This window comes from Jiangella gansuensis DSM 44835, from assembly GCF_000515395.1.
GTDB lineage: Bacteria > Actinomycetota > Actinomycetes > Jiangellales > Jiangellaceae > Jiangella > Jiangella gansuensis.
On sequence record NZ_KI911782.1, the window covers coordinates 1394131 to 1451225 of the forward strand.

Sequence of the window (57095 nt, forward strand, 5' to 3'; positions counted from 1 at the left end):
TCGCAGCTGCTGGACCAGCGCGTCGGCGAGGTCGACCGGGTCGATGGTGAGCACGGCGAGCACGCCGGGCAGCGCGATCGCCGCCACCCGCAGCCCAGCGGTTCCACCGGTGGCCAAGCTCTCGGTGGTGATCAGCAGTGGTCCGAGATCGAGCAGCGACGCGCCGCCCTTGCGGTCGGTGAAGACGGCGTTGCCCAGCGAGATGGTCACGATGGCCAGCCCGAGCGGCCACAGCCGGCGCACCAGGCCGCGCCAGCGCAGCCCCCACGCCGGGACACTCGCCAGTGTGGCCGCCAGCAGCAGTGTCGACGTCACCGGGTCGACACTGACGAGCAGCACCAGTGCCGGCAGCATCGCGGCGACGAGCTTGGCGACGGGGTTGCGCCTGGCCAGCAGCGCGGCGGGGTCGGCGGAGATGTGCGCCTGGACCAGCGTCACGCGGCCACCTCCGTGGTGAGGCGGCCGGCGTCGACCCGGACCCGATGGTCGGCCAGCGCGGTCGCGAACGCCTCGTCGTGGGTGACGGCGACGATGGCGGTCCCGGCGGCGCGTAGGCCCACACACAGGTCGAGCAGCTCGGTCCAGGTCTGTGCGTCCTGGCCGAAGGTCGGCTCGTCCATCACCAGCAGATCGGGCTCCGTCGCCAGCACTGCGGCCACGGACAGCCGGCGCTTCTCACCGCCGGACAGCGCGAACGGGTTGGCGCCGGCCAGCCGGTCCAGCCGCAGCCGGGCCAGCAGTTCGTCGCACCGCCGCACGGAGGCCGCGGCATCCAGGCCGGCCCGGCGCGGACCGACAGTGAGCTCCTCGCGGACGGTCCGGGCGACGAACTGGTGCTCGGGGTCCTGGAACACGGTTCCGACGCGCCGGCAGAGGTCGCGGGGCCGCCAGCGGTGCAGCGGCCGCCCGGGGGAGTCGACCAGTTCGACGGTGCCGTCGTCGGGCGGGAGCAACCCGGCCAGCAGCATCGCCAGAGTGGACTTGCCGCTGCCGTTCGGTCCGGTGACGGCAGTGGCCTCGCCGCGGTCGACGGTGAGGTCGGCCGCGGCCAGGGCGGGCGCCGAGGTGCGCGGATAGGTCAGCGCGAGATCGTGGGCAGCCAGCATCGGCGAGCCCCCCGGGCCGGGCCGGTGCGGCGGTGGCGGCGGCCCCCACGGCGCCGGCACCCACACGCCGGCCGCCGCCAGGGCGGCGGCGCGCCGCCCGAACACGGCGGCGGGCGGGCCGTCGTCGACGACTCCGCCGCCGGGCTCGAGCACCACTACCCGGTCGACCAGGCCGACGACGTCGTCGACCCGGTGCTCCACGACCAGCAGCGTGGTGTCCCCGGGGGCACGGTCGGGCGACCCCACCGTCGCGGTCACCGCGCCCAGCACCGTCGCCGCTCCCGCCGGGTCGAGGTTGGCCGTCGGTTCGTCCAGGACCAGGACGGCCGGCTGTCGCACCAGTGCGCCGGCCAGGGCGAGGCGTTGCTGCTCGCCGCCGGACAGCGCCGTCGTCGGCCGGTCGCGGCCGTACCCGAACCCGACCTGGCGCAGCGCCGCATCAACCCGAGGCCAGATCTCTTTCGCCGGGACGCCGGCGTTCTCCAGGCCGAACGCGACGTCGTCGCCGGAGCGCGACATCACCAGCGACGCCTCCGGGTCCTGGAACAGCATGCCGACGCGGTCGCGGGTGGTCGCCGCGGGCCGGCCGTCCACCAGGACCTCGCCCTCGTGCTCGGCCGCGGTCTGCGGGTCCAGCAGACCGGCCACACCACGCAGCAGCGTCGACTTGCCGGCGCCGGACGGGCCGACCAGCAGGAGCCGCTCGCCGGCGGCGATCTCCAGGTCGACGCCACGGCAGGCCCATGCCTTGCGGCCCGCGTAACGCCAGCCCCAGCCGCGCAGGCTGATCGTGGCAGCCGGCATCAGATCTCGCTCTGCACGCGGCCGGACGCGAACGACGCCAGTACCCCGGTGCGGGCCAACGCACGGACCAACAGGTAGCCCAGCACTCCGGCGATGACCAGCCCGGTGGCCACCGCGCAGAGGACATAGATCAGCTTCCAGTCGGCAGAGAACTCGGCGACGGACACGATGCTCTCGTAGAGGCCCATCGCCAGGCCGGCACCGCCACCGGCGAGCACCGCGGCCCACAGGCCCCAGCGGCGGTAGAAGAACAGCGCGAAGACCAGTTCCGCGCCCAGGCCCTGCCAGAGCCCGGACATGAACACCGACAGGCCCCAGGCCGAGCCGGCGAACATCGACACCGTGGCAGCCACCACCTCGGTGTACAGGGCGGCGCCGGCCTTGCGGATCACCAGGCCGCCGACCACCGCCGGCAGCAGCCAGACTCCGGCCACCAGCGGGGCGGCCGGCGTGCCGCTCAGCGGCCCGGCCACGGTGGCGTAGATGAAGTTGTTCCAGATCGCGAACAACAGGCCGAACGTGACGCCGAGCACCGACGCGACGACGATGTCGACGGTGCGCCAGCGGTGCCGGCGGGTCTCGTCGGCCCGGAGGTCGCTGCTGGACTGGCTCATCAGGGGGCTCCTCTCGCACGGGGTACGACAGGGAACCGGACATGAGTCAGCGCGCCTTCGCGGGCCACCAAGCCCGCCAAGACGCGCTGCCGCTGTCGAGGTGTCGACTTCCTGCGCCGGCATTACCCGGATCAGGTTCGAGGGTCTGCGGGTCGGTCCCGCACTCTCAGCGCTGCAGCGCTCCCCTGTCGTGGGTATGAAGTTGTCTCGTGAACGAGATTACACCCGATTCGCCCCGACGCCGTGAACTGCGGCGATGCCCCTGGTGAGATGACCAGCGGGCGAGAGGTGGGTAACGTTTCGGTGACGACCGGGACGAACCGTGGGTATGCTCCATGAGGCGCTCCGCCCGGAGCCGCCCCGGGCACCCGCCCGAACCGCAGGTGAGGAGAGGTCCGCCGCAGATGCACCTGGTCGTTCGCCGACTGGCTGCAGCCGGTGTCGCCGCCGGGCTGGCCGTGGCCGCGACGGCGTGCTCGTCCGGCCCCGAACACCCGTCGGTCGCACCCCTGGCCCAGATCAGCATCGACGAGCAGACGACGGCGCAGAACGGCATCGACCAGCTGGCGCCGCCGGAGGTCCTGGAACGGGCCATCGCCGCGATGCGCGCCGCCGGCACCTACCGCGTCACCGGCACCACCGTCGGCGGCAACACCATCGACATCGCCTTCCAGGACGGCGTCGGCTCGGCCGGCACCGTCGGATCGCAGAACACCGTCCAGCTGGTCGCCACGGCCGGCGGCGTCTACGTCACCGGCGACACCGCCAGCCTGGCCGCGCAGGTGGGCGCGGACGTCGACACCACCATCGCCGGGAAGTGGCTGCTCATCTCAGCCGAGGCCGCATCGGGGTTCGCCATCTTCGCCGACGGCTCCGCCTTCGCCAGTGCCGTGCTGGGCGCCGAAGCGCCGTCGGACATGACCGACGTCACCGAGGTCGACGGCCAGGCCGCGGTCGGCCTGTTGTTCCCGGAGACGGGCGGCACGCTCTGGGTGGCGGCCACCGGCGAACCGCTGCCGCTGCGGCTGGAGGAGAAGGGCGCTTCCGCCGGCGCCGGTGTCATCACCTTCAGCGACTACGGCACGGAGGTCGCGGTCACGCCGCCGGCCGAGGACGCCGTCGTCGACCTCACCAAGATCCCGGCACAGTGACGCCGCACCAGCCGCCGGCAGGGCAGCACCCCCGCAGCCGTGTCGGTGCGGTGGGTTAGTCTTCCTCCGTGGAACTCGTCGGCGCCATCGCCACCGGCCTGACCAGGCTGTTCGGCCGTGTTGAGCCGGAAGGGCTGAGCCACCTTCCGGTACGCGGGCCGGCCATCGTCGCCGTCAACCACACCACCATCGCCGACGTCCCGCCGGTGCTGTCCACGCTCTACCACGCCGGGCTGCGCCCCAGCGTGCCCTGTCAGCGCGACGGCTGCGGCATCGACCACGGTCACGTGCGTTTCATGGCGTCGTCGCTGGTGTTCGCCAACCCCTTCATCGGCCCCCTGGCCCGGCAGGCCGGCATGATCGAGGTCGGTGGTCGGCAGGCGGGCGCGGCCGCGCTCAAGGCGGCCTACGAGGCACTCGACCGCGGTGAGGTCGTCGGCATCTACCCCGAGGGCGATGTCTCGGCCACGCTCGACGGCTCGCCACGCAAGTTCCGCTTCGGGGTCGGCCGGCTGGCCGCCGACGCCAAGGTCCCGGTGGTGCCGATCGCTCACCACGACGCCCGCCGCATCGGCTCCGGGTCGGTGGCGCGCAGCCTCGGCGGGGCGTTGACCTCCATCGTCCGGCGGCCCACGGTGCGCCTGCGGGTGGGCCGGCCGGTGCTCCCGGACGAGTTCGCCGGGCTGCCGCTGCGCGACGTCGTCGAGGTCATCCAGGACCGCGTCACCGACGTGTGGCGGGTGGTCTCGGGCAACGCGGTTCCCGACGTCGATCTGGACCAGCGGGAAAAGCCATTGTGAACGCCGACGTGTCGATGCACTGTAGAGACGGATCCGCCGCCGCGGGCGTGACCCGCGATTGGTCCAGATTTTGCTTCTCTGTTCCCTGCGGAACGGATGGGCCACACTAGAGTCGGAGCGTCGAGCCCTGACCTGGGCTCGGAGAGGAGGCGCGGCGCGTGAACACCCTCGTTCTGAACGCCTCCTACGAACCGCTGGCCGTGGTCTCGGTGCGTCGCGCCGTCATCCTCATCCTCACCGAGAAAGCCGTGGTCGAGCACGCCGACGCCGGCAAGCTCATCCGCTCGGCCACCCGCGAGCTGCCGACGCCTCTGGTCGTGCGGCTGTTGCGGTTCGTGCGGGTGCCTTACCGTCGTAAGGTCCCGTGGTCACGCAGCGGCGTGCTCGAGCGTGACGGCCGGCGCTGCGCCTATTGCGCCGGCCGAGCCGCGTCCATCGACCACATCGTCCCGACGTCGCGCGGTGGCGCCGTCCGCAGCTGGCTCAACACCGTCGCCGCGTGTGTCCGGTGCAACCAGGTCAAGGCCGACCGCACCCCGGCCGAGGCGGGTATGCGGCTGCTGGTCGAACCGTTCGAGCCGAAGGCGCACCGGGCCCTCGTGCTCGCGCTGGGCGTCACCGCGGCCGAGGGGCTCCCGGACTGGCTGCTCGCCGCCACCGGCTAGCTGTGATGCCCAGGCACGGACGCCACCGCGCCACCGTCGTGAACCGCACCTTGCCACCGTCGTGAAATGATCATGGTGAGTATGGGTGCTCGCCTGGTGGAGCGGGGGAAATCCTCGTGATGTCCGACCCGAATGAGCCGACCGATGATCGCTCGCGCGAGTACTGTCGGCCGGTAGGAGGTGTGCCATGGTGAGTCCTGTTCCCGGTCTGCCGACCGGACTCGTGGTCGGCACGTACGACGACTACCCCGCAGCACAGAAGGCGGTCGACTACCTGGCCGACCAGAAGTTCGCGGTCGAGAACCTGGCCATCGTGGGCAGTGACCTGCGCCAGGTCGAGCGGGTCACCGGCCGGCTCACGTACGGCAAGGCCGCGCTTGGCGGTCTGGCGGCGGGCGCCTGGCTCGGCCTGTTCGTCGGGTTGCTGCTCGGCCTGTTCACCGACGAGGGATGGCTGGCGATCATCCTGCTCAGCGTGCTGTGGGGCGCCATCTTCATGATGATCTTCGGCGTGGTCGGCTACGCGTTCACCGGCGGTAGGCGCGACTTCACGTCGCAGAGCGTCACCATCGCCGGCCGGTACGAGATCTACTGCCAGCACCAACACGCCGAGGACGCCCGCAACCTGCTGGCCAAGCTGTCGCTGCAGTCCGGCACCACGTCGCAGCCCTAGGGAGTCTCCACGAGACACCCCTGGCGCTAGAGCCAGCCGCGGCGCTTGAAGTTCCAGTACAGCGTCAGGCACAGCCCCGCCATGAGGAGCATGACTCCGGGGTAACCGAGCTCCCACCGCAGCTCGGGCATGTGCCGGAAGTTCATGCCGTAGATGCCGGCGATGGCCGTCGGTACCGCGACGATCGCCGCCCAGGACGTGATCTTGCGCATGTCGTCGTTCTGCGCCACCGAGAGCTGCGCCAGGTTGGCCTGGAGCATCGACGCGATGGTCTCGTCGTGGCCGGTCAACTGCGCGTGGACTCGGTCCAGGTGGCTGCTGACGTCGCGGAAATAGGCCTGCGTCTTCCGCGTCACCAGGTCCGGGCCGGGCTGCGACAGGGCGCGTATGGGTGGGCCCAGCGGCAGGATGGCCCGGCGCAGCGTCAGCAGTTCGCGCTTCGCGCGGTGGATGCGCTCGGCCTGGTTGCCGCGGGTGTCGGTGAAACCGCGGCCTCGATCTCGCTGAGGTCCTGCTCGAACTCCTCCGACGCGTCGAGGAAGCCGTCGACGGTGACGTCGGCGGCCGCGTACAGCAGCGCGGCCGGTCCCTGGGCGAGCAGATGAGGCTGTTCGTCCAGCCGCCGCAGCGCGGTGTCCAGTGCGTCGGCCGTGCCGCGGGTGACAGTGACGACGACATGGGTGCCGGCGATCACGGTCAGCGCACCGTCGTCCACCATCTCGTTGTGCTCCGGCCTGGCGTGCCGGACGTAGCGCACCGTCCGCAACACCATCGAGACGGCGTCGTCGACGTGACTGACCTTCGGCACCGGCTCGGGGCCGATGGCGTCGTCGACGAGGAGCGGATCCAGCCCGAACTCCAGGACGGCCCGTCGCAGCCGTTCCTCGTCCGGTTCGTGCAGGCCCAGCCATACGAAGCCGTCGCCGGAGCGGGCCGCAGCGACCGCTTCCGCGTAGCTGACTCCGTCCTGCCGGCGTCCCGCCCGGTACAGCGCCCAATCCGGGACCGTCACGGTTCCTCCTCGCAGAAGCGTCACCGCAGCCAGCGCGGCGGCGATAGCGTTACCAGCATGACCACGTTCCGGCGCCGGAATCGGCAGGCTCACCGCTTCGCCGGGCATGGGCCGCGATGACCCGGCCAGAAGTGTGGCTGGTCCGCCACGGTCAGACGGAGTGGAGCCGCGACGGGCGGCACACCAGCCGCACCGACCTGCCGCTGACGCCCGAGGGCGAGCGGGCTGCACGCTCGCTGACCGACCGGCTTGCCACCACGTCCTTCGGCCTGGTGCTGTCCAGCCCGCTGACCCGGGCCCGGACGACAGCGGTCCTGGCGGGATTCGCCGACCCGACGATCGACGACGACCTGCACGAATGGCGGTACGGCGACTACGAAGGCATCACCACGCCGCAGATCCGCGAGACCGATCCGGACTGGTCGCTGTGGACGGACGGGGCCCCTGGCGGTGAGTCGCCCGGCGAGGTCGCGGCGCGCACGGACCGCGTCGTCGCCCGGGTGCGTGGCGACTCCGCGGAGCGCGTCCTGATCTTCGCGCACGGGCACATCCTGCGGGTGCTGGCGGTGCGCTGGCTCGGCCTGCCCGCCGCCGACGGCGTCCACCTGCGGCTGGAGACGGCGACGGTGTCCGTCCTCGGCTGGGAGCGTGAGACGCCGGCGGTCGTGCGCTGGAACGCCTGATCCTCGATCACCGTCCGGGCGGCGGCGCTCCGAGGCGTCCTACCGCGTCAGCGGGCAAGCATCCCTGGGGGAGCGGACAGAACCATGCCTAACGTGATCATTTGGACGGTGCGGGAGGCCGTGGCTTGACGGGCCGGGACACGACACGACAGCGTCGGGGTCGTGAAAGGCGAACGAACCTGTCCCCGGTGCGGCGCGGTCGCCCGGCCACCGGGCGCGTGGTCCAGCCGGTGGCTCTGCGCGATACACGGCGAGATCTACCCGCTGGCCCCGCTGGTGGCGCCCAGCGCGCGGCTGATCCATCAGCTCGGCGACACGTCGGCCGTGCCGCTGTGGCTGCCGTGGCCGTTGCTGCGGGGGTGGGTCGTCGGCACCGTCATCCACGCCGGTGACGACGCCTCGGGCGTGCGCGCGGTGGGTGTGGGCATCAGCGGACCGAACCCCATGGGCGGTCCGGGCGACCTGCTGCTGGTGGCCGAGGAACCCGGCGTCGGGCTCGGCGCGGGCCTGGCCGGGCTGGCCGGTCCCGACCCGGGCAAGGCGGTCGAGGGGGAACCCCAGGCCAAGGTGTATGCGGGTGGGCGGACGGTGCCGTTGTGGTTCGTCGAGGGCCCGGCCGACCGCGCGGTCTACGTCGGGCAGTGGAGCGGCAGCTGGTTGTGGGCGATCCTGTACCCGCAGTCCGCCGGTGTGCTGATGCTGGAGGACGTCGCGGTGGTCGATCTGCGTGATCTCGGCCACGAGGCGGACCTGTTGCCGTACGGAACACCGCCGCCGTGGTTGGCGCACAGCTACGATCAGTGAGGTCATCCGCGGTCCAGTCCCCTTGCGAGGTTGCCGGTTGCGCATCGATCTGCACACCCACAGCAGCGTCTCCGACGGGACCGACCGGCCGGACGTGCTGGTCAGGCGGGCCAAAACCGCCGGGCTCGACGTCGTCGCGCTGACCGACCACGACACCTTCGAGGGCTGGTCCGCCGCCCTGGCCGCCGGTGAGGAGACCGGCGTCGAGGTCGTTCCCGGCGTCGAGATCTCCACCGAACTGCGCGGTCACGGCGTCCACCTGCTCGGCTACCTGGTCGACCCGGCCGATCGGGCGCTGGCCGACGAGCTGGCCCGGGTCCGCGCCGACCGCCGCACCCGGCTGGCCCGGATCGCCGCCGCCCTCACCGCCGCGGGGATGCCGCTCGACGTCGCCGACATCCTGACCGGGTCGCCGGACGCCGCCACCGTCGGGCGGCCGCACGTCGCCGACGCCATGATCGCGAAGGGGTATGTCCACGACCGCGAGGAGGCGTTCGCCTGGTGGCTCTCGGTCGGCCGGCCGGGCTACGCGTCGAAGTACGCGCCACCCATCGGCGAGGCCATCGACCTCGTGCACGCCGCCGGTGGGGTCTGCGTGCTGGCCCACCCGTGGGGACGTGAGGGCGCGCGCCGAGCGCTGGGGCCGTCGTCCATCGAGGCGCTGCGCGACCACGGCCTGGACGGCATCGAGGTCGACCACCAGGACCACAATCCCGCCGCCCGCCGGGCGCTGCGGGGGCTGGCGGGTGAACTCGGCCTTGTCATCACCGGCTCCAGCGACTACCACGGCACCGGTAAGGCCGACCACGAGCTGGGCGTGAACACCACGGCGCCGCAGGAGTGGGAGCGGCTGCGGTCACTGGCCAAGGACGCCCGGGGAGGCTGATGAACTGGCAGCTGTTCGGCGAGGTGGTCGTGACGCTCTTCGTGATCATGGACCCGCCGGGCACCGTCCCGGTCTTCCTCGCGCTCACCGGCAACCGCCGGCCGGCCGAGCGCAAGCGGGCGGCATGGCAGGCCGTGGCCGTCGCGGCCGGCGTCATCACGGTGTTCGCGATCTTCGGCCGCACCATCCTCGATTACATGCACATCAGCCTGCCGGCGTTGCAGGCCGCCGGTGGCTTGCTGTTGCTGCTGGTAGCGCTGGAGTTGCTGACGGGGAAGGCCGATCAACCGGAGTCCACCACCGGCAACGTCGCGATGGTTCCGCTGGGCACGCCGCTGCTGGCGGGGCCGGGTGCGATCGTCGCCACCATGGTGTTCGTGCAGGGATCCGACGGCGGGCTGGACTTCCTGGCGCTGGCGTTGGGCATCGTGGTGGTGCTGTTGTGCCTCTGGGCGTCGATGCGGTTCAGCGTGTTGCTGCTGCGGGTGCTCAAGGAGTCCGGGATCCTGCTGGTCACCCGGATCGCCGGGTTGTTGCTGTCGGCCATCGCGGTCCAACTGGTCGCCGACGCCGTCCGGGCGTTCATCGAGGGCGCCGGCTGAGCCGTCCTCCTTGATCATGTTCCCTGGCGGTCGCTACGGAGCCGCTAGGGAACATGATCTTGGTCGTGGCCGGACGCGCCCGGCCGTCGATGTCGGTGGCGTGGGGGAGAATGAGGCGGGTGAGCCAGCCCATCCTCGACGGCATGCCCCGGCGGCTGTACGGCGCCACCCCGACCCGGTTGAACACCTGGCTCGACTGCCCGCGCCGCTACCGCTTCGCCTACCTCGAGCGGCCGCAGCCGCCCAAGGGGCCGCCGTGGGCGCACAACACCCTCGGCGCGGTGGTGCACAACGCGCTGGCCGGCTGGTGGCGGCTGCCGCTGGACGCGCGCACTCCCGAACGGGCCGGCTCGTTGGTCGACGAGTACTGGCTGTCGGAGGGCTTCCGCGACGCCGACCAGGCCGGGCAGTGGCGGAAGCGGGCCCGCGAGATGGTGGTCGGCTATGTCGCGGCCCTCGACCCGGCCGAGGAGCCCCGCGGCGTCGAGCGCACGGTCGCGCTGATCCACGGCGGCACGTCGCTCACCGGCCGCATCGACCGGGTCGACCAACGTGGCGAGGAACTCGTGGTCGTCGACTACAAGACCGGGCGGCATGTGCTGACCACCGACGACGCCCGCTCGTCGTTGGCACTGGCGGTCTACGCCGCGGCGGCCAGCCGCACGCTGCGCACGCCCTGCCGCCGGGTCGAGCTGCACCACCTGCCCAGCGGCACCGTCGCGGTCTGGGAACACGACGAGCGGACTCTGCGCCGGCACCTCGACCGGGCCGACGGCATCGCCGCCGAGTGCGCACAGGCCGATACCGAGTACAAGGCCGGCCGCACCGGCGACGAGCTGTTCCCGCCCCGGCCGTCATCGCTGTGCGGATGGTGCGACTTCGCCCAGCACTGCCCGGAGGGCCGGGCAGCCGTCCCGGCGCGGGCCTCCTGGGCCGGGCTCGAGCCGACATGAGGTGATTTGTCGCCTAGCGCACGTTTACCGCGGCCCGTTCCGGCACATGATCACCCCGGAGGCCGCCCCGGACATCGTTCGGGGCGGCTAGGGTGAAGGTCGAGTTCGTACTGACGTGAAGGAGCGCGGATGTCCGGACGCTACGGCGTCTCGTCCCGAGCGGGTCACCGGCATGCCGCCCGGCGGTCGCGCCGCCTGCGCGGCCTGCGCGTGACGGCGTTCAGCGGTTCGACGCTGCTCGTCGCGGGCCTGTTCGGGCTGGCCGGCACGGCCACCGCCCCAGAGGCACCGGTCGAGACCGGTGCCCTGCCCCTGGCCGACCGGGTCGGCGACGACGTCTCGCGTGGTGACCGCGACACGGTCCCGGCCAAGCTGATGCGCTCCGCCTTCGTGAAGGTGACCACTCGCCCGGCGCCGACCGAGGAGCCGGCACCCGACCCGAACGCCAAGCCCGCCGCCACCGCGCCGCTCCCGGCCGGCAGCGGCAGCGGGCACCGGGTGGTCTTCGACATCACCGGCCAGCAGGTCTGGCTGGTAGACGAGTCCGACACCGTCGTGCGCACGTACATGGTGTCCGGCAGCCGCTTCGACCAACTGCCCACCGGCACCTTCGAGGTCTTCTCCGCCTCACGTAACACCGTGAGCTGGCACGGCACCGAGACCATGGAGTACATGGTCCGCTTCTTCCGGGGCGAGAACTCCAACATCGGCTTCCACGACATCCCGGTCGACACCGCCTCGGGCAACGAGGTGCAGACACTGTCCCAGCTGGGCACGCCACTGTCCGACGGCTGCATCCGGCAGGATCTCGAGGACGCCGTCGCGCTCTGGGAGCACGCTCCGGTCGGCACCCCGATCGTCGTCGTCCGCACCTGATCCACGCCAGAAGTGGGTCCGGCGGGCCCGGCTCAGCGGCCGCTCAGGGCGGCCGGGAGCTCGGCCCGGCTGGTGATGCCGAGCTTGGCGTAGATGCGGGCCAGGTGGCTCTCGACGGTGCGGGTGGAGATGCTGAGCCGGCGGCCGATGTCGCGCGACGAGATGCCCGCGGCGGCCAGCGGCGCGATCTCCTGTTCCCGCCGGGTCAGCGCCACCGCCTGCTGCCGCGGCGGGTTCGTCCAGACGCCGTGGCCGGCCAGGGTCACCTCGGTCGCGGCCATCATCTCGGTGTCTCCGGCGGCGACGGCGCGCGCGTAGCCGACCATCGCGTCGGCCCGCCACATGCCGTCGCAGCGCTTGGCGACCACGGCCATCCGTTCGGCGACGTCGTCGAGGGTCAGGTCGCCGGCCGTCGGCAGGCCGTCGGCGATGCCCAGCAGTGCGATGTAGAGCGAGTCCAGCTCGGCCGGGGCGAGGTCCGCGCCGGCGGCGGCATCGGCGGCGTCGAGGGCGTGCACGACGGCGTCCGCCTCGCGCCGGGCGAGCCCCACCCACAGCAGGGTCCGGCGGCGGCGTCCGTGGATGGTGGCGTCCTGGTGCACGGGCTCGCGCAGGGATTCCTCGCGCAGCCGGCAGGCCTCCTCGGTGTCGCCGACCCACACCGACGCCTCCGCGGCCAGCGCGAGCGTCGCCGGCAGCATGCCGCGAGGATCACGGTCGCGCAGTGAGGCGATGGCGGCACGCAGGTGCCCGATCGCTTCGGACCAGCGGCCGCGCGCCATCGCGATCTGGCCGTCGACCAGCCCGGGAATGGTGCGGTGCTGCGGCAGCGGGCCGATGCCCAGGTCCGACTCGTCGGCGTGCATGCGCTCGGCACCGTCGACGTCGCCGGCGAACAACCGGATGACGACGCAGGCCGCGCGCAGGGAGGTCAGGAAGGCGGTGGCCTCGGAGAGCGACTCGCGGGCCGCGGCCAGGTAGCGCTCGCCGAGCCGCAGCGACTCGCTGATCCGACCGGATCGTGCCAGCGCCAGCTGCACGGGTGGCACCAGCTGGATGCGGGCCAGCAGGGGCAACGAGGCGTCGGCGAGGAACGCCACTGCCTCGTCCAGCACGCCGCCGCTGTGGCCGGCCGTCATGAGCAGCGTCAGGCGGTGTCCCCGCAGCACGGCAGCGGACTCCGACGCGTCCTCGACCTCGGGCAGCACCTCCTCGAGCAGCCGGACGGCGGCGTCGGGATCGGCTCGGCCGTGGAAGAGGACGTCGGCTCCGGTGACCGCGGCATGTACCACCAGGGTGGTGCTCACGGCGTGCGGTGGCAGTGTGTGGAGCTGGTCGAGGTCGGCCTGAGCGCGTTCGGCCGAGCCGAGCACCCGATGGGCACGGGCCCGTTGCGCCAGCGCGCCGGCGACCACGACGAGATCGGGGTCGGCCAGCAGCGCCAGGTCCGCGAACCGGCGAGCGTCGGCGGGCTGCTGCAGCTGGTTGGCGTGCGCGGCGGCCGCCACGAGGAGCTCCGCGTCAGGCACCGACCCGGCTTCGAGAGCCCACGAGACCCACCGCAGCAGGTCCGGCAGCGACGCGTCGTGGGGTTCCGGGAGGTGCCGCACCACCCGCTCGCGCAGCACTCGGCGCCGCCCGGGCGGGACCAGGCTGCGGATGGCCTCGCCGTACACCGGGTGGGACAGCTGCGCGGTCGGCGGGTTCGCGTCCACGTCGACGACCAGCATGCCGGCCTGGACGAGGGCGTCCACGGCGGCCGTGTCGGCCAGCTCGAACAGCAGCGGCAACGGTAGCGACTCGGCGAGCGAGACGATCTCCAGCACCTCGCGCTCGCCCGCGGACCGCCGGCTCAGCTCCGACGTGACCAGACCGATCAGCCGGCCCGGCACCACCGGCCCGGACCACGTCCACACCCCGTGGTCCTGCCGCAGCTCGTCGCGGCTGATGGCGGTGCGCACCAGCTCGCGCAGGTAGAGCGGGTTGCCGCGGCAGGCCTCCCACATCCGCCGCTCGGTGTCCCTGCCGGCGACGCCGCCGAGCGCGGTGCGCAGCAGCTCGCTCGTCGTCGCGCGGTCGAGCGGTTCTACGTCGATCCAGCGCAGGTAGCCGTCCTTCCACAGTGCGAGGAGGTCGTCGGGCAGGCCCGGATTCGGCCGGCTGGTCACCAGCAGCCGGGCCTCCCGCGACGTCGCCAGCATCCGCAGCACGCCGGCGCTGGCACCGTCGAGCAGGTGGCCGTCTTCCACCCGCAGCACCACCGGCCGGCCCGCCGAGTCGCGCCGCAACCGCTCGGCGGCCGCGCGGAACACCGAGATGGGGCTCGCGCCGTCGTGCGCGGGGACATCGGCCAGCAACGGCGCCAACGCGGCGAGCATCACCGGCTGGGCCCGGCTCGGCGAGGTGACCGTGACGACATGTGCGGCCACGGTGACCGCCTGTTCCAGCTTCGCGGCCAGGGCCGACTTGCCGACGCCGCTCTCGCCGACCAGCAGCACACCGTGCGGCGCGCGGGAATCGGTCGCGGTCAGGACCTCGAGCGCGGACGCGTACTCCTCCGCACGTCCGACGAGGGGCCACGGTCCCGGCATGTGAGTGGCGTGCATGCACGGAAACGGTAGAGGCAGATGACCATGATCACCGACATTCCCGGCGAACAAATTTGCGTAGCGACTACGGATGCCGTCGGTGGCTACCGATCCGTAGCGTGATGCACAGCTTGTGGGGCCGGTTCGCCGGCCCCGACAGGCCGGGAAGACGGCGGGCTGGTGCTTACGTCCGGACTCCCGAGCCCGGCATCGGCGACGTGGGGGGCGCCTGCTTTGCCGCCCGGGCTTCCTCCCGGTGACCGACGGCACCCTCCACCCCGAGGTACACCACCCCTTCGTCGAAGGTCACCGGGAGGACACACCTCTCTCGCCCGACGAGAATCGGCGTTCGACCCCGGTAGCACCGGAGTCGAACGCCGATTCTCGTGCGTGATGGTCAGTCGGTGGTCGGCTGCGCATCCTGCTCGACCGGCTTGCCGCCACGGGTGCGGCGCCGGGAACGCTGCCGGCGCGGCCGCGCTTCGGTGTCGCCGTGCTCAGCTCGCTGCTGGCCGGTGGCCGCGGCGGCCGGCTCGCCTCGGCGGGTGCGCCGGCGACCGCCTCGCGACGACCGCGAGGACGAGGACGAAGACGACGAGGACGAGGAGCGGCTGCGGTTGCGGCCGGTCTCGCCGAGGTCTTCCACCTGCTCGGCGTCGAGGCCGGCGCGAGTACGTTCGGAGCGGGGCAGTGTGCCCTTGGTGCCCGGCGGGATGCCGAGGTCGTGGAAGAAGTGCTCGCTGCTGGAGTACGTCTCGGCCGGCTCCGGGTACGGCAGGTCGAGTGCCTCGTTGATCATCTTCCAGCGGGCGAGGTCGTCCCAGTCGACGAACGTGATGGCGACGCCCGACGCACCGGCCCGGCCGGTGCGGCCGATGCGGTGCAGATAGGTCTTCTCGTCCTCGGGGCAGCTGAGGTTCACCACGTGCGTGACGCCTTCGACGTCGATGCCGCGGGCGGCGACGTCGGTGGCCACCAGGACGTCGACCTTGCCGCTACGGAACGCCCGAAGTGCCTGCTCGCGGGCGCCCTGGCCGAGATCGCCGTGTACGGCCGCCGCGGCGAACCCGCGGTCGCGCAGGTCGTCGGCCATCCGCTGGGCGGCTCGCTTCGTCTGGCTGAAGATGATGGCAAGCCCGCGGTTCTCGGCTTGCAACAGCCGGGCGATCATCTCCTGCTTGTCCAGGTTGTGAGCCCGGTAGACGAACTGCGCGGTGGTCGGGACCGTCTGCGTTTCGTCCGGGGACTCCGCGCGGATGTTGACCGGGTGCCGCATGTACCGACGGGCGAGACTGACGATGGCGCCCGGCATGGTGGCCGAGAACAGCATCGTCTGCCGCAGCTCCGGTGTCTGCGAGATGAGCTTCTCGACGTCGGGCAGGAACCCGAGGTCGAGCATCTCGTCGGCCTCGTCGAGCACGAGGACCTTGACGTGGCCGAGGTCGAGGTGGCCCTGCCCGGCCAGGTCCAGCAGCCGTCCGGGCGTGCCGACGACCACGTCGACGCCCTTCTTCAGCGCGTTGACCTGGGGCTCGTAGGCGCGGCCACCGTAGAGGGTGACGACCCGGGCCCGGCGCACCGTGGAAGCGGTGGCGAAGTCGTTGGCGACCTGCACGGCGAGCTCACGCGTCGGAGCGACGACGAGAGCCTGCGGCTTGCCGGGCACGGTGGCCTCGGCGTAGTCGCGGTCGTCGGGGGCGACGATGCGCTGCAGCAGTGGGATGCCGAACGCGAGCGTCTTGCCGGTGCCGGTTCGGGCCTGACCGATGAGGTCGTTGCCGGTGAGGGCGACCGGGATGGCCATTTCCTGGATGGGGAAGGCCTCGGTGATGCCGACGCGCTCGAGCGCTTCGGCGATGGGTGGGAACACACCCAAGTCGGTGAAGGTTGTCAGGGCGTCTCGCCTCATTCGTCGCTGGGACCCCGAGGTTTGAGCCGATCGGCGCTTCGTGCGCCACTAGGCCGCGCGCCGGCGATTCGTGCCAGCGGGCCAGCAGCGTCTGTGGAGCGCACGGACGTCCGGTTCGTCCCCAGGGGGCGCCCGTTTTCGCCCGGACGCCATCTATACCACCAGCCAGTGTAACGGCAAGTCGGTTCCATCCGCTGTTCACCGTCATCCGGGACGCGCCGGGGACCGTTATCGTTGATGCTCGTGAGCTCCTCCGGCGCCTTCGACGACCCCGTCTACCGCGACGGCATCGTCGACCTGCTGGGCGTGCTCGGGCTCGGTGAGCTGACCGGATTCGAGCGGATGGCCGCCGACGCCGGGCTGGCTCCCACCCTGGCCGACAAGGCCGCGCTGGCCGGCATGGCCGTCACCGAGTTCCATCACTTCGAACTGATCCGCGACCGGCTGGACGAGCTGGGCGCCTCCGTCGACGAGGCGATGGCGCCGTTCCGCGACGCCTACGAGCAGTTCCACGCCAACACCGCGCCGTCGGACTGGCTGGAAGGGCTGGTCAAGGCGTACGTCGGCGACGGCATCGCGGCCGACTTCTACCGCGAGGTGGCCGAGCGGGTCGACCCTGCCACCCGCGGGCTGGTCCGCGAGGTCCTGGCCGAAGCCGGGCACGGCGACTTCGCCATCGAGCGGGTCCGCGACGCCATCGCGGCCGACCCGAAGGTGGCCGGCCGCCTGGCGCTGTGGGCGCGGCGGCTGGTGGGCGAGGCCCTGGCGCAGGCGCAGCGGGTGGCGGTGGACCGCGACGCGCTGCTGTCGGTGATCGTCGGGGGCGACGACGGCCGGGCGGGCATGGACCTCGCCGAGATGGGGCAACTGTTCGCCCGCATCACGAAGAAGCACTCCGACCGGATGACGAAGCTCGGGCTGTCCGCCTGACGCCGCCCCGTCGACGCGGGTGGAAATGATCACGTCCGGCATGGGTGCGCCCGCTCCACCAGGAATGCATGCATGGTGTGGCGATAGAACGCCTAGCGTGAGCGCGTCGCGCGGGGGCGACGAAGGGCCGGGCCGCCCACGGCGACCCGGCCCCTCCGGACGTCACTGGCTCAGACGGTGCCGAAACCCACCCGCCGCTCGACCGGCTCACCGATCTCGACGTAGGTGAGGTGCTCGGTGCGCACCAGCAACCGTCGGCCGCGTTCGTCGGCGAGGTCGAGCAGCCCGTTCGCGTCGGCGAGCGCCGCGCGGACCGTGTTCTCGATCTCCTCGGGCGACTGCGCGCTCTCCAGCACCAGCTCCCGTGTGGCGTTGTGCACGCCGATCTTGACCTCCACGGCCACCCTCTCTCTCCCCTCGCGTACGCACCGGTTCTCGGTGTGGTGAACCTCAGGCTAGTCGAGCCGATTCCGCGGCCGGGCGGGTGTGCGCCGCGAGCGTAATCACGCGGTCGTGGATGCTCCGTCGATCTTCGGGAAACCGCGGATGCCGCGCCAGCCGAGGGTGGCGACGAGCTCGGCCGCGGCCTGCCGCGGAATGGTGCCCGCCGACGACAGCCAGTACCGCGCGGTCACCTGCGCGATGCCGACGAGGCCCACCGCGAGCAGGGTGGACTCCTCCGGGGGCAGCCCCGTGTCCTCGGCGATGATGTTGCTGACCTCCTGCGCGCACAGCTCGGTCAGGTGCTCGAGGCGTTCGCGCACGGCCGGCTCGTTGGGCAGGTCGGACTCGAACAGCAGCCGGTAGCCGCCGGAGTCGTTGTCGACGAACTCGAAGTAGGCGTTGACGGTGGCGATGACGCGCTGCTTGTTGTCGTCGGTCGAGGCCAGCGCCCGGTGCAGCCGCTCGAGCAGTTCGTTCTTGCTGGCGTCGAGCAGTGCGATGTACAGCTCGAGCTTGCCGGGGAAGTGCTGGTACAGCACCGGCTTGCTGACGCCCGCGCGCACGGCGATGTCGTCCATGGCCGCCGCGTGGTAGCCCTGGGTGACGAAGACCTCGCGGGCGGCGCCCAGCAGCTGGATCCGGCGCTGGTCACGGGGCATGCGGACGCCGCGCGACGGCACGGCGGGCATGGTGGACACAGCTCTCCTCGGTGTGGGGCGACTGCGCAGATCGTATCCTTCCCGGCACCCGGGGGCTCAGCGGTAGTCGTCCTCGTCGTACTCGACGGCCTGCTGCTGCTCGTGCGCATCGGCCGGGTCGACGCCGTCGGGGACGGCGGGATCAGCCGGCTCGTCGGCGTCGCCGACGACGGCGCGTTCCTGCTCCGTCAGGTCGCCTTCCGCGGCGAGAGGGTTCTCGTCCCGTCTGCGTTCGACCACCGTGCACCTCCGGCTCGCCGTGGGCTCGTCTGTCCCGACCGTACCCGTTCAGGATCGTCACAGCCCTTCGTGTGCCAACATCGAGAGGGTGGAACGGATCGAGGGCTGGCCGGGCGAGCTGATCACGCTCGCGACCGGTCGCCGTGTCTTCGTCAGGCATGCGGCGCCGTCGTCGGGCACCGCCACCACCCGCATCGTCTACATCCACGGCCTGGGCGGGTCCGCCACCAACTGGACTGCGCTCATGCGCGAGCTGCGTGACGATGCCGAACAGTGGGCGCCGGACCTGCCGGGTTTCGGCGAGTCCCCGCGTGGTGGCCGGCACACCGTCGACGAGTACGTCGCCGACGTCATCGCCTTCCTCGAGCGCTTCGACGAGCCGGTGCACCTGGTTGCGAACTCGCTCGGCGGAATGATCTGCGTGTACGCGGCCGCCCGCCGCCCCGACCTGGCCCGCACACTCACCCTGGTGTCGCCGGCGATGCCGCAGTACCGGCTGCCATGGGCGGCCCGTGCGACGGCGTTCCTCGCGCTTCCGTGGCTGGGCGAGCGCATCCTGACCCGCGTCAACGGGGTACCACAGGACAAGCAGGCCGAGCAGTTGGCCTCCGTCATGTTCGCCGACTGGTCGGCCATACCGGTGGCCGAGTTGGAGTTCGCGGCCGAACAGCGCTTCCGTTGGACGAGCCAGCCGCATTCGCAGACGGTGCTGCTCGCGGCGCTGCGCTCCATCGTGGTCCAGTACCTGCGACCGCGACGGCGCTCGGCGTGGCGGGCGGCCGGGCACCTCCTGCGTCCCACACTGGTGATCATGGGCAGCAAGGACAGTCTGGTGGGTCCGTGGGCGCGGGCCCGCTGGCGGCGCACCGTGCGGCGCGCCCGGCTGGTGTTCATGCCGAACACCGGGCACGTCGCGATGATGGAGCACCCGCGCGCCGTGGCGGACCTGATGCGCGACTTCTTCCGCGACGCCACCGGCGTGTCCATCATGCGGACGAATCTGTCCAGTAGGCGAACGGTGGGTCCGGGAATGACGACGGACGTGGCACCGTTGGCGAAGGAGAGAACGAACGCCACGAACTGACGGAGCCGATCGTGTCCCTGCCCCCACTGGTGGAGCCCGCCGCGGAGCTCACTGTCGACGAGGTACGCCGCTACTCGCGGCACCTGATCATCCCGGACGTCGGGATGGCGGGCCAGAAGCGGCTCAAGAACGCCAAGGTGCTCGTGGTGGGCGCCGGCGGCCTCGGCTCCCCGGCGCTGCTCTATCTGGCCGCGGCCGGTGTCGGAACGCTGGGCATCGTCGACTTCGACGAGGTCGACGAGTCCAACCTGCAGCGCCAGATCATCCACGGCCAGTCCGACGTCGGCCGGTCCAAGGCGCAGTCGGCGCGGGACTCCGTCAAGGAGGTCAACCCGTACGTCGATGTCGTGCTGCACGAGACCCGGCTCGACAACGACAACGTCCTGGACATCTTCGCCGGGTACGACCTCATCCTCGACGGCACCGACAACTTCGCCACCCGCTACCTGGTGAACGACGCCGCCGTGCTGCTGGGCAAGCCGTACGTGTGGGGCTCCATCTACCGGTTCGAGGGCCAGGTCAGCGTCTTCTGGAACGAGCACGGCCCCAACTACCGCGACCTCTACCCCGAGCCCCCGCCGCCGGGCATGGTGCCGTCGTGCGCCGAGGGCGGCGTGCTGGGTGTGTTGTGCTCGTCGATCGGCTCCATCATGGTCACCGAGGCGATCAAGCTGATCACCGGCGTGGGCGACACGCTGGTGGGCCGGCTGATGATCTACGACGCGCTCGAGATGACCTACAACACCGTCAAGGTGCGCAAGGACCCGACCGCGGAGCCCATCACCGAGCTCATCGACTACGAGGCGTTCTGCGGAACCCTCAGCGACGAGGCCGCCGAAGCCGCCGCCGACGCCACCATCTCGGTGGTGAAGCTGAAGAGCTGGATGGACGAGCGCGACCGCGGCGAGCGTGACTTCTACCTGGTCGACGTGCGTGAGCCCAACGAGTGGGAGATCAACCGCATCCCGAGTGCGGTGCTCATCCCCAAGAACGAGTTCCTGACCGGCGAGGCGCTGGAGAAGCTGCCGCAGGACAAGCAGATCGTGCTGCACTGCAAGTCCGGGATGCGCTCGGCCGAGGCGCTCGCCGTCGTCAAGGGCGCGGGTATGGCCGACGCCGTGCACGTCGGCGGCGGGGTAGCGGCCTGGGTCAACCAGATCGACCCCTCGCAGCCGTCGTACTGAGGTTCTCAGCTCATCCGCCGCGGTCCGGAAATGATCACGTGGCCTATGGGTGCTCCCGCTTCACGCGGCAAGCATGCCTGGTGAAGCGGGTACACCCATAGGCCACGTGATCATTTCCGGCCGGGTCAGAGAAGGTCGCGCTTCTGCATCTGGGTCCACATGATCCAGCCGGGCAGCACCGGCAGCCAGAACGACACCAGTCGGAAGACCAGCACGGCCGTCACCGCGGTCGTCGCCCCGACGCCGAGGGTGCTGACGCCCGCGGTCAGCGCCGCCTCCACGGCACCCAGGCCACCCGGCGTGGGGACCGCCATCCCCAGCGTGTTGCCGACCAGCTGTACGACCGCCATCGCGGCCAGGTTCGCGGCGCCGCCGACGGCCAGCAGGCAGGTGTAAAAGCACATGATCAGACTGGCCGACTGCAGCAGGATGCCGCCGAGCGCCACCAGCAGCTTGCGCGGATTGCTCAGCACGTCCAGCAGCCGCGGCAGGCCGCGCTCGGCGAAGTCGCTCCACAGCGCCCGCAGCCGCATCCGGACCGGTGGCAGCAGCGCCAGGATGGCCGCCGCCGCCAGCACCACGAGCACGATGATCAGCGTGTTCACCGACGGGTCGATGTCGGGGGCCGCGGACGAACCGGTGACCACGCCGAGGATGCCGATGGTGGGGAACGTGATGGCGACGTTGCCGACCTGGTTGGCGGCGACGCTCGCGGCGGCCAGCGGCGCGGCGACCCCGGCCTTGGTCAGCACCCGGATGTTGACGGCGACGATGCCGACGGTGGACGGCGCGACCAGGCGCAGGAAGCCCAGCGACACCTGCGCGCCCATGATCCGCCAGAAGCCGACCTTCTCGGGCACAAAGCCCATCAGGGCGAACGTCGCGCCGACGAAGCTCGTGAACATGAGCACGACCGCGACGAACAGCCAGCGCCAGTCGATCTGCGACCACAGTTGGCTGAACGACACGTCGGACAGCTGGGTGCCGACGAGGTAGACGGCGAACACCGCGCCCACGCCGGTGAGCAACGACAGCGGCCGCAGCCGCCGCAGGCGCACCGGCTGGTCGGGTTCGCCGCCGGTGCCGCTGACCAGCCCGTCGCGCAACTTGGAGAGGATGTCGCGGCGGCCCTTGAGGTCGCGCCGGGTCGAGCGGGCCAGCGCCACCGGCTGCAGCAGCGGGATGGCGCCGGCGACGACGTCGCGGCCGAGCACTCCGATGGCGGTGTCGATGGTGCGCTCCACGCCCACCACCAGGGCACAGCCGACCAGGGCTTGGGCCAGGTCGGCCCGGACGGCGAGGTCGGGCGCGGCCACCTCGCCGCCGGAGGGGTCCAGCAGCCACACCTTGCCGGCGTCGGAGACCAGGATGGTGCGGCCGGAGATGCGGCGGTGCGCGACCTGGTTGCGACGCAACCGGCTCAGCTGCCGCCACAGGTCCTCGAGCATGGCGTCGGTGACCTCGTCGGCGGTCATGTTCGCCAGCACGCGGCCGGGCACGTGGTCGTAGACGATGGCCGCGGCGTCGCCGCCGATGCGCAGCACGTTGCGCAGTTTGGGGGTCCGGGCTCCGGCCCGCGAGACGGCCAGCGACTGCAGGGTGATCTGGTTCACCGCGCTGCGCATGGTCACCATCTGCCGGGGCAGCACCTCTTCGCGGGTGCGGATCTGGTTCGCCGCCCGGGCGACCGCGCCGGCGCCGTCGTCGTCGCGGTCGAGCACCAGCACACCGAGCGGGCCCTGCGAGCTCTCGGCGATGTAGCGGCGGTACTTGTCGACCGGGTCGGCTCGCATCGACGACACGTCGTAGCCGTTGGCGCGCAGGACGGCAGCCACCTTGTGCCCGTTCGGCGCCAGCGACGGCTGCCCGCTGACCAGCCGGACCAGCAGCCCGACCGCCCAGCCGATGCCCAGCGACAGCAGCATGCCCCCGACGGTCACGTCGCCGCGGAACAGCCAGACCGCGAAGCTGCCGGCGACGGCGAACGCGGTGATCTGCCGGATCCGCTTGAGCGCCAGGCGGGACACGACGGTGACGATGGCCACCAGCAGCGTCGGCATGGCCGGCACGGCGGTGCCGTCGAGACCGGCCACGGTCGGGACGAAGGTGTCGTGCAGCCGCTGCGGCGCGGGTCCGGCCAGCCAGGTGGAGACCAGCGCCGCGGCGAGCGACGCCAGCGCGCCGGCCACCAGCAGCTCGACGGTGGTGCGCATGCGGCCGCGCACCATCAGGATGAACACCAGCGCCGGCGGCAGGATCAGGCTGGCCAGCTGCGACGCGAGCGCGACGACGTCCACCGGCCCGCGCGGCACGTTCCGGTTGAAGCTGGCAAGGTCGGCGGTGAGCCCGGTGAGCGTCCGTTCGGCGACGACGGCGAGCGCGGCCAGCGCCGTCATGGCGGTCAGCACGAACAGCAGCCGCAGGCCGTCGATCGGGCGCCGGGTACGCCTGGGCAGCGGTGGCTCGTCGACCACGATCTTCCCGGTCGACCTACCCCGCGTCGGCCTCGCCTCGGTCGTCTCGGTCATCGCTCACCGATCGTCGCACGACGAGGCTCGTCACGGTGCCGCGACCCGCGACGCACGCCTGCCGGCGACCGGGATCACAGGAGGTCGCGCTTGCGCATCTGGGTCCACAGCACCCATCCGGGCAGGATCGGCAGCCAGAACGACACCAACCGGAAGACCAGCACCGCGGTCACCGCCGCGGACGTCGTGACTCCCAGGGTGCTGACGCCCGCGGTCAGCGCCGCCTCGACGGCGCCCAGGCCACCCGGGGTCGGCACCGCGGTGCCGAGGGTGTTGCCGACCACCTGGACCACGCCCAGCGCGGTGATGCTCACGTGCTCGCCGACCGCCCGCAGGCACGCGTAGAAGCACAGGATCAGGCTGACGGACTGGCCGAGGATGCCGGCGACGGCCATGGCCAGCTTCCGCGGGTTCGTGAACACGTCGAGCAGCCGGGGCAGGCCACGCTCGGCGAAGTCGCGCCACAGGTCGCTGAGCCGGGACCGCACCGGCGGTATGAGCGCCACGACCGACGCTGCCAGCAGCAGCCCGATCACCAGCATCAGCGTGCCCGCCGACGGCAGCCCGGGCACTGCTGTGTAGCCGGAGATGACGGCCAGCACCGCCAGCAGCGGGAACGTCACCGCCACCTGGGCGACCTGGTTGGCCGCCACACTCGCCGCGGCCAGCGGCCCGGCGACCCCGGACTTCGTCAGCAACCGGATGTTCATGGCGACGTTGCTGACGGTGGTCGGCGCCAGCAGGCGCAGGAAGCTGATGCACACTTGGGCGCCGACGACGCGCCAGTACGGCACCCGTTCGGGGACGAAGCCCAGCATGCCCAGGGCCATGGCCAGGAAGTTCAGGAGCATGAACGCGACGGCGACGATGATCCAGCGCCAGTCGGTGCGCTCCCACAGCTCGCCGAACGACACGTCGGACAGTTGGGTTCCGACCAGGTAGACGGCCACGACCGTGCCCACGCCGGTGAGCAGGGACAGCGGCCGGACCCGCTGCAACCGCGCCGGCTCGGGCGACTCACCGGTGCGCTCGACCAGGCGGTCGCGCAGTTCGATCAGCACCTCGCGGTGCCCCTTGACGTGTTCCCGGGTGCCCGGGGTCAGCGCCAGCGGCTGCAGCAGCGGGACGGCGGAGCGGACCACGTCCGGGCCGAGCACGTCGAGGGCGGTGTCGACGGCACGGTCGGCGCCGACGACGATGCTCGCGGCGGTGAGCGCCTGGGCGAGGTCGGCCCGGATGGCGACGTCGGCGGCGGCCACCTCCCCGCCCGAGGGCGAGTGCAGCCACACAGCGCCGTCGTCGTCCACCATGATCGTGCGGACGGACAGCCGCCGGTGCGCGACGTGGTTCCGGCGCAGTTGGCCCAGCTGCCGCCACAGGTCGCTCAGCATCTCGTCGCTGACGTCGTCGGCCTTCATGTCGGCCAGCGGCCGGCCGGGGACGTGGTCGTAGACGACGGCGGCGGAGTCACCGTCGACGCGCAGCACGGTGCGCAGCGACGGGGTGCGGGCCCCGGCCCGGCTGACCGCCAGCGACTGCAGCGTGATGCGGTCGAGCGCGTCGCGCATGGTGACCGTGTGCCGCGGCAGTACCTCTTCACGCGTGCGCAGACGGTCGACGAAACGGGCGAAGGTGCCGGCCCCTTCGTGGTTGCGGTCGAGGACCAGGACGCTGAGCTTGCCGTCCGGCGTCTCCGCCGTGAGATGACGGTCCTCGCCGGCCGGGTCGGCGCGAAGAGCGCTGACCCGGAAGCCGTTGGCCTCCAGTGTCTGGGCGATCTTCTGGCCGCTGGGCGCCAGCGACGGCTGCCCACCGACGATGCGGACGAGCAGCCCGGCCGCCAGCCCGATGCCGACCGCGATGAGGATGCCGCCGACCGTCGCCTCGCCACGCAGCAACTGCACGGCGAAACCGCCGGCGATGGCGAAGATGGCCACCTGCCGGAAGCGCTTCACGTCCAGCGGCTGCACCACGGTCACGACGGCGACCAGAAGCGCCGGGTAGGCGGCGACGGCCGCGGGGTCGCCGCCGTCCCCCGTCGGTACCAGGGTGTCGTGAAGCCGCCGCGGCAGCTGGCCGCTGGTCAGCCACTCCGATGCCAGCGCGGCGGAGACCGCGGCCAGCACGCCCGCCACCAGCAGCTCGACCGTGGTGCGGACCCGGCCGCGGATCATGAGGACGGCGACCAGTACCGGCGGAATCACCACGCTGGCGAGGTCGGCGGTGAAGTCGACGATGCCGACCACGCTGCCCGGCACCCGGGAGTTCAGGTCGGCCAGGTCGGCGGTGATGGCCGTCATCGTCCGTTCGGCGATGATGGACATGGCCACCAGGCCCGTCATCGCCGCCGTCACCACCAGCAGCGAGAACACGTCGGCCGGCCGGCGGGTACGCGGAGGCAGCGGCGGCTCGTCCACAACGATCTCGCCGGCCGGCGGCTCGGGTGGGTCCACGTGCTCGGTCATCGGAGCAGCATCGTCGCACGTGCCACCCTGGCCAGGTGGCCCGGACATGCCGACCCGGGCAACGTGGCGCGGGACACTCTGGCGGCTGGGGCACGATGTCCGGATGGACGACGAGTACACCGAAGCGGTGCTCAGCCTCGTCGAGCGGATCCCGTCGGGCCGGGCGATGTCGTACGGCGCGATCGCTGACGTGGTCGGCGAGGCCCTGGGCCGGGGCGGGCCGCGCCAGGTCGGCACGGTCATGTCCACCGTCGGCGGCACGGTGGCGTGGTGGCGCGTGGTGACGGCGGCCGGCCGGCCACCGCGCGGGCACGAGGTCCGGGCGCTACGCGAGTTCGCCGCCGAGGGCACCCCGCTGACCGCCGACGGCGCCCGTGTCGACCTGCGCCGAGCGGCCTGGCACCCGGGTTTCGACCGCCCGCCCCGTTGATCTTGGAGTAATCGCGGAATGGGGGGCGAATTGTCCGGTTGATTCCGCGATTACTCCAAGATCAACCCGGGGGCAGGAGGCGGGGCGGTGCGGGACCGCGACCCTGTCGGTGGAGCGTGGTGGGATGGGACCCGTCGCCCAGTACGTCGTCGTCCGAAGGGAGCAGCACACCGGTGAGGCGCCCCGTCGATCGCTCAGCCGTGCGGCTGGTCCACACTGCTCGGCCCGCGTCCCAGCCGGTCCGTCTCGACGACTCGCAGCGGCGCGCGGTCGAGCACCGCGGTGGTCCGCTGCTGGTGCTGGCCGGCCCGGGTACCGGCAAGACGACCACTCTGGTCGAGGCGGTGGCGCACCGCATCGAGCACGACGGCCTCGACCCGCAGCAGGTGCTGGTCCTGACGTTCAGCCGGCGGGCCGCGGCCGAGCTGCGCGAACGCATCGCCCGGCGGCTGGGCCGCACCATCCGCGAGCCGCTGGCGCGCACCTTCCACTCCTATGCGTTCGGGCTGCTGCGACGGGAAGCGGTCGAGCGCGGCGAGCCGACACCGCGCCTGCTGGGCGGGGCCGAGCAGGACGTCCTCATCCGTGAACTGCTGCGCGGCGACGTCGAGGAGCTCGGCGCCGGCTACTGGCCCGACCGGCTCCGTCCGGCGCTGCTGACGCGGGGCTTCGCGGCGGAGCTACGCGACTTCCTGATGCGGGCGGTCGAGCGCGGCATCGGCGTCGACGACCTCGCCGCCCTGGGCCGCGCTCACGGCCGCGACGACTGGACGGCCGCCGCGCGGTTCTTCCAGCAGTACGGCGGTGTCACCGCGTTCCGCGATCCGCCCACGTACGACCAAGCCGAGCTGGTCCGGGCCGCCGCCGGGCTGCTGCGCGACGAACCGGCGCTCCTGGCCCGCGAACGGCAGGCCCGGGCGTTCGTCGTCGTCGACGAGTACCAGGACTCCGATCCGGCGCAGGAGGAGCTGTTGCGGCTGCTGTCCGGCGGCGGCCGCGAGCTGCTCGTCGTCGGCGACCCCGACCAGTCCATCTACGGGTTCCGGGGCGCGGAGCCCGAGGGCATCCGGCGCTTCACCGACCGCTTCCTCACCGCGGACGGCTCGCCGGGGACGGTGCTGGCGCTGACGGTGTCCAGGCGTTCCGGGCCGGGGCTGCTCACCGCGTCGCGGCGGGTGGCAGTTCGGTTGGGCGGTCCGCGGGCGCACCGCGACCTGCGCTCGGCCGCACCGGGCGCCGAGCCGGAGGCCGGTGACGCCCGCGCCGACCGGGCGACGGTGCATCTGCTGCCCAGCGCCAGCCAGGAGGCAGCGTTCATCGCCGGCCGGCTGCGCGCGGCGCACCTGCTCGACGACGTGCCGTGGGAGTCCATGGCAGTGTTGGTGCGCGGCGCCGGCGCCATCCCGGTGCTGCGCCGCGCCCTGGCCGGTGCGGGGGTGCCGGTCAGTGTCCGGCTCGACGACGTGCCGCTGGTCGACCAACCACCGGTCCGAGCGCTGCTGACGGTGCTCGAGCTGGCCACCGGCCTGCGCGAGCTCGACGTCGAGACAGCTCTCGAGCTCGTCACCGGTCCGCTCGGCGGGGCCGACGCGCTGGCCGTCCGGCGGCTGCGGCAGGAGCTGCGCGCACACGAGCTCACCTCCGGCGGCGGAAGGGCCTCTGGCGAGTTGCTGGTCGAGGCCATCACGGACCCGTCCGTGCTGGAGTTCCTCGACGACCGCGCGGTCGAGCCGGCGGCCCGGGTGTCCGGTCTCATCGCGGCCGCGCGCACCGCCGCCGAGGCCGAGGACGCCACCGCCGAGAACGTCCTGTGGGCGGTGTGGAGCCGGTCCGGGCTGGAGACGCGCTGGTCGCGGGCGGCGCTGAGCGGCGGACGGTCCGCTCCGGCCGCCGATGCCGACCTCGACGCCGTCGTCGCCCTGTTCGACGCCGTCGCCCGCTACGTCGACCGGATGCCCGGCGCCCGCCCGGAAGGGTTCGTCGAGCACCTGCGCGACCAGCAGCTCCCAGCCGACACCTACCGGCCCACGACGTCCGCGTCGGCCACCGTCAGCATCCTCACCGCGCACGCCTCCAAGGGCTTGGAGTGGGACGTCGTCGCCGTCGCCGGAGTGCAGGAGGGTGTCTGGCCAGACCTGCGCGAACGGGGCAGCCTGCTGGGCACCGAGTCGCTGGTCGACGTCGTCGCCCAGCGCGACGGCTCCGCCATCACCCGGGCCAGTGCCCGGCTCGCCGAGGAGCGGCGGCTGTTCTACGTGGCGGTCACCCGCGCGCGGACACGCCTCTACATCACGGCCGTCTCCGACGAGGAGTCCCAGCCGTCCCGCTTTCTCGACGACGTCGACCCGCTCCCGGCCGGTGCCGAACCCGAGCGCGAGGTGCAGCGTCCCGGCCGCGGGCTCAACCTCCCCGCCGTCGTCGCCGAGCTGCGTGGCGTCGTCTGCGACCCCACCCAGCCCGAACAGCGCCGCCGTGGCGCCGCACACCAGCTGGCCCGGCTGGCCGCGGCCGGGGTGCCACAAGCCGGCCCGGACGACTGGTACGGCATGCGCGAGCTGTCCGTGCCCGAACCGCTGGGGCAGCCGGACCAGCCGGTGCGGGTCTCCCCGTCGAAGGTCGAGGAGTTCAACCGCTGTGAGCTGCGCTGGCTGCTCAAGGCCTGCGGTGCCACCGACTCCGACCTGCGTCGCGCCGGCGTCGGTTCGCTGGTGCACGACCTGGCCGAGCGGGCCGCCACCGAGGGGTGGTCCGACGACAAACTGCTCACCGAGCTGGACAACTCCTGGCCATCCATCGACGCCGGCGAGGGCTGGGTGGCCGCACGCGAGTACACCCGGGTCCGTGACATGGTGCAGCGGCTGGGGCGCTGGCTGCGGGCCAACCCGCGCACCCTGGTCGGCGCCGAGCTCGGCTTCGACGTGCGCATCGGGTCCGCCCGGTTGGTCGGGCGGGTCGACCGGCTCGACGCCGACACCGACGGCCGGCTCGTCGTCGTCGACTACAAGACCGGCGTCAGCGCGCCCAGCACTGCCGAGGTTGCCGAGCACGCCCAGCTGGCCACCTACCAGCTCGCGGTCGAACACGGCGCCTTCGACGACACCACCGGCGGCGAGCGGCGCAGCGGGGGAGCCGGCCTGGTCCAGCTCGGCAAGCCGTCCCGGGGCGAGGCCCGCGAGCAGGTGCAGCCACCGCTCGGCGAGGCCGAGCAGCCGGGCTGGGCGCACGACATGCTCGAACGCACCGCCGAGGGCATGCGGCAGCCGACGTTCCGGGCCGAGAAGGGCGGCTGGTGTGGCTTCTGCCCGGCCCGGCCGTCCTGCCCGGTGTGGCCCGAGGGCGAGCAGGTGGTCCCATGAATTCCCCGGTCGTCACGCCGCAGGAGCTGGCCCGGCGGCTCGGTCAGCCGGATCCGACCCCGGAGCAGGCCGCAGCCATCGCCGCCCCGCTGGAGCCGGGCGTCGTGGTCGCCGGGGCAGGTTCCGGCAAGACCGAGACGATGGCCTCCCGGGTGCTGTGGCTGGTGGCGGCCGGGCTGGTGCGTCCGGAGCAGGTGCTCGGCCTCACGTTCACCCGCAAGGCCGCCCGCGAACTGGCCGCGCGCATCCGGCGGCGGTTGTCGCAGCTGGCCGCGCGGGGTCTGGTCGCCGCCGACGTCCTCGACGGCGAACCGACGGTGCTCACCTACGACGCGTACGCCGGGCGCATCGTCGCCGAGCACGCGTTGCGGTTGGGCCGCGAACCCGGCGCCCGGCTCATCACCGAGGCCGTGGCCTGGCAGTACGCCCAGCGGGTGGTGTCGTCGTACGACGGCGACATGGAGGCCGTCGGGTACGCGCCGTCCACCGTCGTGCAGAAGGTGCTGGACCTGCACGGCGAGTTGGCCGGCCACCTCGTGACCCCGGAGCGGGTGCGCGAGTTCACCGCCGGCCTGCGCGCCCGGGTCGAGTCGTTGCCGAAGGCCAAGGCGCAGCGCACCAAGGACCACATGTACGCCGACGTCGCGAAGGGCCTGGCGGTCCAGGACGCCCGGGTGGCGCTGCTGCCCGTCGTCGAGGAGTTCCGGGCCCGCAAACGCGACGACGAAGTCCTCGACTTCGCCGACCAGGCCGAGCTGGCCGCCACCCTCGCCGCAGGTTTCCCGGAAGTCGGCGAGGCCGAACGGGCGAGCTACCGGGTGGTGCTGCTCGACGAGTACCAGGACACCAGCCACGCCCAGCTGGTGCTGCTGCGCTCGCTGTTCGGCGGTGGGCATCCGGTGACGGCGGTCGGCGACCCGTGTCAGTCCATCTACGGCTGGCGGGGCGCGAGCGCCGGCACGCTGACGTCGTTCCGCCGCGAGTTCCGGCCCGGGGGCGACGACGCCGCGCCGGCCCGGCTCGACTCGCTCACCACCAGTTTCCGCAACGGTGCCGAGGTCCTCCAGGTGGCGAACCGGCTGTCGCAGCCCCTGCGCGCCGAAGGTCTCGACGTCCCGGAGCTCACCGCCTTCCCGGGGCTGCCGCCCAGCACCGTCGTCGCGTCGCTGCACCTGACCGCCGACGACGAAGCCGCCGACGTCGCCCGCCGGGCGCGCGCCTTCTGGGATGCCTCCGGCGAGGGCCGGACGGTCGCCGTGCTGGTCCGCACCCGCAGCCAGATCCCGCGCCTGGAGGCGGCGCTGCGTGCGGTGGACCTCCCGGTCGAGGTTGTCGGCGTCGGCGGGCTGCTCGCCACGGCCGAGGTCGGTGACGTCGTCGCCACGCTGCGGGTGGTCAACGATCCCTCTCGCGGCGACGCGCTGATGCGCCTGCTGACCGGATCTCGGTGGCGCATCGGGCCGCGAGACCTCGACGCACTGGCGCGGTGGGCCCGTCGGCTCGGGCGACCGGGGGATCAACCGCCAGGCGGGGGCTCGGCAGGTGTCCCGGACCGGAGAGCGCCGCAGAGCGCCGGCCCGGACGGTGCTGCGGGCGCGAGTGGCGCGGGCGCGAGTGGCGCCGGCCCGGCCGGCCCGGACCTCGTCGTCCTGGACGAGGTCGACGAACTGAGCATCGTCGACGCGCTCGACGCGCTCCCGCAGGGCGGCGACTGGTTCTCCCCGGAGGGCGACCGCCGGTTGCGGGCGCTGTCCGCGGAGTTGCGGGAGCTGCGCACGCGGACCGGTCAGGCACTGACCGAGCTGGTCCACGACGTACAGCGCACTCTCGGGCTCGACGTCGAACTGGCCGCCCGGCGCGGCCCGGGCGGACGGGCCAACCTCGAGCGCTTTCTCGACGTCGCCGCGGAGTTCGAGGCCAACGGGCAGTCGCACGGCTTGTCGGGCTTCCTGGCGTACCTGGACGCCGCCGAGACCGCCGAACGCGGTCTGGCCCCGGGTGAGGTCGAGGTGTCCGGCGACCGCGTCCAGGTGCTGACGGTGCACGGCGCCAAGGGCTTGGAGTGGGACGCGGTGTTCGTGACGGGCCTGGTCGACAAGGTCTTCCCGTCCGGTGGTGAGCGGCAGCGGGCGTGGCTGGGGGACCCCGGCGAGTTGCCGTACGCGCTGCGCGGCGATGCCGGCGCGCTGCCGCCGCTCGATCTGGACGGGGCCGCGGACCAGGTGGGTGCCCGCGATGCCGTCGACCGCTTCTACGGGGACGCGGCGGCGGCCGCCCGGCTCGAGGAACGCCGGCTGGCCTATGTCGCGGTCACCCGGGCCCGCTCGCTGCTCGTGTGCAGCGGCTACCGCTGGGACGACGCCACCCGGCCGCGGGAACTCTCGCCGTTCCTGCACGAGATCCGCGCCGCCTGCGAGGCCGGCGCGGGAGAGGTCGGCGTGTGGGTCGATGCTCCGGACGATGACGACGTCAACCCGCTCACGCAGGACGTGCCGGAACTGCGCTGGCCCTTCGATCCGCTCGGCGAACGCCGCACCCTGCTGGAGGCCGGCGCCGCGTTGGTCCGTGAGGCACAGGCTGCCGTCGACGGCGTGCTGTTCGACCCCGAGGAGCCGGTCACCGAGTGGGACGCCGAGATCGACCGGCTGCTCGCCGAGCGCGAGCGGTACGGCTCGTACCGGCCGGTGGAGGTGCCGCTTCCCGCGCATCTGTCGGTGTCGCAGCTGGTGGCGCTGCGTGAGAACCCGGACGAGCTGGCGCGGTCGCTGCGCAGGCCGGTGCCGCGGGCGCCCGCTCCGCTGGCTCGCCGGGGCACTCTGTTCCACACGTGGCTGGAGTCGCGATGGGGGGCGCCCCGGCTGGTGGACGTCGACGAGCTGCCCGGCTCCGCCGACGACGGCGGGGCGCCGGACCGTGAGCTGGCGGCGCTGCAGGAGGCGTTCCTCGCGTCCGACTGGGCCGCTCGCACACCGGTCGAGGTGGAGGCGCCGTTCGAGCTGCTCGTGGCGGGGGTCCTGCTGCGCGGCCGGGTTGATGCGGTGTTCACCACGGACGGCGGCGGCATCGAGGTCGTGGACTGGAAGACCGGCCGGCCGGCGGTCGGGGAGGCCGACGCCGCGGCGCGGACCGTGCAGCTCGCCGCATACCGGCTGGCGTTCGCGCGCCTGTACGACCTGCCGTTGGAGCGGGTCGGTGCGGCGTTCCACCACGTGCGCGACAACCTCACCGTGCGGCCCGCGGACCTCCTCGACGAGGCCGATCTGCACAACGTCATCTCCGCGTTGCCGGCCTCGACCGACTCTCCCCGGAAATGATCACGTCCACCATGGGTCTTCCCGCTCTACCAGGCAGGGGCATGATCATCAACGGTTGGCGGCGTGATAACGCACCTAGCGGTCGATGATCATGGCGGGACACGTCTGTGGGTGGAGCGGGAGAGCGCTCATGAGGAGGGCCGCTGGAGGCTGGCCGCGATCGCTCGGGGCAGGGTAGTTGACGGAGGTGCGAATAGTACCTGGTCGATGACGGTTTGGCAGTGAAAATGACTCGTTGTCTCGGTCCCGGAGATGCCACTTGATCGTTGTGGCGCAGCGCGGGACACTCCTGTCTCGTGACCCCCGCGCTCCAGCCCCTACGCCGCATCGCCGCGTATGCCGTCTGCCTGGACCAGGCAGGGCGTGTGCTGCTCATCCGCGAGTCGATGCGATCCGGCACCCCGGGCGTGTGGACGCTGCCGGGCGGCAGTGTCCTGCACGGTGAGCACCCGCGGGACGCCGTGGTGCGCGAGGCGGCCGCCGAGTCCGGCCTCCTGCTCCGGGCCGTCGCGCCCATCGACGTCGTGGCGGACACGCGGGCCCGGCCGCACCGCCAGATCACCCTGCACACCGATCGCATCCTGTTCGAGGCCGAGGTCATCAGCGGCGAGCCGGAGCCGTTGTCGCCAATGGTCGACGAGGTCGGCTGGGTGAGCCTCGAGGAGGCCGCCACGCTGCAGTTGCGGCCGTTCGCGTCGCAGGTGCTCAAGCTGCCGTTGTCCACGGTGGACCTGCCGCCGGAGGAGATGCCGGAGCTGCCGGGTTTCCACATCCAGCAAGCGCCCGACGGCCGGCACACCGTGCAGCGCTTCGCCGCCTATGGGCTGGTACGTGACCCGCGCGGCCGGATCCTGCTGACCCAGGTGGCCGCCGGCTACCCGGACGCCGGGTGCTGGCATCTGCCCGGCGGCGGCACGGACTTCGGCGAGCAGCCGGCCCAGGCACTGCTGCGTGAGCTGCACGAGGAGACCGGCCAGTTGGGCCGGGTGCGGCGGCTGCTGGGCGTGGCCAGCCACCGTGAGCCGGAGCAGGTGGGCCCGGAGGGCTTCGCCATCGACTGGCACGGCGTACGGCCCTACTACGAGGTGGTGGTGGACGAGCCGGCCGAGGTGAGACTGGCCGACGTGGGCGGCTCGACGGTGGGGTCGCGGTGGTTCGACCCCGCGGACGTGCGCACGTTGCCGCTGACGGCGGTGACCAGCGAGGCGCTGCGCGCGATCGCGTGACGGGTGCCGTCGTGGGGCGGGCTCGGCGACCTGTAGCCGTGCTCGGCGCCGCATCGGGGCCCGGCGCGGCGGTTCCGGCCCGCAGAGACCGGCCCCGGACCGAGGCCATCGTCGCGACCTCCGCTACGACGAGGCGCAGTGGCCCTGGCCGCAGGACATGGCGTCGTGCAGCCAGGTCCGCAGCTGGGCCTCGGTGAGCTCCGGCGCCCGGGCCAGCGCCACTGCCTCGACCGTGGCGCGGGTGGACGGCGCGAGCCGGCGGGTGTGGGTGGCGATGATGCGAGCCTTCTCGGCCGTGATGCGCCCTTCGTCGAGCGCGGTCACCGTGGCCGGCAGGCTTTGCACCAGTTCGACGGCGAGGCCGACCAGCTCTTCCGCCTCGTCCGTCTCGAGTGACAGGGCCGCGGCGACGGTGGCGGCCGTGGCCGGACCACCGGGTGGATCGGCCCGGCGGGCCAGCTCGGCGACGACCCGGGCGCGCAGGGCGTCGAGGTGGGCCACCTGCCGCTGCGCCGCCCGGACCGCGTCGACGAGTTCGCGCCGGGGTAGCGCGCCCAGGTCGAGGGTCTCGATGACGGCGTTGAGGACCGTGCCGGGCGGTAGCGCGCGCCAGGCCGCACCGGGTTGATCTGCGGGGGCGATCATGCCGGCGAGGCTATCGCACACCTGTTCGAACCGCCAGCGGTGATCTCACTCTTCAAGAAGCTCTGCGGAGAACGGCCACGACCGGCCGGTGATCGCTGCCGCCGACGGGGTCGAGCACCGAGAACCCCGTCACGTCCCAGGTGCGCCCGTCGGCGAGCACGTGGTCGATGGGCGCCCCCGCCCAGGCCGGCCAGCCGGCCGGCCAGGTTCCGACGGAGCCGGCGCCGCGCTGCGTGGCCGCGTCGACGCACGGCCCCAGGGACCGCAGGACCGGGTGGTCGAGTGTCGCGTTGAAGTCCCCGGCGGCGATGGCCCCGTCCAGGTCCCGGCACCGGCGCACTGCCTCGGAGGTGTCCGCGCGCCAGGCGTCCATGGTCTGGCGCGTCGGCGGGTACGCATGGACGGCGGTGATCGGCGGTGCCCCGGGCGTCGGCGAGCGGACCGTGAACGTGCCGAGCCCGCTGCCGGGGTCCGGTTGCGGTGTCCCGTACTGGCCGACGGAGCCCGCAACAAGCAGCCCGGTGGCGGAGGTGACGCCGGCGTCGACCTGGTGGTGGAACACCTGGAAGCCCCCGCCGGCCAGTGCCGCCACCTTGTGCGTCGTCGCCTGTGAGGTCTCGGTCAGCACCACGATGTCCGCGCCGGTGGACGTCACCAGGGCCGCGAGGTCGGCGGCCGCGACACCGTCGTGCAGGGTGTTGAAAGCCAGCACCCGCATGCCGCCACCCGTCTCTTCGGCGTCCGGCCCGCCCAGGCCGCGCCACAGGACCACGCCGGCCGAGAACGCCGTCGCCAGCCCCGCCACGACGGCGACGGTGACGACGTACGGCCGGGCCCGCGCGACGACGACGGCCGCCACCACCAGCACGAGCAGCAGCGCTCCGCCGACGGCGACGCCCAACCCGCGCATCGCCACCACCTGGGCAGGGCCGAAGCGACCGGCCAGGCCGAGCGCCTGCGGCCACACCACGACCACTGCGACCAGCGCTGAAAGCAGCGCGGTCAGCGTCAGCCACGCCGGGCGGCGGCTCACGCCGTGACGGCGTCCAGGGCCAGCTCCACCATGTCGGCGAAGGTGCGCTCCCGCTCGTCCGCGGACGTCTCCTCGCCGGTGACCAGGTTGTCGCTGACCGTGCATACGGCGACGGCGCGGGCGTCGAACTTCGCGGCCAGCGTGTAGAGCGCCGCTGCCTCCATCTCGACGGCCAGCACGCCGTACTCCGTCAGGCGGTCCCGCAGCTCGGGACGGGCGTGGTAGAAGGAATCGGTGCTGAACAGCTGCCCGACGTGGTAGCGGGCGCCGGCCGCCTCGGCCCGCTCCACGTACGCGCGCACCAGCGAGAAGTCGGCCGTCGGGGCGTAGTGGAAGCCCTCGAACCGCAGCGCGTTCATGGACGAGTCGGTCGCCGCGGAGATTCCGACGACGAGGTCGCGGATGGCCACCCGGTCGAGCAGCCCGCCGCACGAGCCCACCCGCACGAGCGTGCGGGCGCCGTACTCGGCAAGCAGCTCGTGGACGTAGATGGACATCGACGGTTGGCCCATCCCGGTGCCCTGGACCGACACCCGCTGGCCCTTGTACGTCCCGGTGAAGCCCAGCATGTTGCGGACCTTGCTGTAGCAGGTGACGTCGTCGAGGTAGGTGGTCGCGATCCACTCGGCGCGGAGTGGGTCGCCCGGCAACAGGACGGTCTCGGCGATCTCGCCCTGAGCGGCAGAAATGTGGGTGCTCACGAGGGGCAACGGTATCCGGCGTAGGGTCGTGGGTCGTGCACGAGGCCTACGTGTTGCCCGGACCGCTCGCCCTCGCCCGATCGACCGTCGACCGCGCCGCCGACCGGCGTACCGACCCCGCATGGGTCGCAGCGGCATGGGCCGACCCCGCGTCGCGGGTGCTGCAGGTGGGGGACGGGGCGGTCGCCGTCGACGGTGCCGGCCTGCGGTTCGTGTCGCCGGCCGATGCCCCCGACGGTGAGCGGTTCCTCCTCGGTGTCGAGGACGGCGTCACCTACTTCGCCGTGCACGTCGAGCGGAAACCCGACGACGGCGCCACGCTGCGGGAGGTGGGCACGGTTCTCGGCGACCGCGACGCCGGCCTGGCGGTGCACGCCATCGCGCTGGCGAACTGGCACGCCACCCACCGGCACTGCCCGCGCTGCGGTGCGCCGACCGACCCCGACGCCGGCGGCCATGTGCGGGTCTGCCGGGCCGACGGCTCGCAGCACTTCCCACGCACCGACCCCGCGGTGATCGTCCTCGTGGTCGACGACGCGGAGCGGTGCCTGCTGGGCCGGTCGCCGGCCTGGCCGGGCCGGCGCTTCTCGACCCTGGCCGGATTCGTCGAGCCGGGGGAGACGCCTGAGCACGCCGTCGTCCGGGAGCTGTACGAGGAGGTCGGGGTGCGGGTGACGTCGTGCCGGTACGCCGGCGCGCAACCCTGGCCGTTCCCGTCCAGCCTGATGCTGGGGTACTACGGCACGGCCGACGGCGAGGAGCCCACCCCGGACGGCGACGAGATCGTCGAAGCGCGCTGGTTCAGCCGGGACGAGCTGGCGCGAGCGACAAGTGCCGGCGAGGTCATCCCACCCAGCGGCGTGTCGATCGCCCGCCGACTGGTCGAGGGATGGTTCGGTGGCCCGTTGCCGGTGGCCGGCCGCGAGTGACCGTGGCTGATCGAGGCGTCAGGCGGCGGCCAGCTTGGCCTTCACTTCGGCCGGGCTGGGGTTCGTGAGGGAGCTGCCGTCGGCGAACACCAGCGTGGGCACGACGGCGTTGCCGCCGTTGAGGCTCATGACGAGGTCGGCCGAGGCCGGGTCGGCTTCGATGTCGACCACGTCGAACGTGATGCCCTCGCGGTTCAGGGCGCTCTTGAGCCGATGGCAGTAGCCGCACCAGGCAGTGCTGTACATGGTGAACCCCGACATCGACTCTCCTGATCCTCGGTTCGCGTTCATGTCATCCGGTACAACCCGGACGGCGGGCCACGTCTTCCCCATGATCATCAGGACTTGACCCGGCCATCACCGGGTCAACCCTTGATGATCATGGGGGCGAGGGCGGCGCGCTGGCATCCTGTCGGTGCCGGCTGCGAGGATGGTCCGATGCGCGCACCCGACGTCCTCGCCGGTCTCGACCCAGAGCAGCGAGCGGTCGCCACCGCGCTGAGCGGCCCGGTCTGCGTCATCGCCGGTGCGGGCACCGGGAAGACCCGCGCCATCACACACCGCATCGCGCACGGCGTGCTGACCGGCGCGTTCGATCCTCGCCGCACGCTCGCCGTCACGTTCACCACCCGTGCCGCGGGTGAGATGCGCGGCCGGCTGCGCACGCTCGGCGTGGACGGCGTCCAGGCGCGCACGTTCCATTCCGCGGCGCTGCGGCAGGCACGGTACTTCTGGCCGCAGATCACCGGCGCCGAGCTGCCCGAGATCTCCCAGAGCAAGCTGCCGCTGGTGGGCTCCGCCGCGGCGCGTTGCCGGGTGCCCACCGACCGGACCATCCTGCGCGACCTCGCGTCCGAGATCGAGTGGGCCAAGGTGAGCAACGTCAGGGCCGAGTCGTACATCGAGGCCGCCCGGGTGGCGCACCGCGAGGTCGGCGGTATCGACCCCGAGAACGTCGCCAAGGTCTACGCCGCGTACGAGGACCTCAAGACCGACCGCAACGTCCTCGACATGGAAGACATCCTGCTCGCGGCGGTCGGGCTGCTCGCCGGGCAGCCGGGGGTGGCCGAGGCCATCCGGGCGCAGTACCACCATTTCGTCGTCGACGAGTACCAGGACGTCTCGCCGGTCCAGCAGCGGCTGCTGGAGCTGTGGCTCGGCGACCGTGACGACGTGTGCGTCGTCGGCGACCCGGCGCAGACCATCTACTCCTTCGCCGGCGCCCAGCCCGACTACCTCGTCGACTTCCCGAAACGGCACACCGACGCCACGGTCGTGCGGCTGTTCCGCGACTACCGTTCCACGCCCCAGGTCGTCGACGTCGCCAACGCGGTTCTGCGCGGCGGCAGCACCGCGCGTGCCGGCGTCGTCCTCGAGGCACAGCGCCCGCCCGGCCCCAAGCCGTCGTACGTCGAGCACGCCGACGAGCTCGCCGAGGCGGCCTGGGTGGCCGACCAGATCGCGAAGCTGGTCGCCAACGGCACCCAGCAACGCGAGATCGCGGTGCTGTTCCGGGTGAACGCCCAGTCCGAGGCGTACGAACAGGCGCTCGCCGACGCCGGCATCGCCTACGTCGTGCGAGGCGCCGAACGGTTCTTCGACCGGCCCGAGGTCCGCCAGGCGGCCATGCTGTTGCGTGCGGCCGCCCGGTCGGCCGACAGCGCGCCGGACGCACCGGATGCCGCGGCGGCGACGGCGGCCGTGCTCAGTTCGGCGGGCTGGTCGCACTCGCCACCGGCCGGCGGCGGCGCGGTCCGGGAGCGCTGGGAGTCGCTGGCTGCCGTCGTCTCGCTCGCCGGCGACGTGGTGGCCGGCCGGCCCGATGCCACGCTTGCCGACGTCGTCACCGAGCTCGAGGCCCGGGCGACCGCGCAGCATGCCCCCGTCGCCGACGGCGTCACGCTCGCGTCGCTGCACTCGGCGAAGGGTCTGGAGTGGGACGCGGTGTTCGTCGTCGGCTGCCACGAAGGCACCTTGCCGCTCAGCTACGCCGAGACCCCCGCGCAGATCGAGGAGGAACGCCGGCTGCTCTACGTCGGCGTCACCCGGGCTCGTGAGCACCTGTCCATCTCGTGGTCGCTGGCGCGGCAGCCGGGAGGCCGTGGCAACCGCCGGCCGAGCCGGTTTCTGGACGGGGTCCGTCCAGGCGGCATGGCTCGCGCCGACCGCCGCGGCGAGCGCGGCGCCCAGGCCGGTGGACGGGGCCGGCGCACGAGCGCACCAGCTCGGTGCCGGGTGTGCGGCGCGACCCTGGTCGAGGCGGTCGACCGGAAGCTCGGCCGGTGCGGAAGCTGCCCGTCGTCCATGGACGAGGCGCTGTTCGAGCGGTTGCGCACCTGGCGGTTGGAGCGGGCGCAGGAGCAGAAGGTCCCTGCGTATGTCGTGTTCACCGATGCCACGCTGACCGCCATCGCCGAAGCGCGGCCCGGGGACACCACCGCACTGGCCGCCATCCCCGGCGTCGGCAGCACCAAGCTCGAACGCTACGGTGAGGACGTGCTCGATCTGTGTCGCGATGTTGAGGGTGAATGACCTAAAAAATAGGTTGCCCCTTACATTGAGGCAGGTTTACGATGACCGAGCACCAGGCAACGCCTTGTGCCCACGAGCCGGATGGCCCGGCCCGGGATTGACACCGGAAGGAGGGACGCACTGATGAAGAACACAACTCTCAACCCGTCCATGTGCGGCGTCGGCTACGCGTCCGCGCGCTCCTTCCGTGATGTCTCCGTCACCGCTGGGGTGCGCCGTGTCGCGCCCGTCGTTGCTCCGACGACGGGTGAAGTGCGTCCGCAGGCAGTCGATGCCCAGCAGGCTCACTTCGTCGATGGGGTCAAGCGCGGCGTGCGTGTCCGCTCCTGGAGTCCACCGGTCTAGTCATCACCACGACCGGCGCCTTCCAGGCCGCGGACCCCCACACCCGGGATCCGCGGCCTTTTTGTTTGCCCGAAACGAGACCAGGAAGGGAGGTGACCGATCTCATGATGCTGACCAGCGTTCTCGACCAGCTCGACACCGCCGAGGAGTCCATCCCCTGTCGGAAGGACCCGGAGCTGTGGTTCGCCGAATCGCCGGCTGACGTCGAACATGCCAAGGAGCTCTGCCGCGAGTGCCCGGTGCGGGCTCAGTGCCTGGCCGGCGCCATGGACCGTGGTGAGCCCTGGGGGGTGTGGGGCGGAGAGCTGTTCGTGTCCGGCACCGTCGTGGCGCGCAAGCGTCCCCGCGGCCGGCCCCGCAAGTCCGAACTGGTGGCCTGACCGCACGACCTGCAGCAGCACGAATGGCGAGACACACCGCCCGAACAGCACGGCGCAAGACGAACGGCGCGAGCCGAGGACCGATGACCCCGATGGACGGACCGAGATGACGACCACCGATGCGATCACCAACGAAGTGACCACTGCCGCCGCGACGGCGGACCTGTCCCGAACGACTTACGCACCAGACTTCAGGAGCATTCAGATGCATCTCATGAACGAAGCCCTCGCGCGTGCGCACTGTACCGAGCAGCTCGAGCAGGCCATGCGCGAGCAACGAGTACGACGCATCATGGCGGTGCGCCGGATGGACCGGCGAGCCGCTCGCGCCGCTCAGCGAGCGCGCCGACTGGCGTCGGCCGCCGTCGTGCTGCGCACCCGCGCGTACTGATCGAGCCGGTGATGTCGGGCCTCCCGCGAGGTCGCCGTGATCACCCGCACGACACGTCCGGCGACCCCGCGCCGCCCGGTGTCGACCTCCTGGCCCACGGGCCCGGGGCGACACGGGGACGGCGCGGGGTCGTCTTCACGACGGAGCCGTCGAACGGGCGTAGCGTGGAATCTGAGCAGGCGGCGGGAACGCCGACCACGCGACGACGGGGGGTGAGGGCACGTGACCGAGACGGTGACGTGCGCGCATTGCGGGCTGGTGGCCGACGAGCCACCGGTGACCTGGTCCAGCAGCATCGAACGCGGTGTCCTGGTGTACTACTGCGACACCTGCTCGCGCGACAACCTGCGCGCGATCGAAGCGAGGCTGGACCCGGCCTGGTGGTGACCCCGCACCGGGCACCACGCTCCGCTCCGGAAATGATCACGTTGTCCATGGGTGTTCCCCCGTCACCAGGAATGCTTGCCTGGTGACGCGAACACATCCCTGGTGATGCCGGGCTGTCAGCCGGACGGGGACGATCAGGTGACTTATCGCGCCGGATCATCGTGTCGAGGTCGCCTGATCGTTTCGTGTCCACATGCTGGAGGCGATCAGATGCACGCTCCGCGGCGACCCCGCGTGCTGTCGTCACCTGATCGTCGCCGCAGGCCCGATCAGGTGACACATCGACGATCAGGTGGACACCCAGGCGGCACTCCCGCCACCCGGCGGCGCACGCCGCGAGGCTCCGGGACCATACCGTGTCGCTGCGTGGTGCCGGGTCGTGGGCGACGCCGCCGCGCCGGACACGCTCATCCGAACCGCCAGTCGCCATCGCCGGGCGGCGCCCATGTCTTCGCCCGCGGTGGCGGCTGACGTCCGCGTCCAGCCCGCCGATCGCGTGACTGGTGGAGCGGGAGAACGCCTGGGGTGGCCGTCGGTCAATCGGCGAAGCCGGGCAGCCAGCGCTCCAGCTCGGCCCGGAACGGCGCCTCGCAGTCCAGCTGGGACAGCACCCCGATGCCGCCGATCCACACCCGGTGGATCAGCAGGTACGACGGCGGCAGGTTCAGCTTGAGCCCGATGGAGTACCCGGGCCGGCGGGGGTCGTTGATACGGGCGAACTGCTCACGCATCCACGGCCGGCTGAAATGGAACGTGTCGGTGGTGGCCGGCTCCAGGAACGGCGCCAGGTAGTCGTAGAGCGCGTCGGCCTCGATGTCGATGTGCGGCTTGATGAAGCCTTCGTCGCGCAGCCCGTCCAGCATCTCGTCGGCGGCACCGTCGAGAGCGCGCCGCATCAGTTGGCCGACTGACGGCGGCAGCCCTTCCGGCAACCGGGCCACCGCGCCGTAGTCGAGGACCCCGAGCCGGCCGTCGGGAGTGATGCGGTAGTTGCCCGGGTGCGGGTCGGCATGAAGGAGCCCGGCCCGCGCCGGGCCGGAGAAGAGGAACCGAACGTACAGCAGCCCGGCGTGGTCGCGTTCCTCCTGGGTGCCGTCGGCGATGATCTGCGACAGCGGCCGACCGTCGAGCCATTCCGAGATCAGCACGTGTTCGGTGCCCTCGATGAGCTGGGGCACCGCGAACTCCGGGTCGTCGGCGTAGGCCAGCGCGAACCCGTCCTGTGCGTCGGCCTCCATGCGGTAGTCGAGCTCCTCGACCATGCGGTCGTGCAGCTCCTCCACCAGGGCCTTCGCATCCATCCCCGGTACCAGCGCGCCGATCGAGCGGCCCAGCCGGGCGACCTGGCGTAGGTCGGACCGCAGCGCGTCGCCCGCGCCTGGGTACTGGATCTTGACCGCGACCTCACGGCCGTCGTGCCACACCGCCTTGTGCACCTGGCCGATCGACGCGGCCGCGGCCGGGGCGTCGTCGAAGGAACGGAACTGCTCGCGCCAGTCGGCGCCGAGATCGGCGGCGAGCACCCCGTGCACGGTGGCCGCTTTCATCGGCGGCGCGGCTTCCTGCAGTTTCGTGAGGGTGGCCCGGAATGGCGCCGCCAGTTCCTCGGGGATGCCCGCCTCGATGACCGAAAGCGTCTGCCCGAACTTCATGGCGCCGCCCTTGAGCTCGCCGAGCACGCGGAAGATGTGCTCGGCGGTGCGCTGCTGCACGTCGGCCGTCACGTCCTGCGCGGACGTGCCGCTCAGCCGCCGGCCCAGGCCCATGGTGGCGCGGCCCGCCAGCCCGATGGGCAGGGTGGCGAGCTTGAAGGCCCGGTTGACCGAGTTGCGAGGCGGATCGCTCACAGTACCCATTGTGCAACCCCGGCGGCCGCATCGCCCCACCCGCACCCGCAACTGGGGTGCCGGGCCCAGCTCCGCCGTCGTGGCAACCCGGACGGCAGGCTCATCTCGATGGTGCCGTCGACGGCGGACGCGGCGAAACCGTCGAGGTGTGCCAGCACCTGTGTGGCCGCGAGGCCGGCGACCGCGGCAGCCAGCGCGGTGTCGCAGGCTGGACGCGACGGAGGCCGGCGCATCGCCTGGTCGAGCAGCAGGGGCCAGTGCGGGTCGCGGTCGGTGCGATGCAGATCGTGACAGCGCAGGCACGACGACCGGCCCGGGATCACGAGCGGACCGATCACACCGGTCAGCTCCATGACCTGGACCATCAGGTGTGGAACGCCGAGCCGGAGCAGGCCGGCGGCGTCGTCGCGGCCGGTGCCTTCGGTGGGTGCGAGCACGGCGAACCGCGGGCCGGCACCGTCGTCGTCAGTGCTGTGGCCTGCAGGCGGGGCTGCGGTGATGTCGTCGGCCAGCAGTCGGCCGGCGGCCCGCTGGCGCGGCAGACCGACGTCGGCAACCCCGTAGCCGCCGGGTGTGACGTCGGCGGAGCGCACCACGCCCGGGTCGGCGACCACCACGTCGCCGACCCCGGCCGCCGCCAGCAGCCGGGCGACCTGGATGCCCACGCGACCGGCGCCATGGACGTCGACCCGCTGCCGGGCGCGGGCGTCGAGCACGGCCGTACCGCCGTCGGCATCGTGCTGCTGCAGACCGGCGCTCGAGCGGTCCGGGGCGCGACGGTCGTCGCCGGGGCTGCCGGTGAGATGGTCGGCGTCGACGGCGGCTCCGGCGGAGAACAGCACCTCGACCAGCCGATCGACGCTGGCGGGAGCGGCACCGACTTCGGTGCCGAGCTGGTGCAGCGCGGCCAGGTCGAGCGCACCGGTCATACCGCGCAGGACGGCGCGCTCGGGCTCGCGGAGGCCACCCAGCACCACCGCCAGCCCGGGCGTGACGCCCACCTGCAGGGTGGACTCGTCACGCCAGGTGTGGCTCAACGCGGGATGCAGCAGGGGACGCACCCCGGCATCCTGCCTCGATTCGCGCCGCGGTGCGTTCGGCTGTCCACAGGCGGGGCGCAGGCCGTCCGGACCGCGCCCCGCGTGGTCGCGTCAGGCCTTGCCGAGGATGCGGTTGAGGTTGGTCGAACAGACCGGGCAGGTGGCTTTCGCCATCCGGGTGCCCTTGTCGTTGACGACGACGTCGCCGGTGGCCTCGCGCTTCTCCTTGCACTTCACGCAGTAGAACTCGCCGGTGTAGGTGTCCATCGGGTTGATCTCCTTCCCCCGTACTGATCGGTAGCGAGTCAGGGTACGGGACGGCGCGGCATTCTGGACCGACCTCGCGGAACTCCGCCCGTGCTGGATGCGCGCGCGGCGGGGCCCCAGTTCCGCTGACGTGGCGTGCGTCTTCCCCGTAGGCACGCCGGCGTCATCGTTTTCCGAGACCCCGCCGGACGTTCAGGCGGTCCGAGCGATGTGTGGTGTGCAGGGATCCGAACCGCCGGACATGTCACTGAACCTACGGCGATCGGGCGGTGACGGCAACGAGAACGCGCAGAGACTGTCCCAAGCCTGTGGATAAGTCTGTGGACGACCTGTGCAGTAGTCCGGCACAGCTTGTGGACCGCCGGTGCGCAGGCTGTTGACGACCCGCGCCGGATCAGAGATGCACCTCCTTGACCTGCGGTGACGTCGTCCACCGGGTGTGCACGAAGAAAAGTCGCAGACACGCCGAGGTCAGCCCCGGCCGAGCCGGACATTCACGCCTGAGGTCGGCATTCGCGACCAGTTATCCACATTGCTTCCACGTGGTTGACGGGGTTGGGAGCTACGGTTCATGCATGGAGGCATCTGACGTCGAGATTCGGCGTTCGCTGCGGCGTCGCCGCACGGTGACGGCGTTCCGCGAGAACGGCCGCGTCGTCGTGTGTCTGCCATCTCGGCTCAGCAAGGCCGAGGAACGTCGCTGGGTTCAGGTCATGCTCGACCGGCTGGCAGCGCAGGAACGCCGCCGCCGGCCCAGCGACGACGAGCTCCTCAGCCGGGCACGGGAGCTGTCCCGCCGCTACCTGGACGGTCGCGCCACGCCATCCAGTGTCCGGTGGAGTTCGGCGCAGCGGGCGCGCTGGGGGTCCTGTACACCCAGCGACGGCTCCATCCGGCTGTCCGACCGGCTACGCGGCCTGCCGACCTGGGTCACCGACTACGTGCTCGTTCACGAGCTGGCGCATCTGCTGGTCAGCGACCACGGCCCGGCCTTCTGGGACCTCGTGGGGCGGTACCCGCGCACCGAGCGGGCGCGCGGCTTCCTCGACGGGTACAGCCACGCCGCCGGTCGGCCCAGCGACTCAGACGGCGACACCGACGACGAATCCGACGTCGATTCCGTCGCGGACGACCTCGTCACCGGCGAAACCGGCGCGGCCGACTGACATTCACAGAGCCGCCCGGGCGGCCGCGATCAGCTCCACCACGCCGTCGCCCAGGGGAGACGGCAGGTCGTCGTAGCCGAACCAACCGAGGTCGTGCGATTCCTCGCTGAGCGCCGGCACGGCGTCCGCCTCGGCCAGCGCCACGAACTGCACGTCGAGGTGGTCCTCCACCACGCCCGGCCGGCACGGCGCGGGATGCCGGTCCAGCTTGATCGGTTGACCCGCGGCGCCCAGCCTCAGCCCGTCGATGCCGCTCTCTTCGGTCGCCTCGCGCAGCGCGGTGCCGGCCAGTGATCCGTCGCCGGGCTCGCAATGCCCACCGGCCTGCAGCCACAACCCGGCCTTGGCGTGCAGCAGCAACAGCACCCGCGCCCGCTCCGGGTCGACGATCAGCGCACTGCCGGTGAGATGCGCCGGCACACACGTGCGCCACACCGCGTCGGGGGAAGCTGCGAGGACGTCGAGATACTGCTGCCGCAGCCGTTCCTGGGGCGGCGACGGCGGCGTCCAGGACGAGAGGGTCGCGACGGCGGCGGCGTGCTCGCCCGCGACGGAACTGGGCGCGCCCGACGGCCGGGACGGGGCCGTCACCAGGCGTTCTCCCGCCTCACCGGTCACGCGATCGTCGGGCCGGGCAAGCCCCGACCACGGCGACCGTCACCTGCATCCCGCACCGGCGCAGGGAGGAGGCCTCCGGCCTGCGTCCCAGCACCGGTCTCGCCCGTCCCTCCGGGGCATACATTCCTGGTGGAGCGGGAGTACCCATGCCGAACGTGATCATTTGGAGATCGGCGGATCACGACGGGCTGCCGCCCTGCTCGTCCTCGGGCGGGGCGGGGGTGTCGTCGAGGCCGGACATGTCGAGCTCGTCGCGGCTGAGGAACGCCTTCGGGTCGGCGATGTCGTCGGCGCTCGGAATGAGGTCGGGATGCGCCCAGACGGCGTCGCGGCCGTCGCCGCCGCGGGCCTCGCGCACCGCGGCCCAGAACGCCGATGCCTCGCGCAGCCGGCGTGGCCGCAGCTGGAGCCCGACCAGGGTGGCGAACGTCTGCTCGGCCGGGCCGCCGGTGGCGCGGCGACGGCGGACCGTCTCGCGCAGCGCGCCCGCGGACGGCAACCGGTCGGCGGTGGCCTGTGTGACGACGTCGTCGACCCACCCCTCGACCAGCGCCAACGCGAGCTCGAGCCGGTCGAGCGCGGCCTGTTGCTGCGGTGTGGTGGGCAGGTCGAACAGGCCGCCCTCCAGCGCCTCCTGCAGGGCTTCGGGGCGTTCCGGGTCGATCTCGCGCATCTTCGACTCGATGGCGCTGGTGTCGACGCTGACGTGCCGGGCGTACTCCTCGACCAGCGAGACGATGTGCGAGCGCAGCCACGGCGCGTGCCCGTAGAGGCGGACGTAGGCGGCCTCGCGCAGCGCCAGGTACAGGGTGACGTCGCGGGCGTCGACGCCCAGACCCTCACCGAAGGCGCGGACGTTGGCCGGCAGCAGGGCCGGGTGGCCGGCTGCCAGGGGGACGCCGATGTCAGCCGAGCCGCAGACCTCGCCGGCGAGCTTGCCGATGCTCTGACCCACCTGGGCGCCCCACATGGACACGCCCACCTGCTGCAGCATGCCGACGAGTGGGCCCGCGGCCTGCGCCATCTCCGGCGGCAGCGAGGAGCTCATGGCCTCCGACACGCGGCCGGCCAGCGGCTCGACCAGGTCACGCCAGGCTTCCTGGGTGCCCTCGACCCACTCCGCACGGCTCCAGGTGCGAGGGGATCCGCCGGTGGACGGGAACGTGGTGGCGGAGTCGAGCCAGGTGTCGGCCAGCCGGAAGGCTTCGTCGACCTCGCGCCGGTCGGTGCCGCTGACGGAGCGGTCGCCGGCGGCGGCGACGACCTCACGCGCGGCCTGGCCGGCGAGGTCCCAGTTCACCGGCCCGCCGGACCACGAGAACATGCGGCCGAGCTGCTGGAAGAGCGCGCCGAGGTCGGGGCCGCCCGGGCCGCCGGCGCCGGGCGCACCTGCGCCGAACATGCCGAACAGCCCGCTCAACGGGTCGTTGGGGTTGCCGCCACCCGGAACGCCCGGCCCGGGCCCTCCGGCCCCGGAGCCCCCGGCCCCGGAGCCCCCGGCCCCAGAGCCCCCGGCGTCACGCTTGTCGGGCCGGTTCTGGTCGGGCTCTTCGGGGTCGTCGGAAGAACGGAAACCGAACGGGACATCACTCATGGCAGCGCCTCAGGCAGGATGGAAGCGTTCGCGGAGCGCCTCATGCGTTCCACGGTAGTCGTAGAAAGGGTAGTCGTGGGCAGACAGTCGCGGCGGGTTCGCGCTGGGCGCAACGGCGACGGCCTGGTGGTCGCCGTCACGGGCGCGTCGTCCGGCGTGGGCCGATCGCTGGCGTCGCGGCTGGTCGCCAGCGAGGACGTCGCCGAGGTCATCGGGCTCGACGACGTGCGCGGCGATGTCGACGGGGTCACCTGGCGCGTGATCGACCTCACCGACCCGGCCATCGTGACGCGGCTGGCGGGCGTCGACGCCGTGGTGCACACGGCCGTCGACATCGGCATCACCGACGATCCGGCGGTTCGCTCGCACCGCAACGTCCGTGGCGCGCAGACGGTGCTGACGGCGTCCGCGGCGGCGGGGGTGCGACACGTCGTGGTCGTCACCAGCGCGATGGTCTACGGCGCCGAGCCGGACAATCCGGTGCCGCTGGACGAGGACGCGCCCCTGCGGGCCGAGCCGGACGGCTCGGTCATCAGCGACCTGCTCGAGATCGAGGACCTGTGCGCCCGGGCGCCGCGCTCGCACCCGGGTACGGCGGTGACGGTGGCGCGGCCGGCCGCCGTGGTCGGCCCGGGCGTCGACACCGTCCTCACGCGGCACTTCGAGGCGCCCCGGCTGCTGGTGGTGCGCGGCAGCGATCCGGCCTGGCAGTTCTGCCACGTCGACGACCTCGCTTCCGCGCTGGAGTTCGTCGTGCTGCACGGCCTCGCGGGCCCGGTCACGGTCGCCAGCGAAGGTCATCTGGATCAGCAGCGCGTCGAGGATCTGACCGGGCGCAGCCGCATCGAGCTGCCGGCGTCCTTCGCGTTCGGCACGGCGCAGCGGTTGCACCGGCTGGGCGTCACACCGGCGCCGGCCAGTGAGTTGCACTTCGTGACCCGGCCGTGGGTGGTCTCCGTCGAGCGGCTGCGTGCTGCCGGCTGGCGGCCCGAGTACGACAACGCCGACGCCCTGCGTGCCCTGATGGACGAGGTCAGCGGCCGGCACGCGCTGGCGTCGCGGCGCATCGGAAAGCGCGAGACGGCGACGGCGGCCACCATCGGGGCGGCAGGTGCCACCGTCGCCATCCTGGGTACCGCCGTGGTGGTGCGCAAGGCGCGGCGCAGGAAGCGGGGGTAGAGGCGATGCAGATCATCCGACTGCTGGACGTGCGGGACGAGCCGCTGTCCGTCGACGAGGTCATGACGGCGGTGTCCGACCGCGGTGCCGGCGGTACCTGCGTGTTCGTCGGCACCGTCCGCGAGGAGGACGGCGGGCGCGGCGTCACCAGCCTCGACTACGAGGCGCACCCGACGGTCACCGACACGCTACGGGCGGTCGCGGAGAAGGTGACCGCCGACGTGCCGGTGCGGGCGCTGGCGGCGACGCACCGGGTGGGGCACCTCGAGATCGGCGACATCGCCGTCGTGGTCGCCGTGGCCGCGGCTCACCGCCAGGAGGCCTTCGAGGCGTGCCGGCGGCTCATCGACGACCTCAAGCGCGAAGTCCCGATCTGGAAGCACCAGCGTTTCGACGACGGCGGCGAGGAGTGGGTCGGCGCTCCGTGATGCCCTGGCCCGCCGCGTACGCTTACGATGACCCGATCCGTTCACCGTGAGGACCGCCGACACCGATGACCCGCCGATCCGCGACGCTGGCCGTCGCCGGTGCCCTGATCGTCGCGCTCGTCGCGGTGGCGTCCATGCTCAACCTGCCCTACGTCGTCTATTCGCCCGGCCCGGTCGAGGACACGCTGGGGGAGTGGAACGGCGAGCCGGTCGTGCAGATCGAGGGTGCCGAGACGTACTCCACCGACGGTGAACTGGACCTGACGACGGTCGGCGTCACCTCGGCCGACGCCGAACTCGACCTGCTGACGGCGCTGCGGGCCTGGGCCGACCCGGACCGCGCCGTCATCCCGCGCGAGGTCGTCTACCCCGAGGGCACGACGGCCGAGCAGTCGCGGCAGCTCAACGCCGCCATGCTGGCCGACTCGCAGCAGAACGCCAAGGTCGCGGCGCTACGACAGCTGGACTACGAGGTCACCGAGCGGGTCCTCGTCGACGCCGTCGTCGAGGGCGCTCCCGCCGACGGCGTGCTGGAGCCCGGCGACGTCGTCGTCTCCGTCGACGGCGTGGACGTGTCGACGCCGCAAGACGTCGTCGACGCCGTCACCGAGCACGAGCCGGGCGAGACGGTCGAGTTCGTCATCGAGCGTGACGGCGCGACGCTGGTCCAGCGCATCGAGACCACCGAGGCGGAGGAGGACGGACGGGCTCTGGTCGGCTTCCAGCCGGTGGCCGGATTCGACCTCCCGATCGAGATCGACATCACCATCGACGAACGTATCGGCGGGCCGAGCGCGGGCATGATCTTCGCCGTCGCCATCTACGACACGCTGACGCCGGAGGCGCTACTCGCCGGCCAGCACATCGCCGGCACCGGTGAGATCAGCCCGGACGGCGAGGTCGGCCCGATCGGCGGCATCCAGCAGAAGATCGCCGCGGCCAACCACGACGGCGCCGAGCTGTTCCTCGCTCCGGCGGCCAACTGCGACGAGGCGGTGGGCGGCAACAACGGCGACATGCTGGTGGTGCCGGTCGAGACCCTCGACGATGCCATCGCGACCATCGAGTCGTTCACGGACGGCGACACCGGCGACCTGGCGGCCTGCCCGACGTAGCCCATGATCATCAAGACTTGTCACGGCACTGACCGGAACAGATCTTGATGATCACCAGCGTAGGACGTCAGCGAAACGTCTCGGCCAGTGCGTTGCCCAGCTCGGGCGAGAGTTCCGCGCCGCGGATGAGCTCGTTGTCCGCCTCGTGGCCACGCACGCGCATGACGGACTCGCGGCGGCCGTCACGCATGACGCCGACGACGACCCGTACGTCCGAGCGGGCCGGGTGCTGCTGTGCCCACGTGGTGGCCGCGGCGTCGTCCTCGGGCATCTCGTCCTCGGCGCCGGGCGGCAGCACGATGCGCTCCATCACCAGCGCGCACCCGGCGACCGTCTCCGGCCACGTGATGGTGGCGAGGAGGTCCTCGATGGGCCGGTTGGGAACGTCCTGCTCGATCGGCGTGAGGGTGTCGGGGCCCGGTTCGCCGGTGATGCCGATGCGCTCGGCCAGCGCCGGCTCCCGCGCGAGCAGCTCGCCGGTGAGCGCGAGCGCGTACAGCCGGGCCGGTTGGTCCCATCCGCCGTCTCGCACGTGTCGCTCGATCTCCGCCAGCGCCTGTTGGAGTGCCGAGTGCTGCTCGTCCGCGCTCATGCCCGCATCGTCGCACGCCCGGCCGCCGCGCGGAAAACCCGCCATCCGGTCACCGTCCGGCGTCGGCCCTGGGCACGCGCCGGGTGACGGCCACGGCAAGGTCACGATTCGACCGCGGGTCCACCGCGGGTCGGAACCCGGCGGGGCAGTGAGATAGTTTTTCAGGGGTGAGCCAGGACATGCCCCGACCCGCCAGCCCGTTCCGCGGGCCCAGTAATCCACGACGTTCCCGGGCACTGCTGCCGACGTTGGTGGTCCTGGGCGTGCTCGTCGTCGCATACATCCTGGTCGTGACCTTCTGGACCGACCGGCTCTGGTATCAGTCGCTGAACTTCGTCGACGTGTTCACCACCCAGCTCCTCACCCGGGGCGGGATGTTCGTCGTCTTCGGGCTGCTGATGGCGGCGTCCGTCGTCGTCAACGGCATCGTCGCCTACCGGCTGCGGCCGCGGTACCGGCCGATGAGCGTGGAACAGCAGAGTCTCGACCGCTACCGCGACGCCATCGACCCGGTCCGGACCTGGGTCCTCGGCGCCGTCGCCGTGCTGCTGGCCATCATGGCCGGCGCCAGTGCCGCCGGTCAGTGGCAGACGTTCCTGGCGTGGCGCAACGGCGGCGAGTTCGGCCAGGACGACGCCCAGTTCGGCATCGACATCGGGTTCTTCGCGTTCGACTACCCGTGGTGGCGTTACGTCGTCAGCTACGGCTTCGCCGTGGTGGTGCTCGGCCTGGTGGTCGCCGCTGTCACCCACTACGTCTACGGCGGTATCCGGCTGCAGACGGCCGGCCAGAAGGTCAGTCCGGCCACGCAGGCCCACCTGTCGGTGCTGATCGGCCTGTTCGTGCTGCTCAAAGCGGTCGCATACTGGCTGGACCGATACGCCCTGGTCATCGAGGGCGCCCCGGAGGACCGTTTCACCGGGGCGGGCTACACCGACATCAACGCGGTCATGCCGGCCAAGACCATCCTGGTGTTCGTCGCGGCCATCTGCGCAGTGCTGTTCTTTGTCAACGTCTGGCAGCGCAACTGGATGCTGCCGGGCATCGGGCTGGGCCTGCTGGTGCTGTCGGCCGTGCTGCTCGGCGGGCTCTGGCCGTTCCTGGTCCAGCAGTTCCAGGTGCGGCCGAGCGAGGCCAGCCGCGAGGCGCCGTACATCGAGCGCAACATCGAGGCGACCCGGGACGCCTATGGCATCGACGACGTCCAGACCGAGGAGTACGCCGCCACGACCCAGGTCTCCGCGGGTCAGCTCGCCGAGGACTCCGCCACCATCCCTGGAATCCGGCTGATGGACCCGAGCGTCATCCCGCCGGCATTCCAGCAGTTGCAGCAGGTGCGTGGCTTCTACTCCTTCAGCGACCCGCTCGACGTCGACCGATACCTGGTCGAGGACCCTGAGACCGGCCAGCCCACCGAGCGCGACATGGTGGTGGCGGTGCGCGAGGTCGATTCCGACGGCATCCCGGCCGAGCAGCGCAACTGGATCAACGAGCACACCGTCTACACGCACGGCTTCGGTGTGGTGGCCGCGTTCGGCAACACCCGGGAGACCGACGGCGCGCCGGCGTTCGCCGAGGAGGACATCCCCACGCAGGGTGTGCTCGGTGAGTACGAGCCGCGCATCTACTTCGGTGAGAACTCGCCCAGCTACTCCATCGTCGGTGCGCCCGAAGGAACCGACCCGGTGGAGTACGACATCCCGGAGGACCCGGAGACCGGTGAGGAGCGCCGGAACACGTACGACGGCAGCGGCGGCGTGCCTCTCGGCTCGTTCTTCAACCGGCTCCTCTACGCCACCCGGTTCCAGGAGGCCAACTTCCTGCTGTCCGACCGCCTCAACGAGGAATCGCGGCTGCTGTACGACCGCGACCCCCGGGATCGGGTCGAGAAGGTCGCGCCCTGGCTGACGGTCGACGCCAACCCGTTCCCCGCTGTGGTCGACGGCCGCGTGGTCTGGATCCTCGACGGCTACACGACACTCAACTCGTTCCCGTACGGCGAGCGGGTGTCGCTCAGCGACGCCACCAGCGACTCGCGTACGGTCCGGCCGGCCCTGGCAGCGCAACCGGACGACTACATCAACTACGTGCGCAACTCCGTGAAGGCCACGGTCGACGCCTACGACGGCACCGTCACGCTGTACGCCTGGGACGACGAGGACCCGGTTCTGGAGGCGTGGATGGGCGCGTTCCCGGACACCGTTCAGCCGCGCTCGGAGATCCCCGAGCCGCTGATGGACCACCTGCGTTACCCCGAGGACCTCTTCAAGCTGCAGCGCAACCTGCTGCAGGAGTACCACGTCACCGAGCCGTCGACGTTCTACGGCGGTCAGGACCGCTGGCAGGTTCCGGCCGACCCGTCGGTCGACGTCGACGTCGATCAGCCGCCGTACTACCAGACCATCCAGATGCCTGGCAGCGAGGACGCCATGTTCTCGTTGACGACGACGTACACACCGCGAGGCAGACAGAACCTGGTGGCGTTCATGGCGGTCAACGCCGACGCGCGCAGCGACGAGTACGGGCAGCTGCAGATTCTGCGGCTACCCGGCAACACCCAGATCGACGGTCCCAGCCAGGTGGCCAACGACTTCGAGAGCAACGCCACCGTCGCGCAGGAGTTGACGCTGCTGCGCTCCGGCGATGCGGTGACACAGCTGGGCAACCTGCTGACGCTGCCGGTCGGTGGTGGCCTGCTGTACGTCCAGCCGGTCTACGTGGTCCGCGCCTCCGGCGAAGCCGCCTACCCGCTGCTGCGCCGCGTGTTGGTGCAGTTCGGCGACAACATCGGCTTCGACGACACTCTCCAGGGCTCGCTCGACCAGATCTTCCAGGGTGAGTCCGGCGCGGACACCGACGAGGAGGGCGGCATCGTCGACGTACCGCCTCCGGGTGGTGAGGAGGAGACCCCGCCGGCGGAGGAGGAGCCAACACCTACCGACGAGCCGACGACGCCGCCGGCAGACCAGAGTGACCTCGACGCGGCCATCGCCGAGATCGGGCAGGCCTGGCAGGAAGCCCGCCAGGCGCAGGCCGAGGGTCGGTACGCCGACCAGGCCGCCGCGCTCGAGCGGATGGAGGCGGCGATCGCGCGCGCCGAGCAACTGTCGGGCGAGGCGGCTACCGAGACGCCGTAACCACCCGCCAGAACGGCCCAGAGGCCGCCAGCCACATCCGGCTGGCGGCCTCTTGTCGCTGTTAGAGAGCGAGCCGGTAGGCGATGAGCCGGATGCCGGGCACGGGCTCGTGATCCCGCTCGGGCAGCCGGACGAAGCCGAGCCGCTCGTAGAGCCGGTGCGCGGTGCGCATCTGCGGCAGCGACGAGAGCACGAGCGCGGCGTCGCCGTGCTGTCGCCCGAGCTCGATGCATTCCCGCACCAGGGCGAGGCCGACACCGCGGCCACGGGCGGACGGGGCCACCGCGAGCATCCGGAACTCCGCCTCACCTGGCCGCGAGATCTCGGTGTAGGGGCTGCCGGGCCGGCAGAACGTGGCGGTGCCGATGACCGTGCCGTCGGGGTCGGCGGCCACGAGCAGTGTCGCCTTCTCGGCTCTGCTCGCGGCATCGGCCAGTTCGGCGGCGTAGTCGTCGTCGTCCTCCAGGAACCCGTCGGCGTCGTAGGCCTCGACCGTGAGGTGCCCGACCGCGGCGAGGTCGGCCGGCTCAGCGGTGCGCACGTTGAAGTCCGTCATGCCCGTCATTGTGGCGCGGCTCGATTTGGCCCGGACGGCCGCGCCAGGTAACCTAGTTCTCGCGACGCGGGGTGGAGCAGCTCGGTAGCTCGCTGGGCTCATAACCCAGAGGTCGCAGGTTCAAATCCTGCCCCCGCTACCAACGGAAAGCCCCCTGGCTCGCCAGGGGGCTTTCGCATGTCCTGGACACGTTCAGGTCCGGACGAGATGGAGCGGCTGCGAGTCGGCGACGACCACGGACCGATCCCCGTTGTCGATGCCGTGCGCAAGATTGTGAAAGACCTTCGGTGTCTCGGCTGCCTAGCCTGTGCGCGCGATCCGGAACGCGACCCGCCATGGGGCGGCGGATACGAGCCGGCGGCGCCGTCGTGGCCGGCTGTCTGAAGGGAGTAGCGCACGTGGATCACGAGTCCGCCACGGCATCGGTGGGAGAGCCGGTGACGTTCCAGAGTGAGGGCGTTCGCATCGCGGGCCGGTTCTTCCCCGCGGCGTTCGGCACCGGCCGGTCGCCGGCGGTCGCCGTCCTCGGCCCGATGACCTACCAGAAGGAGCAAGCGCCCGCGTTGTACGCGGCTCGGCTGGCCCAGTTGGGCTTCTCGACGCTGACGTTCGACACCCGATTCCGTGGCGAGAGCGGTGGCGAGCCGCGCTGCTACGAGAGCCCGACGGCGAAGATCCAGGACCTGCGCGCGGCCCTGCGGTACCTCGCCGAGCGTCCGGACGTCGACGCGGACAGGCTGGCCGTCCTGGGCATCTGCATGGGCGCGTCACACGCGCTGCCGGTGGCGGCCGAGGACCCGCTGGTCCGCGCAGTGGCCACCGTCGCCGGGCACTATCGTGACCACGCCTCCGACGTCACCTGGCTCGGCAGCGACCAGGCCGTCGCCGAGCGCCTGGCCCGAGGTCAGGAGGCACAGGCGACGTACGTGGCGACCGGCGAGGCCGACGAGGTGCCCGCCGTCGACGCCGACCGTACCGACGTCGGAATGCCGGGCCGACTGGTGTGGAGCTGGTACCAGCTATGGGCCGACCGCGGGTTGTGGGAGAACCGGTATGCCGTCATGAGCGACGCCGCTCTGCTCGCGTACGAATCACTCAGCGCCGCCGCGCGGATGACCACGCCGCAACTCATGATCCACAGCGACCAGTGCGCCGTGCCCGATGCCGCGCGCCGGCACTTCGCCGTCGTGCCGACACCGGACAAGAAGCTTCTCTGGGAGGGCGACACCCGGCACCTGCAGTACTACGACGACGCGGCTGTCATCGACCGCACCGTCTGGAGCATCGTCGACTGGTTCGCCCGATACCTGAGGCCCGCTGGGTGACGTCTCAGCGAGCCAGAGATAGATCGAAATGTCCGTACCCTTTTGCGTCGTCGCGGCGATCACCAGAGCGAGAAGTCCATCGACCGAAGGAGTTCGCATGCGACGACGCACGTTCCTCGCTGGGGTGGCTGGTCTCGGAGCGGGAGCCCTGGTGGCTCCGCCCGCACTCGCCTCCACCGCGTACGCCCGGCCGCAGTCACGGCCGAACGGGCCGTGGATCCAGCCGGAACAGACCGTCCAGAAGGCGGCCCTGACCGCCAACGTCGATCTGGGCCCGAAACTGGAGAGCATCGCGGCCCGGTCGAAGGGCCGCATGGCCGTGGAGATCGCGGGGCGCTCCGCGACCGGCTGGCCCATCCACCTGGTCCGCTTCGGCGAGCCGACGGCAGGGAAGCTGCCGGTGCTCATCCAGACCCAGATCCACGGCGGCGAGCCGCTGGGCACGGAGGTGGTGTTGCGGCTGATGCAGACGCTCGCCACCAGCTCTCACCCCGCGGTCCGGGAGATCCTCGACCGGCTCACAGTCTGGTTCATCCCGCGGCTCAACATGGACGGCGCGGACTTCCGCGACGACACCGGGTTCCTGGTCCAGCGCCGGCAGAACACCCAGGCCTGGACACCGCAGGAGTGGGGGCTGGCCCCGGACACCGAGGCGCCCTGGTACCTGCCGCGCTCGCTGCTACAGCCGGGCCGGGTCTCCGGCTACGACATCAACCGCGACTTCCACCCGGACCTGACCTTCCGGCTCGGCCCGGGCGACGAGGCGCTGCTGCCCGGTGCGTCGGCGCTGCCCGGGTTCTTCGTGACACCGGAGGCGCGGACGTCCGCGGCGGTCTTCCAGCGGTTGCGGCCCGACGTCTTCA

General features: G+C 72.0%; 50 protein-coding genes, 1 tRNA gene, 1 pseudogene and 1 riboswitch (2 of these 53 only partly in view). Of the genes and pseudogenes, 30 read left to right on the forward strand and 22 right to left on the reverse strand.

From position 1 onward, the window contains the following. The 3 genes in view from JIAGA_RS0106845 to JIAGA_RS0106855 are tightly spaced (each overlapping or abutting the next) and all read right to left on the reverse strand, a layout consistent with a single transcriptional unit that may run on beyond the window. Positions 1-438 carry the 5' portion of an energy-coupling factor transporter transmembrane component T family protein gene (locus JIAGA_RS0106845; protein WP_026875094.1) on the reverse strand. The gene continues 369 nt to the left of window position 1, outside the view, so only the first 438 of its 807 coding nucleotides appear in the window; its start codon is at positions 436-438; its stop codon lies beyond the left edge, outside the window. Then, the gene (locus JIAGA_RS0106850; protein ID WP_026875095.1) at positions 435-1910 is read right to left on the reverse strand and encodes an ABC transporter ATP-binding protein; all 1476 of its coding nucleotides are present in this window, start codon (positions 1908-1910) and stop codon (positions 435-437) included. The genes JIAGA_RS0106845 and JIAGA_RS0106850 overlap by 4 nt, the downstream gene beginning before the upstream one ends. Continuing rightward, complete coding sequence (locus tag JIAGA_RS0106855) at positions 1910-2524, reverse strand: ECF transporter S component (protein ID WP_026875096.1); 615 nt, start codon at positions 2522-2524, stop codon at positions 1910-1912. The genes JIAGA_RS0106850 and JIAGA_RS0106855 overlap by 1 nt, the downstream gene beginning before the upstream one ends. Before the next feature lie 91 nt (positions 2525-2615). Beyond that, positions 2616-2721: riboswitch (TPP riboswitch) on the reverse strand. Between the two features lie 207 nt (positions 2722-2928). On the opposite strand from JIAGA_RS0106855, the gene JIAGA_RS0106860 reads away from it, so the two are divergent. From JIAGA_RS0106860 to JIAGA_RS0106875, 4 genes are all read left to right on the forward strand, one after another. Further along, the gene (locus JIAGA_RS0106860; protein ID WP_026875097.1) at positions 2929-3675 is read left to right on the forward strand and encodes a hypothetical protein; all 747 of its coding nucleotides are present in this window, start codon (positions 2929-2931) and stop codon (positions 3673-3675) included. A gap of 68 nt (positions 3676-3743) precedes the next feature. Beyond that, positions 3744-4475 (forward strand): lysophospholipid acyltransferase family protein, encoded by a 732-nt coding sequence (locus tag JIAGA_RS32845; protein WP_051425803.1) that lies wholly within the window; start codon positions 3744-3746, stop codon positions 4473-4475. Positions 4476-4633: 158 nt separating this feature from the next. Then, a complete protein-coding gene (locus JIAGA_RS0106870) occupies positions 4634-5140 on the forward strand; it encodes an HNH endonuclease (RefSeq protein ID WP_026875098.1) in 507 nt (168 codons plus the stop codon). 187 nt (positions 5141-5327) lie between these two features. Further along, complete coding sequence (locus tag JIAGA_RS0106875; RefSeq protein WP_051425804.1) at positions 5328-5813, forward strand: YflT domain-containing protein; 486 nt, start codon at positions 5328-5330, stop codon at positions 5811-5813. 26 nt (positions 5814-5839) lie between these two features. On the opposite strand, the pseudogene JIAGA_RS35540 reads toward JIAGA_RS0106875, so the two are convergent. After that, positions 5840-6933: pseudogene (locus tag JIAGA_RS35540) on the reverse strand (magnesium and cobalt transport protein CorA). A gap of 8 nt (positions 6934-6941) precedes the next feature. Here JIAGA_RS35540 and JIAGA_RS0106885 point away from each other — a divergent pair. The 6 genes from JIAGA_RS0106885 to JIAGA_RS32860 all read left to right on the forward strand — a co-directional run bounded on the left by JIAGA_RS0106885 (position 6942) and on the right by JIAGA_RS32860 (position 11629). Continuing rightward, on the forward strand, positions 6942-7508 hold the full coding sequence (locus JIAGA_RS0106885) for a histidine phosphatase family protein (protein WP_026875100.1): 567 nt from the start codon (positions 6942-6944) through the stop codon (positions 7506-7508). A 162-nt stretch (positions 7509-7670) separates the two neighbouring features. Continuing rightward, positions 7671-8312, forward strand: coding sequence for a DUF6758 family protein (locus JIAGA_RS28060; protein ID WP_035812198.1), 642 nt, complete (start codon positions 7671-7673; stop codon positions 8310-8312). Positions 8313-8349: 37 nt separating this feature from the next. Then, the gene (locus JIAGA_RS0106895; protein WP_026875101.1) at positions 8350-9198 is read left to right on the forward strand and encodes a PHP domain-containing protein; all 849 of its coding nucleotides are present in this window, start codon (positions 8350-8352) and stop codon (positions 9196-9198) included. After that, positions 9198-9800: a MarC family protein gene (locus JIAGA_RS0106900; RefSeq protein ID WP_026875102.1), complete on the forward strand. Its 603-nt coding sequence runs from the start codon at positions 9198-9200 to the stop codon at positions 9798-9800. The genes JIAGA_RS0106895 and JIAGA_RS0106900 overlap by 1 nt, the downstream gene beginning before the upstream one ends. Positions 9801-9910: 110 nt before the next feature. Beyond that, on the forward strand, positions 9911-10753 hold the full coding sequence (locus JIAGA_RS0106905; protein ID WP_035812199.1) for a RecB family exonuclease: 843 nt from the start codon (positions 9911-9913) through the stop codon (positions 10751-10753). Positions 10754-10882: 129 nt separating this feature from the next. Then, complete coding sequence (locus JIAGA_RS32860) at positions 10883-11629, forward strand: L,D-transpeptidase (RefSeq protein WP_051425807.1); 747 nt, start codon at positions 10883-10885, stop codon at positions 11627-11629. Between the two features lie 32 nt (positions 11630-11661). On the opposite strand, the gene JIAGA_RS0106915 is transcribed toward JIAGA_RS32860, so the two are convergent. Together JIAGA_RS0106915 and JIAGA_RS28070 are read right to left on the reverse strand one after the other, a co-directional pair. After that, positions 11662-14235, reverse strand: coding sequence for a LuxR C-terminal-related transcriptional regulator (locus JIAGA_RS0106915; protein ID WP_026875104.1), 2574 nt, complete (start codon positions 14233-14235; stop codon positions 11662-11664). Positions 14236-14614: 379 nt separating this feature from the next. Beyond that, positions 14615-16126 carry a DEAD/DEAH box helicase gene (locus JIAGA_RS28070; protein WP_035812200.1) on the reverse strand — a complete coding sequence of 504 codons (1512 nt, stop codon included), beginning with the start codon at positions 16124-16126 and terminating at the stop codon, positions 14615-14617. A gap of 237 nt (positions 16127-16363) precedes the next feature. Between JIAGA_RS28070 and JIAGA_RS0106925 the strand changes: the two genes are divergently transcribed. Continuing rightward, the gene (locus JIAGA_RS0106925) at positions 16364-17056 is read left to right on the forward strand and encodes a ferritin-like fold-containing protein (protein WP_035812203.1); all 693 of its coding nucleotides are present in this window, start codon (positions 16364-16366) and stop codon (positions 17054-17056) included. A 170-nt stretch (positions 17057-17226) separates the two neighbouring features. Here JIAGA_RS0106925 and JIAGA_RS0106930 read toward each other — a convergent pair whose 3' ends face one another. From JIAGA_RS0106930 to JIAGA_RS0106940, 3 genes are all read right to left on the reverse strand, one after another. Beyond that, positions 17227-17454, reverse strand: a complete 228-nt coding sequence (locus tag JIAGA_RS0106930; RefSeq protein ID WP_026875106.1) for a DUF3107 family protein — start codon at positions 17452-17454, stop codon at positions 17227-17229. Between the two features lie 105 nt (positions 17455-17559). Beyond that, positions 17560-18189, reverse strand: coding sequence for a TetR/AcrR family transcriptional regulator (locus JIAGA_RS0106935; RefSeq protein WP_026875107.1), 630 nt, complete (start codon positions 18187-18189; stop codon positions 17560-17562). Positions 18190-18255: 66 nt separating this feature from the next. Then, positions 18256-18438, reverse strand: a complete 183-nt coding sequence (locus JIAGA_RS0106940) for a hypothetical protein (RefSeq protein WP_026875108.1) — start codon at positions 18436-18438, stop codon at positions 18256-18258. A gap of 88 nt (positions 18439-18526) precedes the next feature. Here JIAGA_RS0106940 and JIAGA_RS28075 point away from each other — a divergent pair, with 88 nt between their 5' ends. Both JIAGA_RS28075 and moeZ read left to right on the forward strand, forming a co-directional pair. Continuing rightward, positions 18527-19522, forward strand: a complete 996-nt coding sequence (locus JIAGA_RS28075) for an alpha/beta fold hydrolase (protein WP_051425808.1) — start codon at positions 18527-18529, stop codon at positions 19520-19522. A gap of 11 nt (positions 19523-19533) precedes the next feature. Continuing rightward, positions 19534-20706: an adenylyltransferase/sulfurtransferase MoeZ gene (gene moeZ / locus JIAGA_RS0106950; RefSeq protein ID WP_026875109.1), complete on the forward strand. Its 1173-nt coding sequence runs from the start codon at positions 19534-19536 to the stop codon at positions 20704-20706. 125 nt (positions 20707-20831) lie between these two features. On the opposite strand, the gene JIAGA_RS28080 is transcribed toward moeZ, so the two are convergent. Further along, the gene (locus JIAGA_RS28080; RefSeq protein WP_051425809.1) at positions 20832-23234 is read right to left on the reverse strand and encodes a lysylphosphatidylglycerol synthase transmembrane domain-containing protein; all 2403 of its coding nucleotides are present in this window, start codon (positions 23232-23234) and stop codon (positions 20832-20834) included. Positions 23235-23308: 74 nt separating this feature from the next. Beyond that, a complete protein-coding gene (locus tag JIAGA_RS0106960; protein WP_026875110.1) occupies positions 23309-25699 on the reverse strand; it encodes a flippase-like domain-containing protein in 2391 nt (796 codons plus the stop codon). A 103-nt stretch (positions 25700-25802) separates the two neighbouring features. Here JIAGA_RS0106960 and JIAGA_RS0106965 point away from each other — a divergent pair, with 103 nt between their 5' ends. From JIAGA_RS0106965 to JIAGA_RS0106980, 4 genes are all read left to right on the forward strand, one after another. Then, positions 25803-26129 (forward strand): MGMT family protein, encoded by a 327-nt coding sequence (locus JIAGA_RS0106965; RefSeq protein WP_026875111.1) that lies wholly within the window; start codon positions 25803-25805, stop codon positions 26127-26129. Positions 26130-26329: 200 nt separating this feature from the next. After that, the gene (locus JIAGA_RS28085; RefSeq protein ID WP_425402777.1) at positions 26330-29485 is read left to right on the forward strand and encodes an ATP-dependent helicase; all 3156 of its coding nucleotides are present in this window, start codon (positions 26330-26332) and stop codon (positions 29483-29485) included. Further along, complete coding sequence (locus JIAGA_RS0106975) at positions 29482-32799, forward strand: ATP-dependent helicase (RefSeq protein ID WP_035813599.1); 3318 nt, start codon at positions 29482-29484, stop codon at positions 32797-32799. Before JIAGA_RS28085 ends, JIAGA_RS0106975 begins: the two co-directional genes overlap by 4 nt. Positions 32800-33095: 296 nt before the next feature. Then, on the forward strand, positions 33096-34025 hold the full coding sequence (locus JIAGA_RS0106980; protein ID WP_026875113.1) for an NUDIX hydrolase: 930 nt from the start codon (positions 33096-33098) through the stop codon (positions 34023-34025). A 123-nt stretch (positions 34026-34148) separates the two neighbouring features. Here JIAGA_RS0106980 and JIAGA_RS0106985 read toward each other — a convergent pair whose 3' ends face one another. The 3 genes from JIAGA_RS0106985 to deoD are packed head-to-tail and all read right to left on the reverse strand — an operon-like array spanning position 34149 to position 36404. Continuing rightward, complete coding sequence (locus JIAGA_RS0106985; RefSeq protein WP_026875114.1) at positions 34149-34670, reverse strand: DUF222 domain-containing protein; 522 nt, start codon at positions 34668-34670, stop codon at positions 34149-34151. 52 nt (positions 34671-34722) lie between these two features. After that, complete coding sequence (locus JIAGA_RS0106990) at positions 34723-35703, reverse strand: endonuclease/exonuclease/phosphatase family protein (protein ID WP_026875115.1); 981 nt, start codon at positions 35701-35703, stop codon at positions 34723-34725. Further along, the gene (gene deoD / locus JIAGA_RS0106995) at positions 35700-36404 is read right to left on the reverse strand and encodes a purine-nucleoside phosphorylase (RefSeq protein ID WP_026875116.1); all 705 of its coding nucleotides are present in this window, start codon (positions 36402-36404) and stop codon (positions 35700-35702) included. Before deoD ends, JIAGA_RS0106990 begins: the two co-directional genes overlap by 4 nt. A gap of 35 nt (positions 36405-36439) precedes the next feature. On the opposite strand from deoD, the gene nudC reads away from it, so the two are divergent. After that, positions 36440-37333, forward strand: coding sequence for an NAD(+) diphosphatase (gene nudC / locus JIAGA_RS28090; protein ID WP_035812205.1), 894 nt, complete (start codon positions 36440-36442; stop codon positions 37331-37333). Positions 37334-37351: 18 nt separating this feature from the next. Here nudC and JIAGA_RS0107005 read toward each other — a convergent pair whose 3' ends face one another. Next, complete coding sequence (locus JIAGA_RS0107005; RefSeq protein ID WP_026875117.1) at positions 37352-37594, reverse strand: mycoredoxin; 243 nt, start codon at positions 37592-37594, stop codon at positions 37352-37354. A 177-nt stretch (positions 37595-37771) separates the two neighbouring features. On the opposite strand from JIAGA_RS0107005, the gene JIAGA_RS28095 reads away from it, so the two are divergent. The 4 genes from JIAGA_RS28095 to JIAGA_RS34385 all read left to right on the forward strand — a co-directional run bounded on the left by JIAGA_RS28095 (position 37772) and on the right by JIAGA_RS34385 (position 41368). Beyond that, the gene (locus JIAGA_RS28095; protein ID WP_035812207.1) at positions 37772-39865 is read left to right on the forward strand and encodes an ATP-dependent DNA helicase UvrD2; all 2094 of its coding nucleotides are present in this window, start codon (positions 37772-37774) and stop codon (positions 39863-39865) included. Positions 39866-40314: 449 nt separating this feature from the next. Then, entirely contained in the window at positions 40315-40590 is a 276-nt protein-coding gene (locus tag JIAGA_RS0107015; RefSeq protein WP_157553613.1) for a WhiB family transcriptional regulator, read from the forward strand. A gap of 106 nt (positions 40591-40696) precedes the next feature. Then, positions 40697-40981 (forward strand): hypothetical protein, encoded by a 285-nt coding sequence (locus tag JIAGA_RS28100; protein WP_051425810.1) that lies wholly within the window; start codon positions 40697-40699, stop codon positions 40979-40981. 222 nt (positions 40982-41203) lie between these two features. Continuing rightward, entirely contained in the window at positions 41204-41368 is a 165-nt protein-coding gene (locus JIAGA_RS34385; RefSeq protein ID WP_157552828.1) for a hypothetical protein, read from the forward strand. A 536-nt stretch (positions 41369-41904) separates the two neighbouring features. Here the strand turns inward: JIAGA_RS34385 and JIAGA_RS0107030 are convergent. The 3 genes from JIAGA_RS0107030 to JIAGA_RS34920 form a co-directional block, all read right to left on the reverse strand. Beyond that, entirely contained in the window at positions 41905-43215 is a 1311-nt protein-coding gene (locus JIAGA_RS0107030; protein WP_026875119.1) for an ABC1 kinase family protein, read from the reverse strand. Beyond that, positions 43212-44276, reverse strand: coding sequence for a hypothetical protein (locus JIAGA_RS0107035; RefSeq protein WP_026875120.1), 1065 nt, complete (start codon positions 44274-44276; stop codon positions 43212-43214). The genes JIAGA_RS0107030 and JIAGA_RS0107035 overlap by 4 nt, the downstream gene beginning before the upstream one ends. A 90-nt stretch (positions 44277-44366) precedes the next feature. Next, the gene (locus JIAGA_RS34920; protein ID WP_169738828.1) at positions 44367-44522 is read right to left on the reverse strand and encodes a DUF5679 domain-containing protein; all 156 of its coding nucleotides are present in this window, start codon (positions 44520-44522) and stop codon (positions 44367-44369) included. A 575-nt stretch (positions 44523-45097) separates the two neighbouring features. Between JIAGA_RS34920 and JIAGA_RS0107045 the strand changes: the two genes are divergently transcribed. Further along, positions 45098-45688, forward strand: a complete 591-nt coding sequence (locus JIAGA_RS0107045) for a M48 metallopeptidase family protein (RefSeq protein ID WP_211239548.1) — start codon at positions 45098-45100, stop codon at positions 45686-45688. Positions 45689-45691: 3 nt separating this feature from the next. Here JIAGA_RS0107045 and JIAGA_RS28105 read toward each other — a convergent pair whose 3' ends face one another. After that, complete coding sequence (locus JIAGA_RS28105; protein ID WP_051426607.1) at positions 45692-46279, reverse strand: NUDIX hydrolase; 588 nt, start codon at positions 46277-46279, stop codon at positions 45692-45694. A 205-nt stretch (positions 46280-46484) separates the two neighbouring features. Continuing rightward, positions 46485-47900 carry a zinc-dependent metalloprotease gene (locus JIAGA_RS28110; protein WP_084469529.1) on the reverse strand — a complete coding sequence of 472 codons (1416 nt, stop codon included), beginning with the start codon at positions 47898-47900 and terminating at the stop codon, positions 46485-46487. 75 nt (positions 47901-47975) lie between these two features. Here JIAGA_RS28110 and JIAGA_RS0107060 point away from each other — a divergent pair, with 75 nt between their 5' ends. The 3 genes from JIAGA_RS0107060 (at position 47976) to JIAGA_RS0107070 (ending at position 50622) form a co-directional block, all read left to right on the forward strand. After that, entirely contained in the window at positions 47976-49079 is a 1104-nt protein-coding gene (locus JIAGA_RS0107060) for an NAD-dependent epimerase/dehydratase family protein (protein ID WP_211239549.1), read from the forward strand. Between the two features lie 5 nt (positions 49080-49084). After that, positions 49085-49507 (forward strand): molybdenum cofactor biosynthesis protein MoaE, encoded by a 423-nt coding sequence (locus tag JIAGA_RS0107065; protein ID WP_026875123.1) that lies wholly within the window; start codon positions 49085-49087, stop codon positions 49505-49507. 65 nt (positions 49508-49572) lie between these two features. Next, complete coding sequence (locus JIAGA_RS0107070) at positions 49573-50622, forward strand: YlbL family protein (protein ID WP_026875124.1); 1050 nt, start codon at positions 49573-49575, stop codon at positions 50620-50622. 67 nt (positions 50623-50689) lie between these two features. Here JIAGA_RS0107070 and JIAGA_RS0107075 read toward each other — a convergent pair whose 3' ends face one another. After that, on the reverse strand, positions 50690-51214 hold the full coding sequence (locus JIAGA_RS0107075) for a PPA1309 family protein (protein ID WP_026875125.1): 525 nt from the start codon (positions 51212-51214) through the stop codon (positions 50690-50692). A gap of 179 nt (positions 51215-51393) precedes the next feature. Here JIAGA_RS0107075 and JIAGA_RS28115 point away from each other — a divergent pair, with 179 nt between their 5' ends. Then, positions 51394-54351 carry a UPF0182 family membrane protein gene (locus tag JIAGA_RS28115; protein WP_051425812.1) on the forward strand — a complete coding sequence of 986 codons (2958 nt, stop codon included), beginning with the start codon at positions 51394-51396 and terminating at the stop codon, positions 54349-54351. A gap of 61 nt (positions 54352-54412) precedes the next feature. Here the strand turns inward: JIAGA_RS28115 and JIAGA_RS0107085 are convergent, their stop codons facing one another. Continuing rightward, a complete protein-coding gene (locus JIAGA_RS0107085; RefSeq protein ID WP_026875126.1) occupies positions 54413-54907 on the reverse strand; it encodes a GNAT family N-acetyltransferase in 495 nt (164 codons plus the stop codon). Between the two features lie 65 nt (positions 54908-54972). On the opposite strand from JIAGA_RS0107085, the gene JIAGA_RS0107090 reads away from it, so the two are divergent. From JIAGA_RS0107090 to JIAGA_RS0107100, 3 genes are all read left to right on the forward strand, one after another. Continuing rightward, positions 54973-55049 (forward strand) — tRNA-Met (locus JIAGA_RS0107090). A 256-nt stretch (positions 55050-55305) separates the two neighbouring features. After that, positions 55306-56232, forward strand: coding sequence for an alpha/beta hydrolase (locus tag JIAGA_RS28120; RefSeq protein ID WP_051425813.1), 927 nt, complete (start codon positions 55306-55308; stop codon positions 56230-56232). 97 nt (positions 56233-56329) lie between these two features. Continuing rightward, positions 56330-57095 carry the 5' portion of a M14 family zinc carboxypeptidase gene (locus JIAGA_RS0107100; protein ID WP_169738829.1) on the forward strand. 446 nt of this gene lie beyond the right edge of the window, so only the first 766 of its 1212 coding nucleotides appear in the window; it begins with the start codon at positions 56330-56332; the stop codon falls past the right edge of the window.

Bases quoted from the DNA above. Each gene is read 5' to 3' on its own strand.
- JIAGA_RS0106850 (WP_026875095.1), bottom strand. From the start codon at position 1,910: ATGCCGGCTGCCACGATCAGCCTGCGCGGCTGGGGCTGGCGTTACGCG.
- JIAGA_RS0106855 (WP_026875096.1), bottom strand. From the start codon at position 2,524: ATGAGCCAGTCCAGCAGCGACCTCCGGGCCGACGAGACCCGCCGGCAC.
- JIAGA_RS0106860 (WP_026875097.1), top strand. From the start codon at position 2,929: ATGCACCTGGTCGTTCGCCGACTGGCTGCAGCCGGTGTCGCCGCCGGG.
- JIAGA_RS0106875 (WP_051425804.1), top strand. From the start codon at position 5,328: ATGGTGAGTCCTGTTCCCGGTCTGCCGACCGGACTCGTGGTCGGCACG.
- JIAGA_RS0106885 (WP_026875100.1), top strand. From the start codon at position 6,942: ATGACCCGGCCAGAAGTGTGGCTGGTCCGCCACGGTCAGACGGAGTGG.
- JIAGA_RS0106900 (WP_026875102.1), top strand. From the start codon at position 9,198: ATGAACTGGCAGCTGTTCGGCGAGGTGGTCGTGACGCTCTTCGTGATC.
- JIAGA_RS0106905 (WP_035812199.1), top strand. From the start codon at position 9,911: ATGAGGCGGGTGAGCCAGCCCATCCTCGACGGCATGCCCCGGCGGCTG.
- JIAGA_RS32860 (WP_051425807.1), top strand. From the start codon at position 10,883: ATGTCCGGACGCTACGGCGTCTCGTCCCGAGCGGGTCACCGGCATGCC.
- JIAGA_RS0106915 (WP_026875104.1), bottom strand. From the start codon at position 14,235: ATGCACGCCACTCACATGCCGGGACCGTGGCCCCTCGTCGGACGTGCG.
- JIAGA_RS28070 (WP_035812200.1), bottom strand. From the start codon at position 16,126: ATGAGGCGAGACGCCCTGACAACCTTCACCGACTTGGGTGTGTTCCCA.
- JIAGA_RS0106925 (WP_035812203.1), top strand. From the start codon at position 16,364: ATGCTCGTGAGCTCCTCCGGCGCCTTCGACGACCCCGTCTACCGCGAC.
- JIAGA_RS0106935 (WP_026875107.1), bottom strand. From the start codon at position 18,189: ATGCCCGCCGTGCCGTCGCGCGGCGTCCGCATGCCCCGTGACCAGCGC.
- JIAGA_RS28080 (WP_051425809.1), bottom strand. From the start codon at position 23,234: ATGACCGAGACGACCGAGGCGAGGCCGACGCGGGGTAGGTCGACCGGG.
- JIAGA_RS0106960 (WP_026875110.1), bottom strand. From the start codon at position 25,699: ATGACCGAGCACGTGGACCCACCCGAGCCGCCGGCCGGCGAGATCGTT.
- JIAGA_RS0106965 (WP_026875111.1), top strand. From the start codon at position 25,803: ATGGACGACGAGTACACCGAAGCGGTGCTCAGCCTCGTCGAGCGGATC.
- JIAGA_RS0106975 (WP_035813599.1), top strand. From the start codon at position 29,482: ATGAATTCCCCGGTCGTCACGCCGCAGGAGCTGGCCCGGCGGCTCGGT.
- JIAGA_RS0106985 (WP_026875114.1), bottom strand. From the start codon at position 34,670: ATGATCGCCCCCGCAGATCAACCCGGTGCGGCCTGGCGCGCGCTACCG.
- JIAGA_RS0107005 (WP_026875117.1), bottom strand. From the start codon at position 37,594: ATGTCGGGGTTCACCATGTACAGCACTGCCTGGTGCGGCTACTGCCAT.
- JIAGA_RS28095 (WP_035812207.1), top strand. From the start codon at position 37,772: ATGCGCGCACCCGACGTCCTCGCCGGTCTCGACCCAGAGCAGCGAGCG.
- JIAGA_RS0107015 (WP_157553613.1), top strand. From the start codon at position 40,315: ATGATGCTGACCAGCGTTCTCGACCAGCTCGACACCGCCGAGGAGTCC.
- JIAGA_RS28100 (WP_051425810.1), top strand. From the start codon at position 40,697: ATGACGACCACCGATGCGATCACCAACGAAGTGACCACTGCCGCCGCG.
- JIAGA_RS34920 (WP_169738828.1), bottom strand. From the start codon at position 44,522: ATGGACACCTACACCGGCGAGTTCTACTGCGTGAAGTGCAAGGAGAAG.
- JIAGA_RS0107045 (WP_211239548.1), top strand. From the start codon at position 45,098: ATGGAGGCATCTGACGTCGAGATTCGGCGTTCGCTGCGGCGTCGCCGC.
- JIAGA_RS28110 (WP_084469529.1), bottom strand. From the start codon at position 47,900: ATGAGTGATGTCCCGTTCGGTTTCCGTTCTTCCGACGACCCCGAAGAG.
- JIAGA_RS0107065 (WP_026875123.1), top strand. From the start codon at position 49,085: ATGCAGATCATCCGACTGCTGGACGTGCGGGACGAGCCGCTGTCCGTC.
- JIAGA_RS0107070 (WP_026875124.1), top strand. From the start codon at position 49,573: ATGACCCGCCGATCCGCGACGCTGGCCGTCGCCGGTGCCCTGATCGTC.
- JIAGA_RS0107075 (WP_026875125.1), bottom strand. From the start codon at position 51,214: ATGAGCGCGGACGAGCAGCACTCGGCACTCCAACAGGCGCTGGCGGAG.
- JIAGA_RS28115 (WP_051425812.1), top strand. From the start codon at position 51,394: ATGCCCCGACCCGCCAGCCCGTTCCGCGGGCCCAGTAATCCACGACGT.
- JIAGA_RS0107085 (WP_026875126.1), bottom strand. From the start codon at position 54,907: ATGACGGACTTCAACGTGCGCACCGCTGAGCCGGCCGACCTCGCCGCG.